Annotated in this window: 52 protein-coding genes and 2 pseudogenes (2 of these 54 cut by a window edge); 36 read left to right on the top strand and 18 right to left on the bottom strand. The window is 66.9% G+C overall.

Annotated elements, in window-relative coordinates; all coding sequences use genetic code 11:
- Positions 1-320, bottom strand: the 5' portion of a protein-coding gene (locus F7O44_RS05670) for a PEP/pyruvate-binding domain-containing protein (protein WP_162449117.1). The gene continues 847 nt to the left of window position 1, outside the view; only the first 320 of its 1,167 coding nucleotides appear in the window; its start codon is at positions 318-320; the stop codon falls past the left edge of the window.
- A 60-nt stretch (positions 321-380) separates the two neighbouring features.
- On the opposite strand from F7O44_RS05670, the gene F7O44_RS05665 reads away from it, so the two are divergent.
- The 4 genes from F7O44_RS05665 to F7O44_RS05650 all read left to right on the top strand — a co-directional run bounded on the left by F7O44_RS05665 (position 381) and on the right by F7O44_RS05650 (position 3,108).
- Complete coding sequence (locus F7O44_RS05665) at positions 381-776, top strand: SANT/Myb-like DNA-binding domain-containing protein (RefSeq protein ID WP_162449116.1); 396 nt, start codon at positions 381-383, stop codon at positions 774-776.
- Positions 773-1,408 carry a transcriptional regulator gene (locus F7O44_RS05660; RefSeq protein WP_162449115.1) on the top strand — a complete coding sequence of 212 codons (636 nt, stop codon included), beginning with the start codon at positions 773-775 and terminating at the stop codon, positions 1,406-1,408. The genes F7O44_RS05665 and F7O44_RS05660 overlap by 4 nt, the downstream gene beginning before the upstream one ends.
- Before the next feature lie 216 nt (positions 1,409-1,624).
- Positions 1,625-2,461, top strand: a complete 837-nt coding sequence (locus tag F7O44_RS31635; RefSeq protein WP_222851095.1) for a helix-turn-helix domain-containing protein — start codon at positions 1,625-1,627, stop codon at positions 2,459-2,461.
- A 65-nt stretch (positions 2,462-2,526) separates the two neighbouring features.
- Complete coding sequence (locus F7O44_RS05650) at positions 2,527-3,108, top strand: dihydrofolate reductase family protein (protein WP_162449114.1); 582 nt, start codon at positions 2,527-2,529, stop codon at positions 3,106-3,108.
- Between the two features lie 163 nt (positions 3,109-3,271).
- Here F7O44_RS05650 and F7O44_RS05645 read toward each other — a convergent pair whose 3' ends face one another.
- A complete protein-coding gene (locus tag F7O44_RS05645; protein ID WP_162449113.1) occupies positions 3,272-5,263 on the bottom strand; it encodes a GTP-binding protein in 1,992 nt (663 codons plus the stop codon).
- A 250-nt stretch (positions 5,264-5,513) separates the two neighbouring features.
- On the opposite strand from F7O44_RS05645, the gene F7O44_RS05640 reads away from it, so the two are divergent.
- On the top strand, positions 5,514-6,854 hold the full coding sequence (locus F7O44_RS05640) for a hypothetical protein (RefSeq protein WP_162449112.1): 1,341 nt from the start codon (positions 5,514-5,516) through the stop codon (positions 6,852-6,854).
- A 325-nt stretch (positions 6,855-7,179) separates the two neighbouring features.
- Here F7O44_RS05640 and F7O44_RS05635 read toward each other — a convergent pair whose 3' ends face one another.
- Positions 7,180-7,482: a putative quinol monooxygenase gene (locus F7O44_RS05635; RefSeq protein WP_162449111.1), complete on the bottom strand. Its 303-nt coding sequence runs from the start codon at positions 7,480-7,482 to the stop codon at positions 7,180-7,182.
- Between the two features lie 279 nt (positions 7,483-7,761).
- Positions 7,762-8,631 (bottom strand): alpha/beta fold hydrolase, encoded by an 870-nt coding sequence (locus F7O44_RS05630; protein ID WP_162449110.1) that lies wholly within the window; start codon positions 8,629-8,631, stop codon positions 7,762-7,764.
- Positions 8,632-8,733: 102 nt separating this feature from the next.
- Here F7O44_RS05630 and F7O44_RS05625 point away from each other — a divergent pair, with 102 nt between their 5' ends.
- The 4 genes from F7O44_RS05625 to F7O44_RS05610 all read left to right on the top strand — a co-directional run bounded on the left by F7O44_RS05625 (position 8,734) and on the right by F7O44_RS05610 (position 11,482).
- Positions 8,734-9,243 (top strand): CGNR zinc finger domain-containing protein, encoded by a 510-nt coding sequence (locus F7O44_RS05625; protein ID WP_343073837.1) that lies wholly within the window; start codon positions 8,734-8,736, stop codon positions 9,241-9,243.
- A 95-nt stretch (positions 9,244-9,338) separates the two neighbouring features.
- Positions 9,339-9,785 (top strand): protein-tyrosine phosphatase family protein, encoded by a 447-nt coding sequence (locus F7O44_RS05620; protein ID WP_343073810.1) that lies wholly within the window; start codon positions 9,339-9,341, stop codon positions 9,783-9,785.
- A 180-nt stretch (positions 9,786-9,965) separates the two neighbouring features.
- Positions 9,966-10,811 carry an alpha/beta fold hydrolase gene (locus F7O44_RS05615; protein ID WP_162449109.1) on the top strand — a complete coding sequence of 282 codons (846 nt, stop codon included), beginning with the start codon at positions 9,966-9,968 and terminating at the stop codon, positions 10,809-10,811.
- On the top strand, positions 10,808-11,482 hold the full coding sequence (locus tag F7O44_RS05610) for a TetR family transcriptional regulator (protein ID WP_162449108.1): 675 nt from the start codon (positions 10,808-10,810) through the stop codon (positions 11,480-11,482). The genes F7O44_RS05615 and F7O44_RS05610 overlap by 4 nt, the downstream gene beginning before the upstream one ends.
- Before the next feature lie 304 nt (positions 11,483-11,786).
- On the opposite strand, the pseudogene F7O44_RS05605 reads toward F7O44_RS05610, so the two are convergent.
- From F7O44_RS05605 to bla, 3 genes and pseudogenes are all read right to left on the bottom strand, one after another.
- A pseudogene (locus tag F7O44_RS05605) lies at positions 11,787-12,086 on the bottom strand (short-chain dehydrogenase); the annotation flags it as partial.
- 273 nt (positions 12,087-12,359) lie between these two features.
- Positions 12,360-12,917 carry a hemerythrin domain-containing protein gene (locus F7O44_RS05600; protein WP_187361021.1) on the bottom strand — a complete coding sequence of 186 codons (558 nt, stop codon included), beginning with the start codon at positions 12,915-12,917 and terminating at the stop codon, positions 12,360-12,362.
- A gap of 1,263 nt (positions 12,918-14,180) precedes the next feature.
- Complete coding sequence (gene bla, locus F7O44_RS05595; RefSeq protein ID WP_162449107.1) at positions 14,181-15,158, bottom strand: class A beta-lactamase; 978 nt, start codon at positions 15,156-15,158, stop codon at positions 14,181-14,183.
- Positions 15,159-15,240: 82 nt separating this feature from the next.
- Here bla and F7O44_RS05590 point away from each other — a divergent pair, with 82 nt between their 5' ends.
- Positions 15,241-16,131, top strand: a complete 891-nt coding sequence (locus tag F7O44_RS05590) for a LysR family transcriptional regulator (RefSeq protein ID WP_162449106.1) — start codon at positions 15,241-15,243, stop codon at positions 16,129-16,131.
- Entirely contained in the window at positions 16,128-17,030 is a 903-nt protein-coding gene (locus F7O44_RS05585) for a serine hydrolase (protein WP_162449105.1), read from the top strand. The genes F7O44_RS05590 and F7O44_RS05585 overlap by 4 nt, the downstream gene beginning before the upstream one ends.
- 64 nt (positions 17,031-17,094) lie before the next feature.
- On the opposite strand, the gene F7O44_RS05580 is transcribed toward F7O44_RS05585, so the two are convergent.
- Positions 17,095-17,733 carry a hypothetical protein gene (locus tag F7O44_RS05580; protein WP_162449104.1) on the bottom strand — a complete coding sequence of 213 codons (639 nt, stop codon included), beginning with the start codon at positions 17,731-17,733 and terminating at the stop codon, positions 17,095-17,097.
- A 147-nt stretch (positions 17,734-17,880) separates the two neighbouring features.
- On the opposite strand from F7O44_RS05580, the gene F7O44_RS05575 reads away from it, so the two are divergent.
- Positions 17,881-18,474 carry a hypothetical protein gene (locus tag F7O44_RS05575; protein WP_162449103.1) on the top strand — a complete coding sequence of 198 codons (594 nt, stop codon included), beginning with the start codon at positions 17,881-17,883 and terminating at the stop codon, positions 18,472-18,474.
- 396 nt (positions 18,475-18,870) lie between these two features.
- Positions 18,871-19,620 carry a methyltransferase domain-containing protein gene (locus F7O44_RS05570; RefSeq protein WP_162449102.1) on the top strand — a complete coding sequence of 250 codons (750 nt, stop codon included), beginning with the start codon at positions 18,871-18,873 and terminating at the stop codon, positions 19,618-19,620.
- Positions 19,621-19,645: 25 nt separating this feature from the next.
- Here the strand turns inward: F7O44_RS05570 and F7O44_RS05565 are convergent, their stop codons facing one another.
- Positions 19,646-20,509 (bottom strand): LysR family transcriptional regulator, encoded by an 864-nt coding sequence (locus F7O44_RS05565; RefSeq protein WP_162449101.1) that lies wholly within the window; start codon positions 20,507-20,509, stop codon positions 19,646-19,648.
- 79 nt (positions 20,510-20,588) lie between these two features.
- Between F7O44_RS05565 and F7O44_RS05560 the strand changes: the two genes are divergently transcribed.
- The gene (locus F7O44_RS05560) at positions 20,589-21,527 is read left to right on the top strand and encodes an EamA family transporter (protein ID WP_162449100.1); all 939 of its coding nucleotides are present in this window, start codon (positions 20,589-20,591) and stop codon (positions 21,525-21,527) included.
- Entirely contained in the window at positions 21,524-22,165 is a 642-nt protein-coding gene (locus F7O44_RS05555) for an NAD(P)-dependent oxidoreductase (protein ID WP_162449099.1), read from the top strand. Before F7O44_RS05560 ends, F7O44_RS05555 begins: the two co-directional genes overlap by 4 nt.
- Positions 22,166-22,321: 156 nt before the next feature.
- On the opposite strand, the gene F7O44_RS05550 is transcribed toward F7O44_RS05555, so the two are convergent.
- Both F7O44_RS05550 and F7O44_RS05545 read right to left on the bottom strand, forming a co-directional pair.
- The gene (locus F7O44_RS05550; RefSeq protein WP_174255880.1) at positions 22,322-23,125 is read right to left on the bottom strand and encodes an IclR family transcriptional regulator domain-containing protein; all 804 of its coding nucleotides are present in this window, start codon (positions 23,123-23,125) and stop codon (positions 22,322-22,324) included.
- Entirely contained in the window at positions 23,122-23,931 is an 810-nt protein-coding gene (locus F7O44_RS05545) for an NAD-dependent epimerase/dehydratase family protein (RefSeq protein WP_162449098.1), read from the bottom strand. The genes F7O44_RS05550 and F7O44_RS05545 overlap by 4 nt, the downstream gene beginning before the upstream one ends.
- A 119-nt stretch (positions 23,932-24,050) precedes the next feature.
- Here F7O44_RS05545 and F7O44_RS05540 point away from each other — a divergent pair, with 119 nt between their 5' ends.
- Genes F7O44_RS05540 through F7O44_RS05520 form a run of 5 tightly spaced genes read left to right on the top strand, consistent with a single transcriptional unit; the run spans position 24,051 to position 29,484 of the window.
- The gene (locus tag F7O44_RS05540) at positions 24,051-25,388 is read left to right on the top strand and encodes an ABC transporter substrate-binding protein (RefSeq protein ID WP_162449097.1); all 1,338 of its coding nucleotides are present in this window, start codon (positions 24,051-24,053) and stop codon (positions 25,386-25,388) included.
- Positions 25,385-26,350 (top strand): carbohydrate ABC transporter permease, encoded by a 966-nt coding sequence (locus F7O44_RS05535; protein WP_222851092.1) that lies wholly within the window; start codon positions 25,385-25,387, stop codon positions 26,348-26,350. Before F7O44_RS05540 ends, F7O44_RS05535 begins: the two co-directional genes overlap by 4 nt.
- Entirely contained in the window at positions 26,347-27,249 is a 903-nt protein-coding gene (locus F7O44_RS05530; protein ID WP_162449096.1) for a carbohydrate ABC transporter permease, read from the top strand. The genes F7O44_RS05535 and F7O44_RS05530 overlap by 4 nt, the downstream gene beginning before the upstream one ends.
- Before the next feature lie 2 nt (positions 27,250-27,251).
- Complete coding sequence (locus F7O44_RS05525; protein ID WP_162449095.1) at positions 27,252-28,502, top strand: enolase C-terminal domain-like protein; 1,251 nt, start codon at positions 27,252-27,254, stop codon at positions 28,500-28,502.
- A gap of 1 nt (position 28,503) precedes the next feature.
- Positions 28,504-29,484, top strand: a complete 981-nt coding sequence (locus F7O44_RS05520; protein ID WP_162449094.1) for a 5-dehydro-4-deoxyglucarate dehydratase — start codon at positions 28,504-28,506, stop codon at positions 29,482-29,484.
- Positions 29,485-29,631: 147 nt separating this feature from the next.
- Here the strand turns inward: F7O44_RS05520 and F7O44_RS05515 are convergent.
- Together F7O44_RS05515 and F7O44_RS05510 are read right to left on the bottom strand one after the other, a co-directional pair.
- Positions 29,632-29,898, bottom strand: a pseudogene (locus tag F7O44_RS05515) (ATP-binding domain-containing protein); the annotation flags it as partial.
- An 85-nt stretch (positions 29,899-29,983) separates the two neighbouring features.
- On the bottom strand, positions 29,984-30,370 hold the full coding sequence (locus F7O44_RS05510) for a VOC family protein (protein ID WP_162449093.1): 387 nt from the start codon (positions 30,368-30,370) through the stop codon (positions 29,984-29,986).
- A gap of 196 nt (positions 30,371-30,566) precedes the next feature.
- On the opposite strand from F7O44_RS05510, the gene F7O44_RS05505 reads away from it, so the two are divergent.
- Positions 30,567-32,309: an ABC transporter ATP-binding protein gene (locus F7O44_RS05505; RefSeq protein WP_162449092.1), complete on the top strand. Its 1,743-nt coding sequence runs from the start codon at positions 30,567-30,569 to the stop codon at positions 32,307-32,309.
- Positions 32,306-34,078 (top strand): ABC transporter transmembrane domain-containing protein, encoded by a 1,773-nt coding sequence (locus tag F7O44_RS05500; RefSeq protein ID WP_162449091.1) that lies wholly within the window; start codon positions 32,306-32,308, stop codon positions 34,076-34,078. The genes F7O44_RS05505 and F7O44_RS05500 overlap by 4 nt, the downstream gene beginning before the upstream one ends.
- Positions 34,079-34,102: 24 nt before the next feature.
- On the opposite strand, the gene F7O44_RS05495 is transcribed toward F7O44_RS05500, so the two are convergent.
- Positions 34,103-34,819, bottom strand: a complete 717-nt coding sequence (locus tag F7O44_RS05495; RefSeq protein WP_162449090.1) for a TetR/AcrR family transcriptional regulator — start codon at positions 34,817-34,819, stop codon at positions 34,103-34,105.
- A gap of 88 nt (positions 34,820-34,907) precedes the next feature.
- Between F7O44_RS05495 and F7O44_RS05490 the strand changes: the two genes are divergently transcribed.
- The 5 genes from F7O44_RS05490 to F7O44_RS05470 all read left to right on the top strand — a co-directional run bounded on the left by F7O44_RS05490 (position 34,908) and on the right by F7O44_RS05470 (position 39,811).
- On the top strand, positions 34,908-35,885 hold the full coding sequence (locus F7O44_RS05490; RefSeq protein ID WP_162449375.1) for an ATP-binding cassette domain-containing protein: 978 nt from the start codon (positions 34,908-34,910) through the stop codon (positions 35,883-35,885).
- Positions 35,878-36,675 (top strand): ABC transporter permease, encoded by a 798-nt coding sequence (locus F7O44_RS05485; protein ID WP_162449089.1) that lies wholly within the window; start codon positions 35,878-35,880, stop codon positions 36,673-36,675. The genes F7O44_RS05490 and F7O44_RS05485 overlap by 8 nt, the downstream gene beginning before the upstream one ends.
- 63 nt (positions 36,676-36,738) lie before the next feature.
- Positions 36,739-38,013 (top strand): hypothetical protein, encoded by a 1,275-nt coding sequence (locus F7O44_RS05480; RefSeq protein ID WP_162449088.1) that lies wholly within the window; start codon positions 36,739-36,741, stop codon positions 38,011-38,013.
- Positions 38,010-38,666 carry a hypothetical protein gene (locus F7O44_RS05475; protein WP_162449087.1) on the top strand — a complete coding sequence of 219 codons (657 nt, stop codon included), beginning with the start codon at positions 38,010-38,012 and terminating at the stop codon, positions 38,664-38,666. The genes F7O44_RS05480 and F7O44_RS05475 overlap by 4 nt, the downstream gene beginning before the upstream one ends.
- On the top strand, positions 38,663-39,811 hold the full coding sequence (locus F7O44_RS05470) for a hypothetical protein (protein ID WP_162449086.1): 1,149 nt from the start codon (positions 38,663-38,665) through the stop codon (positions 39,809-39,811). Before F7O44_RS05475 ends, F7O44_RS05470 begins: the two co-directional genes overlap by 4 nt.
- Before the next feature lie 81 nt (positions 39,812-39,892).
- On the opposite strand, the gene recD is transcribed toward F7O44_RS05470, so the two are convergent.
- The 4 genes from recD to trxB form a co-directional block, all read right to left on the bottom strand.
- Positions 39,893-41,686 (bottom strand): exodeoxyribonuclease V subunit alpha, encoded by a 1,794-nt coding sequence (gene recD / locus F7O44_RS05465; protein WP_162449085.1) that lies wholly within the window; start codon positions 41,684-41,686, stop codon positions 39,893-39,895.
- On the bottom strand, positions 41,683-44,973 hold the full coding sequence (locus F7O44_RS05460; RefSeq protein WP_162449084.1) for a UvrD-helicase domain-containing protein: 3,291 nt from the start codon (positions 44,971-44,973) through the stop codon (positions 41,683-41,685). The genes recD and F7O44_RS05460 overlap by 4 nt, the downstream gene beginning before the upstream one ends.
- A complete protein-coding gene (gene recC / locus F7O44_RS05455) occupies positions 44,973-48,287 on the bottom strand; it encodes an exodeoxyribonuclease V subunit gamma (RefSeq protein ID WP_162449083.1) in 3,315 nt (1,104 codons plus the stop codon). Before recC ends, F7O44_RS05460 begins: the two co-directional genes overlap by 1 nt.
- 221 nt (positions 48,288-48,508) lie before the next feature.
- Positions 48,509-49,474 carry a thioredoxin-disulfide reductase gene (gene trxB / locus F7O44_RS05450; protein WP_162449374.1) on the bottom strand — a complete coding sequence of 322 codons (966 nt, stop codon included), beginning with the start codon at positions 49,472-49,474 and terminating at the stop codon, positions 48,509-48,511.
- Between the two features lie 320 nt (positions 49,475-49,794).
- Between trxB and F7O44_RS05445 the strand changes: the two genes are divergently transcribed.
- The 9 genes from F7O44_RS05445 to F7O44_RS05405 all read left to right on the top strand — a co-directional run.
- Positions 49,795-50,052, top strand: a complete 258-nt coding sequence (locus F7O44_RS05445) for a hypothetical protein (protein WP_162449082.1) — start codon at positions 49,795-49,797, stop codon at positions 50,050-50,052.
- A 147-nt stretch (positions 50,053-50,199) separates the two neighbouring features.
- On the top strand, positions 50,200-50,772 hold the full coding sequence (locus F7O44_RS05440) for a UGSC family (seleno)protein (RefSeq protein ID WP_162449081.1): 573 nt from the start codon (positions 50,200-50,202) through the stop codon (positions 50,770-50,772).
- 261 nt (positions 50,773-51,033) lie between these two features.
- Positions 51,034-52,014, top strand: coding sequence for an ABC transporter permease (locus F7O44_RS05435; protein WP_162449080.1), 981 nt, complete (start codon positions 51,034-51,036; stop codon positions 52,012-52,014).
- Positions 52,011-52,955, top strand: coding sequence for an ABC transporter permease subunit (locus F7O44_RS05430; RefSeq protein ID WP_162449079.1), 945 nt, complete (start codon positions 52,011-52,013; stop codon positions 52,953-52,955). Before F7O44_RS05435 ends, F7O44_RS05430 begins: the two co-directional genes overlap by 4 nt.
- Positions 52,952-53,884: an ABC transporter ATP-binding protein gene (locus tag F7O44_RS05425; RefSeq protein ID WP_162449078.1), complete on the top strand. Its 933-nt coding sequence runs from the start codon at positions 52,952-52,954 to the stop codon at positions 53,882-53,884. The genes F7O44_RS05430 and F7O44_RS05425 overlap by 4 nt, the downstream gene beginning before the upstream one ends.
- Entirely contained in the window at positions 53,874-54,665 is a 792-nt protein-coding gene (locus F7O44_RS05420; RefSeq protein WP_162449373.1) for an ABC transporter ATP-binding protein, read from the top strand. The genes F7O44_RS05425 and F7O44_RS05420 overlap by 11 nt, the downstream gene beginning before the upstream one ends.
- A gap of 93 nt (positions 54,666-54,758) precedes the next feature.
- Positions 54,759-56,360 carry an ABC transporter substrate-binding protein gene (locus F7O44_RS05415; protein WP_162449077.1) on the top strand — a complete coding sequence of 534 codons (1,602 nt, stop codon included), beginning with the start codon at positions 54,759-54,761 and terminating at the stop codon, positions 56,358-56,360.
- Between the two features lie 190 nt (positions 56,361-56,550).
- Positions 56,551-57,588 (top strand): hypothetical protein, encoded by a 1,038-nt coding sequence (locus F7O44_RS05410; RefSeq protein WP_162449076.1) that lies wholly within the window; start codon positions 56,551-56,553, stop codon positions 57,586-57,588.
- Positions 57,589-57,645: 57 nt separating this feature from the next.
- Positions 57,646-57,671, top strand: partial view of an SDR family NAD(P)-dependent oxidoreductase gene (locus F7O44_RS05405; protein ID WP_162449075.1) — the 5' end (the start) only. Its footprint extends 844 nt past the window's final position; the window shows 26 of its 870 coding nt (coding positions 1-26); it begins with the start codon at positions 57,646-57,648; the stop codon falls past the right edge of the window.

The raw sequence follows: 57,671 nt of genomic DNA, 5'->3' as shown, positions 1-57,671 counted from the left end.
CAGGCGGCGATCGCTTCGCACACGTCGTCTACTCCTCGTGCGCCGACGATGCTCTCGTACTGGCCCGCCGCTGATGCGTGCGCCGTGTCCTCGTTCGCCGCTGACGAGCGCACCGCCACGACTGGATCGCCCAGCCGTTCAAGCTCATGCGCGATTGCCGTGCGAAGCGCCGGCCCAATCTTGGGATGAGTGTCCTGATCGCGGCCGACGGGCACGACGAAGCCATCGGGCACCGGCAGGCCGTAGCGCAGCAGTAGGCCCAGCGTTGCAGCCTTGCCTCCGCCATTCGAAGGCGTCGCGTCGGAGAGCGCCGTCAGCATCACACCACCACTTCAACAAAAGATTGACAACATTATGTTGATGCTAGCAGGATGGGTGGCATGGATCGCAAGCACGACTTCACGCCAGCCGACAGCGCGGACCAGGCGCAGTTTCAACGCGAGCATGACGCCCAAGACCGGCTCCTGAATCTGGGAGCTGATCAGCTCGAGCCGCGTCCGTGGCGCCCCGACCCGGCCCCGCCGACAGCGGTCGATCTGACGCAGTACGCGCTCTGGCGCTCAGCAGACCTCACTCCGGACGATCTCTTGGGCGCACTGGCGCTGCTCCCGGCGGCGCGGGCAGAGGTCGAAGGTGTGGAGATCGGGCTGCTCTTCGCCGCACGAAGTGAGGGGCTGACCTGGGCGCAAATCGCCGAAGCGATGGGTTTCCGCTCCCCGCAGGCCTGTCAGCAGTATGTGAACCGTCTCAGCGGCAGACAGGACAAGCGGACGTGACGCATCAGTCAACGCCGGAATTGCTCATCCTGCACGCGGTACGACTCCTCGGCTTCGCCGACAGCACCGCGGTCGCTGAGCGCGCCGGAACGAACCACGACGAGATCCTGCGGGTGATGCGCGACGCGGAACGGGCGGGCTGGGTGCAGCATGTCGCGTTCGCCGACCTCGACGGCTGGTCACTGACCGACGCGGGCAAGGCGGAGAACGAACGCCAACTCGCCGCCGAGCGTAAGGACGCCGACCGGCAGCACACGATCGAAACCGTCTATCAGGACTTTCTCCCGCTCAACGGCCGTCTGCTGCGCGCCGTCACAGACTGGCAGATCAAGCCAACCATGGCAGACAAGTTCGCGCCGAACGATCACACCGACAACGCATGGGATCAGCACGTCCTCGACGAGCTCGCGGCACTCGGCACGGAACTCACACCCCTGTCCGAGCGCCTTTCAAATGTTCTGGCGAGATTCAACGGATACGCGACCCGCTACGACTCCGCGTTGCAGAAGGCCAGCAGCGGGCAGCACGACTGGATCGACAAGACCGATCTGGACTCATGCCATCGGGTCTGGTTCCAGCTCCACGAAGACCTGATCGCCACACTCGGCATCGATCGACGACATGAGGGGTGACGACGCTCTTGCCGCAAAGGAAGAACGCTGGCAGGACGGTAGTTGCTACTCGAGCCGGTATTGGCTCACAGTCTGACCGCAGTGCGCAACCGGCGGGCGACGTCGTCGTTCCGACTTGCGGGCTGAACGACTGCGTATCCCCGGTTCCCGCGGTCGATATCGGCGCGTAAGCGGCATGTGTTTACACGCCGGCGGGACGTCGGCGATGCTGAGGGCGTGGAGTATGTGTCCAGAGTGCCGCGACCGCCGCTGGACGGGCTGATCGACGACCTTTACTACCTGGAGGGTGCGCCGCCGTACGCCCGGCTGACCCTGCCGCCGCCGGCGGCGTTGCTCATCGTCAACCTCGGGGCGCCGTTTCGCATCCGCGCCGGCACCGACATCGAGCCGGGCGGGTACGCCGACGGCTGCGTGGTCACCATGCCCACCCGCGCGTGGGAGTTCGGCTACCCACTGCGGACCCGGTCCGTCGGCGTGCACTTCAAGCCGTGGGGGCTGGCGCCGTTCCTGCCGATGCCCGCGGTCGAGCTGTGTGACCGGCCGGTGACGGTAGAGCAGGTTTGGGGCCGGCCCGCCATTGCTGAGCTGCGAGACCGGCTGGACACGGCGGACGGACCGCACGAGATGCTGACGCTGCTCGAGGAGGAGCTGATGCGGCGGCTTCGCGAGACCGCCGGCCTGGGGCTGGTCCGCCATACGAGCAGCGTCATCGCGGCGACCGGCGGGGCGGTGGCGATCGGCGACCTGAGGGTGGCAGCCGGTGTCAGTAGCACTCATCTGGCACAGCGATTCAAGGAGCTCATCGGCGTCACGCCGAAGCGGCTGGCCCGCACCTACCGCTTCGCCGCCACCGTGTTCGCGATCAACCCGGCCGAACCGATCGACTGGGGCGACCTCGCCGGTCGCGCAGGCTACTTCGACCAGGCCCACTTCGGCCACGAGTTCCGGGCGTTCACCGGGCTCACGCCGACCCGGTACGTCGAAGTCCGGCGGCGGTTCCTGCGTGAGCATCCCGGCCACGTGCTGGACAGCTGGCCGCTGCCGGCCGATTGATTTCTTACAAGAACCACAGCTCACGACACGCTAATTTGGGGGCACCCAAAGCAGAGGAGATCCCCGTGGGCAAGGTGGTCATGTACGCCTCGGTGTCGGTGGACGGCTTCGTCGCCGACGAGAACGATCAGCCCGGACCGCTGTTCGATTGGCTGTCCAGCGGTGACGTGCCGTTGGACGAGAGCGGAGCGCTAAAGGTGTCGCAGACGTCCTACGACTACACCCGGGCGTACTGGGACCAGATCGGGGCGACCGTCGTCGGCCGCCACGTCTTCGACATGACGGACGGCTGGGACGGCAAGCCCCCGAGCGGGATCGATCACGTGGTGGTCGTGACGCACCGGCCGATGCCCGAGGGCTGGGACCCCGAGGCGCCGTTTCACTTCGTCGACGGTGTCGAGGCAGCCGTGGCCAAGGCGCAAGAGCTTGCGGGGGAGCGCATCGTCGAGGTCGCCGCTGGCGACGTCGGTGGCCAGGCGCTTGCCGCAGGCCTGGTCGACGAGGTGCGCATGGACGTCGTACCCGTCGTATTCGGGTCCGGCAAGCGCTACTTCGGGTCGGTCCACGCGCAGCACCTGTTGGAGGATCCCGACGTCGTGATTCAGGGCAACCGGGTGCTTCACCTGCGCTATCGGGTGCGCCGTTGACCGCTCTCTGGCCGAACCGTCATCCCTGACGAGCGCACACCTGGCACTCATTTGCCATCACCGCCCTGGCCGATGGAGTTGCACCCCGGGCAAGGTGCGCCCCGGGAACGCTTCAGTGCCCAACTCGGCGAGGAAGAGCCGACTGGTGTCCGCGGCGGGCTGTTCAGCGCCGGTAGAGAACGCGCGTGAGGTACACCTTGCGGTCGAGCGGATTGTTGTCCGTGCGGGGCCGCGTTGGGACCTTGCCTCGGATTGGCTGGTACCGGTCGAAGCGGGATTCCACGACACCTTCGCCTCGGGTGAGCCCAGCGAGTTGCTGCCGCAGCCCGTGCAAGGCCGCAGCTGGGATATCGCCTTTCAACACGCACGACGGACCTCGCATTTCTGGTGTCTCTGGGACGGCGCGGAGCCGGGCCACGGCCGGTAACACAGCCCCGAGGGTGTCTGGCGGCGTCTCCAGGCGGAAGTGGTGGATCGGCTCACACACGTGGGTGCGAGCCCGGGCCAGGGCGCTCATCAGGACCAGCGGGGTGAGCTTGCGGAAGTCCGCGGCCGTGCTGTCCGGTCCTCGCACGGACGGTGGGCCGTCCGCGACGCTGTAGCCGCATCTGATCATCGTGACCACGCAGTCCGTCACCTGCCAGCCAAAGAGTCCTTCACGCAGGCTCTGGCGGACGTACTGCTCCATCATCTCGGTGAAGCCACCGACATTCTTGTAGATGTGGGCTGGCACCGTACGTGGGTCGACGCTCAGCCGGAACTCGATTCCGGAACCGTGCGGCGCCGGCTCTACCCGCAGGCCGATGGTGGCGCGGAACGGATTCGAGTCCTCCTGAAGCAGCTCGGCTGCCTCACCGGTGCCGATCGGTCGCTCGATACAGAGCGTCGTCGACTCACGGAAATCGACGCCGATGCCATAGTCGTCGGCGAGTGTCGCCTCGATGACCTCCTTCTGCACCTCGCCATACAGGGAGACATAGAGCTCCTGGCGGTTGTCGTCCTGCCGCAGGCTGATGAGCGGATCTTGCTCGGCGAGCTGGGTGAGCGCCACGTAGAGTGCCGTCTTATCGGTGCGATGTCGGGGGACGACGGCCGTCTCCAGCGTTGGCGGCGCGAAGTGGTGGTCGCCGAGCGTTCCGCGGGCAACGCCGACCTGGTCGCCTACCTGGATATCGGCCAGTCCCCAGAGTTTGCCGATTTGCCCTGCGGCGACGGCCGGAGCCGAAACCGCCTGACCGTGTTCGAAAACGCTGACCGCGGTGACCTTCTCTTCGCCGCTTCGCCCGAACCGCAGCGAGTCGCGGACCCGCACCAATCCGGAGAACATCCGCACGTAGGCGACCTTCTCGCCAGCCGGGCTACGCTCCACCTTGAACACGGTGCCGGACACCGGGCCGTTCACGTCGATCGGCGCGTTCGGCAGCAGTTCCCGGACCCCTGCGATGAGCGCCTCCGTGCCGGCGCCGTTGATGGCCGAGCCGAAGAACACCGGGTGCACCAACGCACGCCCGGTCTGCGCTGCCAGCGCTTTCCGGAGCCGGCGGTGCGAGACCCGTTCCTCGACGTACGCCGCGAGCAGCGCGTCGTCGTGATCCGTGAGCAGCTCGGCCAGGTGGGCGCTGAACCCAGCATTGTCGGCGGCGTGTGGCACGAAGGTGGCATGACGGGTGCCAAGCCCGCGAGCGGTTCCCATCGGGATGGCCGCTGGGGTGAGTTTCTCGGCGATCTCAGCGACTAGGCCGTCGTACCGCGCGCCACGCCGGTCGATCTTGTTGACGAACAAGACGGTGGGGATGCGCAGCCGCTGCAGCGTTCGCATAAGAACACGCGTCTGCGCCTGCACGCCCTCCACCGCCGAGATGACCAGGATGGTGGCGTCCAGCACGCTCAGTACCCGCTCGACCTCGGCGATGAAATCCGGATGACCAGGCGTGTCGATCAGGTTGACCGTGAGGTCATCGATAGCGAAGGACACGACCGCAGACTTGATGGTGATGCCGCGCAGCCGTTCCAATGCGAGAGAGTCGGTCTGGGTGCTGCCGTCATCGACGCTGCCGATCTCGTCGATGACGCCGGCGGCGTAGAGCAGCCGCTCGGTCAGAGTTGTTTTACCGGCGTCTACATGCGCCAGGATTCCCAAGTTCAATGTGCCCACGAAGCGTCATGTCCCTTACGTCGTCAGTGGTCTGCTGAATGGACATGAACGCTGCTCGCATCATTCGTCTCCTTGCTTGGGTACCTGAGCACTTGGTGGGAGTGAAGCAAAGTCCACGGCGAACAGCAACGGAATTAGCCGCAGGTCGCGCGGGTAACAGACGCCCGACGATGTCTCGCACCGGGGAGCCGCCCGATTCGATTGGCACTGTGACACCGGGAAAGCGCGCCATCGTATAATCTCGCGAGTTGTGCGCCGATCTCGAGTGATCCTCCTGACAGTTGCCGCCGCCGTCGTTCTCAGTCTCGTCCTCGTCGTCGTGAGTCAACGGATGCTCGTCGCCGGTCGGGAGGTGGCCTGGTCGGTCGATTTGGATGACCGGCTGGAACTGGTCGACGTCGACGATGATCGGGTACTCATCCACGACCGCCTCGGCGCTGTGGTGCTAGATCGCGAGTCCGGAGAGGTGCTCCAGCGTGTCGACTACTCGGTTGGCAGGGAGCCGACGGCGTTGCTCGTCCCCGACGGCGTCGTCAGCTATGGCCGTGGTGTGCAGCGCTCGCGACCACACGCGGCAGCGTTGGCGTTCCATGCCCAGCCCGATACTCCGGTCGCGGGGAACAGCGCCGCCGAAGCCACCTGGACCGTTCCGTCCGACGATGACGTGACGACGCTCCGGATTCTTGGCCTCGATGTCGACGCAGGGGTGCTCGCGTACTACGAATCCGTGCCTGGTTACAGCCGGGTGCGTGGAATCGACCTCGGTGCGGGTTCCGAGGTCTGGGAGGAGCCCGTCGATGCGGTGCTGGTTCCTTCGCTGCCGTTGCGCGGCGGACGGGGTTCCGATCCCGTTCCCACGGCGCGCTTCGTGATGCCTGTATCTCATGACGACGGGGAATCGCCCGCGGATGAGGAGTTCTCGCTACGGAGCACGGAAAGCGGTGAGGAGCTCGGCCGATTCCCTGGTTCCACCGGGTGGGTGACGGATCGGATGATCGTGGAGGAGTTCAGGGATGGGGCGTGCGGCGTCGGAGCTTGGTTGGACGGGGTTCCGCTCGAGTTCCGAGCTGTCGATACTGAGGAATGTGTCATCCTGGCGGTCGCTGAGCCGGACACGGTGTTCATCCTTGACAAGGAGATCGGCTCGACGTCGACGCGCCTTCACCGATGGAATCTCACCGACGACTCGGTCGCCATGCTCATCGACGATGTCGACATGTCCGGACGTCATGCCCGGGACCGATGGGCCGGGAGGGTCAGCGCGGCGTTCACGCTGAACCGTCACGACGAGGCTGTTGTGGTGCTCGACAGCACCTCGGCCGAAGAACTGGTGCGCTGGCCGGTCGAGTCTCCGTGGTCTATCGAAGCAGGCCCGGACGCCGTGCTGGTCACGACCGCCTTGCCGGGTTGGCGTGCTCTGCTTGGCGGCGCGAAAGGTGCCGAGCCGCGGTATCTCCAGGTACGCGATCCCCGCACTGGCGACACCAGCGGGCGGCTGGTGCTGGACCGCGCGCCGTGGTCCGCACATGTCCTCGACGGCCGCAGTGCGATCGTCATTGCCGAGGGCACAGTGACGATGCTTCGGATCTAGCCGGAGGCTGCGGCTCTTGGACGTCAGCCGTGTAGAGACTGACAGGCGTCGTAGCCTGAACGAGCCATCTCCCACCTCTGCGGAGAATGCAGCCTGCGCTACCACAGGTCCGATGCGGATGCGCTCGGTTCTGACGAGTTCGGGTACCTGTTCTTTCTCCGGACCTATTCAGCGGCGACCTCGGCCTGTCCTTCCAAGGTTCCTACGGGCTGGCTGGCGCCATGATCGTTGGCTTTTAACCCCCGTATACGGTGGTCAAAAGCCAATGATCATGGCGAACGAGGAGGTCACGCTGCGCATCACGAACTCCGCCTTGGTGGACGGTTCAGGCCGTGCCGTCGTCGGTCAGGGGCCGTGTGCTGGCGATGTCGTATTCGGTGACCGAGGCTGACAAAATTGCGCTGCTCTGGTCTTCGCTGGGGCCACTGTTGCGGAAACTCTCGACTGCGGTCTGCGACTCCCAGCGCTCGAAGATGTTGACGCGGTCAGAGTCGAGCAGGTCGGCGGTGATGGCGAAGTCGAGACAGCCATCGGTCTGGCGGGCTTGTTCGACGATGCTCACACAGCCGGCGAGGTAGGAGTCTCGCTGCTGGGGATTGACCGTGATGTGTCCAGCGACGATGACCATAGGACGCTCCTCATTCGTGTCTTCGTGTCGGGCCAGTCTGCAGCCATTGTCAGAGATAGACACCACGAGAACTCAAAACTCATCGGCCTCGATCAGCTTGACTGATAGCGAACACCGGCCGGTCTCGGCCCCGACGGAGCCACTCAGCGAACGCGAGTAAGTCGCACATGATCAAGGTCGATTTGGGGCTTCACTTGGCGCGAGACGTCCTCGGTCTGGTTTACGGGACCGGGAACCTCGCTGGCTCCGCCGATACCGTCCCTGATGGGTCCACGGCAGTCACCGAGTGATCGCCGTCGCGAGGAAGTCGTGGATGAGTGCGGCGACCTCGTCGAGGTTGGATTCGAGGAGAAAGTGCCCGCCGGGCAGCAGTTCGATCCGAGCATCCGGCAGGTCCCGGGCGAATGCCTTGGCGCCGGCAGGCCCGAAGATCTCATCATTCTCGCCCCAGACGGCCAGCAGGGGCACCTGGGATGAACGCAAGTACTCGTGCATCCGAGGGTACAGCGGTGGGTTGGTGGCGTAGTCGCGGAAGAGCTGAAGCTGAACCAGGTCGTTGCCCGGCCGGGAGATGAGTGCGAAGTCGTGTTCCCAGGTGCCTGGATCGACGAGCGTGGGATCGAGGACGCCGTGTAGGTACTGCCACTTGATAGCTTCACGCGTCAGAGCGACACGGACAGCGGATTCGGTCTGCGCGTTCTGCTCCTTCGCATAGGCCCACACGTCGGCCCAAAAGCCTTCGACGAAGCCTTCGGGGTATGCGTTGCCGTTCTGGCTGATGATCGCGGTAATCGCTGACGGGTTGTCCAGCGCGAGCCGCCAGCCGATTGGAGCGCCGTAGTCCTGCACGTAGATCGCATACTTGGTGATATCCAGGTCCGACAGCAGGGTGGCAGTAATTTCCGTCAGCGCGTCGAAGCTGTAGTCGAATTCTTCGACACTGGGCGCGTCGGACAGCCCGAACCCCAGGTGGTCTGGCGCCACGACGTGGTATTCGTCAGCCAGCAGCGGGATGAGTGTACGGAACATATGCGAGCTGGTCGGATAGCCATGAAGTAGCACGACGGTCGGCGAGTCGCGAGGACCGGCCTCACGGTAGAAGATCCTGTGTCCGCCGACGTGAGCGAACCGGTGGTGAATGGCAACCATAGGTCTAACCCTCTCAATTGGCTTTGTTTGGTTAGATCCCTCAAGGGAAGCACGGGGATGCTAACCTGTCAAGAAGGATTAAGGAGGTTAGTCTTGGATCTGGTGGTGCGCGAGGACGAAGACCTGCTGGTGGATCTGCTCAACACGACACCCGTGGTCGACGGTCAGCGCATTGACGAGCTTGCGGACCCCGCCAAGGCGCGGAGTTGGGCGGCAGCCCACGGCGGCGCCGGCACCGCCGGCGAGACGGCGAAGCTCCGGAGCGCTCGCGATGCGATCCAGGACGTCATCAGCGGGAAATCGCCAGCACAGACGCTTGCCGCGCAGCTTGAACGGGTCACGCTGGGGCCACGGCTGCGCGACGGTGTCCTCGGTTGGGAGCTGCAGGTATCCGCCGAGGAAATGCTCGCGGCACGAGCGCTGCTTGCCTGGGCTGGGATCAAGGAACGCGCGCCCGGTCGCCTTCGGCCGTGTGCGAACCCCGAATGCTGCCGCTTCCTGCTCGACCGCAGCAACGCGAACAGGGCTCAATGGTGCTCGATGGCGTTATGCGGCAACCGGCTCAAGGCTCGCCGCCACTACCAACGCACACGAGCCACGGGCACGACGTAGGGTCCGGCGCACGTTGCCGATGGGTTGATGGCGTTGCGCTGCTCGGACCATATGACGTGGAGGCGCTGCCGGGCTGGAGTGGCTAGCCTCGAACCGTGAACACATGGGCCCACGAGCACGGTGTGGTTGAGCTGCCCGACGGTCGACGACTCCGTGGCGCGGGAACGCGCAAGCCTCGCGGTGACATGCCGGCACCGGACTTCGCGGTTTACCTGCTCGGCCGCGACCCGGAGGCGGAACCGTGGCTATATCGCTGGGTCCGGTGGCGCGACTTCCGGTTGCCCGACTCGACGGACGCCGCGGTGGCAGCGTTGCGTGAGGCATATGAGCGGGCCGCCGAGCAGCGCGTCGAAATCGCGTGTGGCGGCGGCATCGGCCGCACCGGGGCTGCTCTCGCTCTTCTGGCTACGATGAGCGGCGTCGCGCCGGAGAGAGCGGTGGGCTGGGTTCGCGCGCACTACCATCGTCGCGCCGTCGAGACCCGCAGGCAACGACGCTGGGTTGAGGCGACGGCGGCGTCGCTGCGGACCGAGAGCGGTTGAATCCGCTTGCCGTCAGCAGGCGCAGGCTGGCCAAGGTGTGCCCGTTGCTCAGTGGTGGTCTCGACGGTGCGCCCGCGGCCCAATGCGACGTCGATTTTGTGGCGGGACCTGCGGTAGGGAACCGCAAGGCCGCCAAATTGACCGATTGACCATTTCAAGTCAATTGGTCAGAATTGAAGCATGAGTGATGCAACTGAATGGCACGTGCGAGAGCTTGTAGTGAAGCGTTCGGGTTGTCCGGTCCACGCCTCGGTGCGTGGTTCGGAGTCGGCGCCGTTGGTGGTGTTGAGCCACGGGGCAGCAATGGACCACCGGATGTTCGACCCCCAACTTGCGCCGCTCCTCGACGCGGGTTACCGGGTGATGACGGTGGATTTGCGTGGACATGGGAAGTCGAAGCCTGTCGGCGAGGTCCCCTTTATGGTCACGGACCTGGCCGACGACGTGCTCGCGCTGGTTGATCAGCTCGGCGTAGACCGGTTCGTCATCATCGGCCAGTCCATGGGGGGCTACGTCGCGCAGGACCTGGTCCTCCGGTACCCGGATCGGATTGTTGCCCTCGGCATCATCGGCTCAACGTGCATAACAGCGCCTTTGACGCGATTGGAGATGTTCTCCTTGCGTACCTCTCCGTTGTGGTTTCGGTTGTGGCCCTGGGGAAACCTGCGCCGGACTGTGGCCAAGGCAACCGCGGTCACCGACGAGGCGCGTGCCTACGCCTACGATGCCGTGAGCGCGCTGAGAAAGCAGGAGTTCATTGCCGTCTGGAATGCCGTCGCCCTGGCGGTGCAGCCCCGACCCGGTTACCGAATCGAGCACCCGCTGCTGCTGACCCACGGCGACCAGGACAGGACCGGCAACATCCGTCGCTCCGCGCCTGCCTGGGCCGAACGGGATCCGCGGGCACGGTACAAGGTCATCGCGAACGCTGGGCACAACGCCAATCAGGACAACCCAGAGTTCTTCAATCGGATCTTGTTGGAGTTCCTGTCCGAGTTCGTTTCTACCGGGAGGGCGGCGCAGTGAGTGCACGGGATCCGCAGCGGCGCGACAAGCTGCTCGACGCCGCCATCGCGCTCATCCTCCGCTCCGGTGTCCGGCGTGCCTCGATCGATGAGATCGCCCGCGCCGCCGGGGTGTCGAAAGGGGCGGTCTACCTGGAGTTCTCCAGCAGGGATGCGCTTGTCGACACTGTCGTGCGGCGTGAGTACCGTCGATATCTCGCCGACGCGCTCACCCGGGTCGAAGCCGACCCGGAAGGTGGGCGTCTGTCGGGCATCTACCGCCACTCGATCGCTGCGTTGCTTGATCGGCCGTTCCTGCGCGCTATGTACGAAGACAATGGTCAAATCGTTGCCGGACTGCTTCGGGGTGCCGAGCGCTACCGTCCGCGCGTGTTGCTCGGTGCGCAGTTCCTGAGTGAACTGGCCGATGCCGGATTGCTGCGCAGTGACGTCGATCCTGCTGTCGTCAGCCACCTGCTGAGTGTGCTTGTTGTCGGCCCGCTGCTGGCCGAGCCGGTGTTGCGTGATGATGCGGCGCCGTCGTTGGAGACGACGTTCGGGCTCCTGGCTGATCTTGTGGTTTCAGGGCTGGAACCTGATGAACGCCGCGACCCGGCACCCGGTGTGAGGGCGTTCCGGGAGCTGGTCGAGGGGATTGACCAGGAACTAGCTGATGATTCTCCGCCCGGCTGAGAGTGTCTCGTCTGATGCAGCACGTGCCGTCGCCATGGACGCTGGCGGATCGAACTCGCGGCCGGCGTCGTTGCTGCTGGCAGCCAGCCGCGTCGCCGCATAGCTGACCTGATGATCGCCGCCTCGGCCATCTCCGAAGATCGCCCGCTTTACACCACCTATCCCGCCGACTTCACGGTCCCGACGATCTCGTCATTGTCGTGACTGTGACCACACCGGCAGGAACCAAGACGACATGAGCAGCCCGCGAGTACCCGCCAAGGTCCGTGGTCCGTTGGAACAGCACAACCGGCAGGGCTCGCGGCTACCCGGGCAGCAGCTCCCCGGTTTCGTCTTGGAACGTTCCGGTAGGCCCGTGCGGGCCGAGGGTCGCGAGGCGGACGACGATCGTGGCGCTCTCTTCCGGTGGCCGTCCGATTCCGAAGGCTGCGGTCATGTCTGTGGCGGTGGTGCCGGGTTCGAGGGCGTTGAACTTGATGTCCGGGTGGGCTTTGGCGTACTGGACCGTCAGCATCGTGGCTGCTGACTTCGACGCGGAATACAGCGCAGGCGGCAGGTGGAATTCGGGTCGGTCGGCGTTGTTGACCGCCCAGAAGCTGTCAACCCTGAATGACCAGGTGGGCTGATCAGGGTTGAACGCGCAGCCGCATCACCCAGCGCCACTTGGCCATCTTCCGGTCTCGCTCGGAGCCGAACCTCTTCGAAAAGGCTGGTTGGTTCGGCATGGAGATAGGGTATGCCTCGACTAGTCCGCCACCGGCTTCTTTTCATTGATCCGGCCACCAAAGGGCATGAGCGCTGCGAATAGCCATGAAGCCCGCCAGGTGCGAGGTGCCAACCAAGATCGAGGACCGCCGAATTTTGGAGAAGCGGTGGGTTACTCGGCCAGCGGGCCGAAGTATTGCCGTTTTGTCTTCTCGAGCTCGGCTTCGTTCAGCAGGTCGACGAGCTTCTTCTCCTCGTAGCGGAAATGAGTCTCCATGACGGCTTCGATACCGTCGAGATGCTGCAGTTGCTCTTCGGTGCCGACTCCGCTCTCAACGGCGGCCGCTAGGCCACCCAAGAGATGTTCGATCATGTTGTGATCGCTAGTGAGCTGTGCGACCACCGGTACGAGATCCGGCCGCATCGCCAGCAACTCGGGAAACAATACGGCGTCTTCCCCGCGGTGGTGCCCGGACAGTGCTGCGCAGAAGCCTCGGCAATACAGCAGGAGGTTGCGGGCGGCGTGATCACTCAGTTCCTCGGCTTCGCCAGCGTCCTCGACGGCGGCACGGGCAACGTCCAGCGCATTGCGGAGTTGAGTGTGGATCCGGGTGAGCTCATCGCCCCAAGCGACGAGACGGTCATGATCGGAGATACTGGCGTGGCCGGATGTGTTGTGCGCGGAGATGATGGGTGTCCTTGTGGTCCGACGCCTCCATGCCTGACGCAACCCGCCACCGGCACGCGACGCTATCCGGGAGTATAACGAGGGCTCGACCGTCGACGCAGGGGTCTAACCCCGTGACGAGCCCGTCCAGATCGGGCAGCTGATCCTCGACCGGGAACGGCTGAGGATCGGCGGGACCGACGGCTTGATGCTCCTCGTGTACCTCCCGGAGCCCGGATCCAGCGACGCGGAGAAGCTCGCTCTGCTGGCTTACGCGGACCTGGCTGCCTCCGGCACGAAACAACAACTGCCGCAGCCCAGCGGATAAGACGAATGCCCGGTCAGCTGCGATCCGGATGCGGTGCTCGGGCGGCGGCACGGATCGGTGGGACGATTCCCAGGTGTCCGGCCCGCCCGCTCCCGAGACCCGGGAAGATCTCGCCTGGACGCGGCCACGTGCGCTGCGTCCGACACTGCCAACCCCCACCTCCCCGTTGATCATGGGCACGTGCCGCCTATCCGGCGTCGAGAAGGCGGCAGCTGCCCGTGATCGACGGGGGCAGGGAAGTCAGAGTAGTGGTGGCACCAGAACCTCGAGAGACAGAGCATCAGACGGGAACTGAAAGTGTGGGCGTTCTGGTATTTGCTCTTCATCGAAGATCGTTCGGTGGGGGATCTGTGTTTCGTCACGCGGGGTGATCGCGTGGGCACCCCTCGATGATCAACTGGCAGTTGTCCACGACACCGGACACGCTGACTTCACGTCCCAAGAATCGGGTGAGGTCGGCGGTGGGCCCTGCCGGTAGCAGGCCGACACTCATCGATGCGGAAACGATGGTGCCCCTCGATGCAAATGCTGGCACCGTTGGTGATCGCATAGAAGACCCCGTCGATTTGGCTGATCAAGCTATCAACCTGTCCTGATTGTCCGTCATCGACGACAAGGGACGACCAGCACGGTCGGCCAGGCTCCCGCCCGCTGCTCTGTGTCACCAGCTACATAGTAGGGACACGGCCGTGTGGAGTGATTCGTGCAGCGGACCAGTGGACGCGGGTTTCGGTCAGCGTGCTCTGGTGGATTCGTGGATGAGTTTCATCGCGCTCTCCGTCAACCGCCCCCTCCTGTTGATCATGGGCATGTGACACCAATTCGGCGTCGAGCAGGTGGCATCTGCCCATGATCAACGGGGGCAGGGTGGCTTGCAAGCGGCGGCCTCGCCGGGGCAGGGAGCCGGCGGCGCGGCCTCGGCGCCCAGCGGCTGTGACCTCGGTATGCAGGACATTGCCGGGCGCCCGGCCTGGGCTGACGGGGCCATCCCGGCGCGGTTACGTCAGGGCATCAACGATCGCTTCGGTCGCCTCGACGATCAGCTCGTCCTGGCGTTCGGCGTCCTCGGTGTCCCGACTGGTGAGAAGCGCGATCAGGATGGGATCGCGATCAGGCGGCCAGACGATCGCGATGCAGTTGCGGGTGCCGTAATGGGCGGCTCCGGTCCTGTCACCGACGGTCCAGTCGTCGGGTATGCCGGCCCGGATGAGGTCTTCTCCCGTGAGGTTCCCGACCATCCATTCAGTGAGGAGTTCGCGCTTGTCCTCGGGGAGGGCATCTTCCAGCGCGAACAGGCGAAGAGTGGTGGCGAGCGCACGCGGCGTGCTCGTGTCTCGTGTGTCTCCCGGAGTGGCCTCGCTCAACTCGGGCGCGTACCGGTCGACGCTGATGACGTCGTCGCCGGCGGCTTTCAGAGCCTCGCCCAGACCGCTTGGGCCCCCGAGGACGTCGAGGAGGAGATTCACCGCGGTGTTGTCGCCGTATCGGGTCGCGGCGTCACACAGCTCCCGGATCGTCATCCCGGTCTCGACGCGTTCGCTGGTGATCGGCGAATGTGCCTGCAAGTCGTCCGCGGAGAAGGTGATCAGCTCCTCTAGATCGTCGAAGGAGTGCTGATCGAGCACCACGGCGCAGAGCAGGATCTTGAAGGTCGAGGCGTACGCGAACCGCTCGTCGGCACGGTAGGTGATGTCCTGTCCGCTGCCGGTGTCCAGGACATACACGCCGAGTCGTGCGTCGTATGCGCTCTCCAGGTCCTCGAACCGCTCATCCAATCGCACATCGGCGGGCTCGTCGGTCGGCTCGATGGTTGGCAGTGCCGTGGACTCTGCGGCGGGGGTTGTGGCGGCCGGTGGTGTGGGGATTTCAGTGGCCGACGTGTCCTCGGTGGTGGAGCAGGCGGCGAGCGGAAGAAGGGTCGCTGCGGCCAGGACGGCGACGGCCGCAGGGCGGCGCAGGGCGGTGATGACGTTCATGGCTGCAGTGTTTCCGACACCTACCCATGCTGTCGAAGTCACTTTTGAAGAGATTGATGCAGAAAATGCATAAGCTGTGATCGTGGATGTTCTAGGCGCGTGCCAGGCGTTCGTCTACGTGAGCGAACGCGGCAGCTTCACTACAGGTGCCGCGGCGGCGCGGATGTCGCAACCGGTGGTCAGCCGCCGCATCGCCGCCCTTGAGCGGCACTTTGGCGGGACGCTGTTCGACCGGTCGTCGCGGCGGGCCACGCTGACGCCTTTCGGCCGGGCGATGCTGCCTTCGGCGAAGCGGCTGGTGCGGCTGGCGGAGGCGATGAACGACGCGGCGGTCCGGGCGAAGCTCAGCCCGCTCCGGCTGGCCGTGCCGGACACGTGCCCTCCACGCGATTTGGCTCAGCTGGCCGCCGAAGCCCGTACCCTGGAGATCTACCTCGACTTCCAAGCCGCCCCGCCCCAGGAGCGCCGGGACCTCGTGCGGTCTCTCGATGTGCGAGCCGCGCTGGTGGCGCTGCCCGCGGGAGACGGCCAGTGGACTGTTCCACTCGGTCTGGCCAGTGCGGTTGAACCGCAGGAACGGGCCGTCTATGTCGAAACCTTGCGGCCTGGCCGTGGAGACAGCGGATCGCCGCGAAGGATCTGGATCCAGCCGGAGGACGACGTTCCGCACATCCGGGACCGGATCATCCGGTTGCGCGATGCCGTGGGGCTGTGGCCTGTTCAGGTTGCCGTGGCCGGAGCGCCGACGACGGCGGTCGCGGAGGTACTCGCGTCCACGGACGTACTGCTCTGCTCGGCGAAGGAAGCCCGGGAGCTTGGGCTGCACTGGCGGCCGATGGGTGAGGTCGAGCCGATGCGGGGGTACGACGTTCTGGCCGAGCATCGCGACGACGCGCTGCGTCTCGGTTCGCACCTGGGAACCAGCATCGGACGCTGCCTAGGAGCGCCAGACAGCGAGGCGAGCACCAGATGAGCGTCGAACGTGTCGTCCGGCGTTTGCGTGACGACCTGGATGATGCCGGGCTGCGCGGGTCCTTCCTGGTGCGAGACGTGCACAACGGCGACGAGATCGGCATTGAGCCCGACATCGAGTATCCGATCGCCTCACTGGTCAAGCTCCCGCTGGCGCTCGCCACGCTGGATCGGATTCGTGCCGGTGAACTCGATGGCGGCGAGCCGGTACGGGTCGATCCTGGTGACATGATCGTGGCTGGCCCCACGGGCCTGAGCAGATTCCGGCACCCGGCCTACGTCGCGATTGACGATCTGCTGTACCTGAGCATGAGCATCAGCGACAACACCGCGACCGACATCCTGTTCGGCCTGACACCACCCGACGACGTCGCTGCGTCCATGCGCGCGTCCGGTTTCCACGGCATCAGCGTGCGCCATCCCATCCGCGACATCAGCGAGACCGTGGCGGCACAGCTTCAGCCTGCCGACGCCCATCTCGCCTACTCACTGGCAGCCGAAGCCGGAACCTCCGGGCGCGGGCATCGGATACCGCAACTCGACGTCACGGTGGCCAACTCCGGTACGGCGCGCGCGTTCGTCGACCTGCTCCAGGCGTTGTGGAAGCCGTCCGGCCTGGACCCTTGGACCGCCGAGCGAGTTCGTGCGCTGATGGCCGGCAATGTGTTCAGGCAACGGCTAGCCCCGGATTTCAGCTCTGACGCCACGAAGTGGTCATCGAGAACCGGGTCCCTGCTCAACCTGCGGCACGAGGTAGGGGTAGTGGAGCACGCCGACGGGCAGGTGTTCGCGGTGGCTGCCCTGACCGAATCCAGGGTGCCCGCGTTCATCCAACCGGCCGCGGAAGCCGTCATGGGCCGGGTTGCCCGGACACTACGTGACCAGGTGCGGGTGATGTAGATGACGACACGACCCGTGGCCGGCCCGGGCGAAAGGTTCGGTACTTCGGCGTGTGCCGTGGCAGTCACTCACCCGCTCGGGCGAGTGAGAGCACCTCATCCAGTGATTCGATGTCTGCCCAGCCGGCGGTGGTTCCGCGCAGGCCGATCGGTTCGGCGCCATCGCACGCGGTCATCAGACCTTCAAGCGCGGCGACAAACCCGCGATCATCGTCGGTGGCGTTGGCAAAGACCACCACCGGGATGCCGGCGACAGCGACCTCCCGGAATTCGGCAGCGCTGATGTCGGTGGGGTTGTAGTCGACAGCAACGGACACACGATCGTCCACGGCGATCGTGTCGGCGCCGACGGCAACGTCGGCGACCTCGATCTCGAACGAGACGTAGCCAACGCCGTCCTCGTCGTCCGGTTCAGTGGACCCATCGGCGGTTTCGCCGGTCAACAGCCCTGCGAAGACGACGTCGTTCTCGCTGGCAAGGTCACGTGGGGAGCCGGACGGTTGATAGTCGTACATGATCCCGACGTCGGTGATCCGATCCGCGAACGCGGTGATCTCGGCACAGGACAGTGCCGTGGTGGTCGCGGTCACGTCGGCCTCCGGTGAACTGTTGGCCCCCGGGGAACCGTCGGCCTCCGCTGAACCGCAGGACGCCGCTAGCAAACCGATGAAAGAGACGATCAGAGCCGCCCGGGTAGTCGTCATGTATGGACTCCGTTCGAGGAAGCCAGGCCGATACCCGGCACTGATCGGACGCCGGCCGGTAGCGTCTGGTTCCGGATGTAGCCCGTTCGGGGTTTCTGGACCAGCCGGCTCCAGATAAGATCATTTGGCCGAATGTGGGTGATCAGCATGCCGGGTGCCGTCGTTCGTTGGCTTGGACGCCAGGCTCTGCCGAGCGATGCCGCGGTAGGCCAGCGCCGTTCGCATATGGCGGCGACCGTGCTCGGTGGATTGCTTCGACTGGCCGGAAAAGAGCCCGGTGCGCACCTCATCCAAACCGTCACCCTGGTCATGTGTGCTGCGCGCGACCCTCGAGTCTGCGCCACCACACGGCAGGCGCTGGAGCGGAAGTGTGCCGACCAGCGGGTCTTCCGGACGATGCTGGGTGCGTTCACGAAGGCAGGCAACATCGGTCTGCGTGGTGGCCGGTGCGCTCCGTTCTCGGTGGCGGCCCCGGACTTTCTGTTCGCGCCGGTGGCCGAGAGCACATACGTGCCGCGGGTTCGCCTGGTCAGCCATCTCGCGACGGAACCACGGTGGCCGGCGCCACCGTCGACCGCACACCAGGACGTCGCCGGGTGCCAGATCGTGCTCAAGGCCGGCTATCTGCCGTCCGAAGACACAGTCGCCTTCCTCTATCTCACGGGCCAGTGGGACCGTTACGACGAAGCTGACCCCCGACGGATCACAGATGCGCGCATGGTGCGCCGAACATGCGCGTGATTACGGATACACCTTCCGGCCACGGGTGGAGCTCATCGCTCGGCGTCACCGTCGTCCCAACCCGTGTCCGCCGCTGCCGGATGTTGCGGTATCCGCTACTGGCAGGCGCTCCCGCGTGGACGGCGGCGGAAGCGCCTCGACGTCGGATTTCGACGACGGAAGCCCGGATTCCGCTCAGGGCGGCGCGAGCTCGGGGCCGACGTTCGATGGCGGTGGCTGGGGATAGTGCGTCGTATCGATGGCTGGCGGGCCGGTGCGTCGCTGGAGCCCCTCTCGCGACAGAAAGCCTTGACGCCGTCGATGTCGACGTGGCGGTGCGTGACGACGCCATCCGGAAGCAGCGGGCGGGCAGGGAATTGTGTGGACGCGAGCGGTTGAGAGGTGCACGATGTCGCGGTGAGCTCTGACACGAGGCGGAACCGGGTTGCTTGGGAACTTGCGTCACGGAAGTACGTCGACGAACACCAGAAACTCTTGGACGAAGCCAGAACCGGGACCTCATTGCACGCCTGTGAACGGGAGCTGTTGCGTCCGCTGCTGGCATCGTCGCCCACCGTCGTACACCTACAGAGTGGACACGGCTTGGACGACATCGCCCTCGTCGCCGAAGGAGCGCGGTCGGTGGTCGGTGTCGACTTCAGCGAGGTGGCAACCTCCGCCGCGCAACGCCGGGCGGATGAGTTGGCGATCCCGTGCCGCTACGTGACGGGGGAGTTGCCAGGCGCACCACTGCGGGACGAGTGTGCCGAACTCGTCTATACCGGCAAGGGGGCCTTGATCTGGCTGGCGGATCTCAGGGCTTGGGCCCGAGACGTCGCTCGCTTGCTGCGACCGTCAGGGCACTTGTTCGTGTACGAAGCCCACCCGATGGTGCCGTTATGGACCTGGGACGAGGACAAGCCGCGAATCCGCGCCGATCGCGGCTACTTCGAACGTTGCCACGTCAACGACACGTTCCCCGCTCACGGAGCAGTGGAGTGGCAGGCGACGCTCGGCGGCATCGTGAACGCCGTGGTCGCTGCCGGTCTAGAGGTGCGACACGTGGAGGAGTATGCCGAGCCGTTCTGGCGTCCCGAGGGAACCTTCGCGGCCGCCTGGAGCGGTCGGTTGCCGAACTCCTTCTCGCTCGTCGCGCGGAAGAGTTGAACATCGCGCTCGGGTGACCGGGGCGTCATTCGATGGTGTCGAGGAAGGCGCGGGCGGCTGCGCTGGGATTGAAGTCGCTCCAGGCCAGGTACTCGGCGCGGGATGGACCGTCGGTGATCGGGATGGCGACGAGTGCGGGGTCGGTGGGAGCGTACCTGGACGGCAACAGGGTGACGGCGAGGTTGTGCCGGACGAGTCCGACCATCAGGTCGGCCGCCATCGCTTCGAACGCCACGTCTCGATGGACGCCCGCTGTCGTGAAGGCGAGATCACTCTGGGCGCGTCCTGGGGTCCCGGCGGGGAAGTCGGCGAACTTCTCCTGCGCGAGATCCTGAAGTTGTAGCTGGCTGTTTTCCGCGAGGGGATGTTCTCGGCTGAGCACGGCGACGTGCCGGTCGGTGACGAGTAACCGCGACGCGACTCCGCGCGGGTGGCGATTCTCCGGCAGGCCGAGCAGGCATACGTCGATGCTCCCTTCGGCCAAGGCTGCTTCCAGCGCGTCGCTGCCGGCGACGCGTAGCGCTATCCGGACGGCGGGGTGCAGGCGCCGGAACACACCCAGGGCCGCTGGCACATCGACGGCCGTCACGGTGGGGATCACCCCGACACTCAGCTGCCCGCGTAACTGGCCGGTGGCAGCCGCGGCATCCGCTGCCGCGCGTTCCGCGGCCTCGAGGCTCGCCCGCGCCGCGGGCAGGAACGCTTCGCCGGCTGCGGTGAGCTCCACCCGGCGGCTGGTCCGGGCGAACAACGCCACGCCCAGTTCCTTCTCCAACGCTTTGATCTGGTGGCTGAGCGCCGACTGCACAACGAAGCACCGGGCCGCCGCGCGGGTGAAGTTGGCCTCCTCCGCCACGGCGACGACGTACCGCAGTTGCCGTAACTCCATACATCTATCATCTCCATAGATAGTTAGCATGACAAGTATGTGTTGGACTCATCGATGGTGGTGGCCGCACGATTGATCCATGACGATCACAGCTGCGGCGACACCTCTGGCACCTCCTCAGGCAACCTCTTCCGGCACCGCCCCCAGGCAGTCAGGGCTGACAGCACTGACCGCCATCGCTCCGGCTGTGTGGGGCACCACATACATCGTCACGACCGAGCTGCTGCCCGCCGGTCATCCGATGTTCGCCGGGTTGATGCGGGCACTTCCCGCCGGCATCCTGGCGCTGCTCATCGCGCGGGCCCTGCCGCGAGGCGAGTGGTGGTGGAAGATCGCGGTGTTGGGCACGCTGAACATCGGGCTGTTCTTCCCCCTCCTGTTCCTCGCCGCGGAGCGACTGCCCGGTGGCGCGGCCGCGACCTTGGGGGCGACCCAGCCGATCCTCGTCGCCTTTCTCGTCGTCATGGTCCTCGGTGAACGGTTCTCCAGATGGCGGGTGAGTTGGGGCGTCGTGGGTGTGATCGGTGTCGGTATGGTGGTGCTCGGCCCCGGTGCCGCGCTCGACCCGATCGGCGTACTCGCTGGGCTCGCCGGTGCCGCATCAATGGGCACCGGCGTCGTCCTCACCAAACGGTGGGGACGCCCCGAAGGTGTCAGCGCTCTTACCCTCGCCGGCTGGCAGCTCACGGCGGGAGGCTTGGTTCTGCTCATCCCCACCCTTCACTTCGAGGGAATCCCCGCCAGCATCGACGGGGCCGCCATCGGCGGTTACGTGTGGCTCGGGCTGACCGGAGGTCTCATCGCCTACACTCTCTGGTTCGCTGGCATCCGCCGCCTTCAGGTGACCGCCACCGCGCTACTTGGGTTGCTGTCCCCGCTCGTCGCTGCCACCCTCGGCGCTTTGCTCCTCGGTGAGACTCTCACCGCCATCCAGCTCGGCGGATTCGTCCTGGCTCTCGCGGCCATGCTTGCCGGGCAAATTACTCCCCGCTCCAAGAAAGGACACCGAATCCCATGAGAATCTCCGTATTCGGAGCAACCGGAATGGCTGGAAACGCGATCGTCGGGGAGGCCCTGGCCCGTGGCCACGCAGTTACCGGAATCTCCCGCAAACCCGACGAGGCAGCAGCGCATGAACGTCTCACCGTTGTCAGTCTCGACGTGACCAGCCACGACGCTCTCGATCCGGTACTCACCGATTCCGACGCGGCGGTCCTGACGATCCGCTTGCCCGCGGGACATGAACACCTCCTGGCCCCCACGACCACCAGATTCCTCGATGCCGCCGCACGAACCGGAACCCGTGTCCTGGTGATCGGGGGCGCCGGCCCGCTGCGCTCACCAAGCCGTGCCGGCCTCCTCGTCGTTGACGATCCCGCCTACGTGCCCTCCGAGTGGAAGGCTGTTGCCGGAGCAAGTCTCGCGCAGCTGCAGGCCTGCACCCAGCACCACTACCGCGACTGGGTCTACCTGAGCCCGCCCGCCGTCTTGGAGAGAGGGCCACGTTCGGGCACGTACCGGCGCGGGACCACGCAGCTACTGACTGATGCCACGGGTGACTCGCGAATCACGGCGGACGACCTGGCCATCGCGGTCACTGACGAGATCGAAGCCCCCGGAAGTGACCGGCATTTCACCGTCGCGCACGAGGGGTGATCCGAGGTGAGCGGCTGTGCCGGACTGGTTGCCCGGCGTCGGATGTTCGGAATGACGAGGTGCCATGCGCGCGGGCGCCGCTGCGCGAATATTTGTGTTGCGGCGCCGGCCTCGCCGCTTTAGCGTCTCGTCTCCTCGGGGCGACTCCCAGCTGGGTTAGCGGACCCCGGCGGCCTTGAGTGTGCGGGCGAGCCGCGCAGTCTCGTCGAGGAGCAGTTCACTGACCCGGGAGATCTCGTCCTCCCCGGCGGCATCCAGCGGCAGCGAGCAGCTGATCGCGTCGGTTGCGGGGATGCGGTAGCCGACGGTGGCGCTTACACAGGCGACGCCCGGTGTGTTCTCCTCACGTTCGAAGGCGAAGCCTCGTTCCCGGGTGCGTTCGAGGTCTTCCTCAAGGAGCCGGTGGTCCACGATCGTGTTCGGCATGAGGCTTACTAGCTCACCGTCGCCGAGGGTGGAACGTCGTTCCTCTGCGGTCAGGTCGGCAAGCAGCGCCTTGCCCAGCGCGGTGGCGTGTGCGGGAAGCCGGCGCCCGACGCGCGACGTGGCCCGGCGGGACTGGGTCGTCTCGCGAGTGGCGAGATAGAGCACGTTTGCGCCGTCCAGGCGGGCGTAGTGCGTCGTGTAGCCGCTCCTGTCGCGCACGCGTTCGAGGGCGAGGACGGCGTGGGGGAGCGCCGGGTCCCGGTCGAGGTACGAGGTCCCGACGATGAGCGCACGTGAGCCGATGCTCACCGTGCCGCTATCGGGGCTGATCTCCAGCCAGCCCATCGCCGAGATCGTGTGAAGCAACTGGTGCAGGCTCGATCGCGGGTAGCCGGTCCGGCGGTGGAGTTCAGCCACGGAGAGCGGCCCCGGCGCGGCCGAGACGATCTCGAGGACTAGCAGCGCTCGTTCCGCGGACTTGACCGTGCGGAACTGCTCGGTCCCGGCCTCGGCTTCTCGATCCGTCGTCGTCACCAGATCCCTCCCATCGGATGATCGTCGTCGGCGAACGCCCCACCGACGAGGCCGTTGTCATCCCCGGCGCCGCCGGCGAACCCGTAGGCATCGGCTTCGAAACGGTCGGCGTAGCGTTCGGCGTCGTCACGCGGCTCCCAACCGAGCACCGGATCGACGGTCACGGGCAGCCAGCGCCGGGTGTTGGCTGACATTGCCCACACCACACGGTGTCCGGGCTCCTCCAGTTGTGCCGCCGCCTCGATCAGGGAGATGAAGTCCGGGAAGGACAGCCAGCTCGCGAGCTGGCGCGGCCCGCTGGGCTCGGCCTGGACCGTGCCAATACGCGCGGAGACGACGCAGAGACCGTGCCGGTCGGCGTAGAGGGAACCGAGCGCCTCGCTAGCGATCTTGCCAACGCCGTAATAGGTGTCCGGCCGCGGCCCGGACCTTGTGCTCAGCTCCTTGATCGGCCAGAAGCCGAAGCCATGGGTGGAGCTGGCGAGGAGGACGCGTCGTACGCCCGCGCGCACGGCGGCGTCGAGTACGGCGCGGGTGCCGTCGATGTTGATGGCAAGGATGTCCGACCAGGGACGTTCCCGGCTGAAGCCGCCGAGATGGACGACGACGTCGGCACCGCGGACCGCCTCGCCGAGAACGTCTTCGTCGAGCAGGTCGGCGGTGACCACCCGCTCGGACGACGGATCGGGGTCAGGGACCGGAGCGAGATCGTGCAGCACGAGGCGATGCCCGCGCTGCCGGAGCAGCGGACGGATCCCCGTGGCCGCGCTGCCCGCGGCGCCGGTAATGAGGATCGTGTTCGTCAATCTGCCTGTTTCCTCACCACGTCGTGGACGACGAAGTTGACACTATTTGGCACAGACCTTAGCATAGCGAATCCTGTTCATAGGCGTGTACATGGTTCACATATGCGAATGGAGATTCGATGAAGAATGCGCCATGCCCAAACCGCCGCGCCGCCGTCGCCGTCCTCGCAGCGGGAGTGTTGATCGCGCTGAGCGCCTGCTCGGGCGACGACGAGTCGTCGGCGGAGGACGCCACGCTCGAGGTCTGGACCCGAAGCAACGCCGAGGCGGCCGCGTCCTACCAGCTCGTCTTCGACGCCTTCACCGAGGAGACGGGCATTGAGATCGACTACCAGCCCGTCCAGGAGTTCGACACCCAACTTCAGGCTCGAGCCGGCCAAGGGGACCTACCCGATGTCCTCATCAACGACGCCTCCTCGCTCGGCAACTACGTCGCCCAGGGCTTCGTCCTGCCGATCGACCGCGAAAGCATCGAGGGCCACGACGAGATCAGCGACGAGACGTGGGAACAGAACCTCGGCACCGACGGCGCCTACTACGGTGTCCCGTGGTCGCGGCAGGCCAACATCACGTTCATCCGCAAGGACTGGCGGGAGGAGCTCGGCTACGACGTCCCCACCACCTGGGAAGAGCTCTCCGCCCTCGCTGAGGCCTTCGCGACGGAGGACCCGAATGGCAGCGGCGAGGACGACACCTACGGCATGGTCGTCCCCGGCTCGGCGCAGGCCGGCTACATCGCCCGCTGGGGCAATTCCTACCTCTGGCAGGCCGGGGCCGAGATCCTCGAGGACAACGGCGACGGGACCTTCACCTCGGCGATCAATTCGCCTGAGGCCGCCGAGGCGATGGGCTGGATCCGGGATCAGTTCTGCACACCCGGCATCGTCGTGCCTGGATCGGTGAACCTCACGACGGCCGAGACGCCGTTCTTCGGTGAAGGCACCGCGGGCATCTATCTCACCGGGCCTTACAACATCAGCACCTTCGACCTTGCGGTCGGCCAGGAAAACGTGGAGATCATTCCGATGCCTGCCGGCCCTGCCTCCAGCACGACCTTCGCCGAGGGCGAGACCATCTACTTCGGTGCGAGTTCGGAGAAGGAGGACCTGCAGAAGCAACTCGCCGAATTCCTCATCAGCCCGGATGCGCAGGAGATCGCCATGCAGGTCGTTGAGACCGACTCCGGCATGACCACCCAGCCGGTAGTGCGCCTGCCCGTCAACCAGAACGTCGACATCGTCGAAGTCACGGGCGACGAGCGCTGGGGCATCGTGCAGGACTCGTACATCGCCGACTCGAAGCCCTTCCCCTGGTCTATCGACTTCCTGCCGTTCCGCCAGATCCTGGCCGACGGCATGAACGCGATGGCGTCCGATTGCAACAGCGACATCGAGGCGGGCCTCGCCGCGATCGACGAGCAGTTCCAGGCACAGTTGGAGAGCCAGGACCTGTCGTGACCACCCCCGCCACCGACGCGGCCGGCACCCGGCCTGTCTCGGAGCCTCTGCGCTCCGTGCCGGGCCGGCCCGGCCGAGGCCGCCGGCCCCGCTGGGGCGGGCGGCGCGCGCTCATCCCGTGGCTGTTCCTTGTGCCCGGGCTCATCCTCGCCCTCACGTTCAAGTTCATCCCGATGATCGAGGGCTTCCGGATGAGCGTCTTCGAGGTACGCCCGTTCCTCGGGGACATATTCGTCGGCTTCGACAACTACGCCGCGGTGCTCGGTGACTCCCGATTCCAGGACGCCTTCCGCCACACCATATTCCTGGCCGTCGTGCAGACCACCGGGGCGCTTGTCCTCGGAGCGCTGCTCGCGCTCCTGCTCGAGGGGCAGACCCGCCGGCTATGGCTCGTTCGCACCGGGGTGTTCCTCCCCGTTGTCACGGCGATCGCCGTCGTAGGCGAGATCTGGCGCATCCTCTACTTCCCGACCGAAGCAGGCTTCATCAACTCGGTGCTCACGACGCTCGGGTTGCCGGCCCAGCAATTCCTCAGCGATCCGAACACCGCGTTGTGGTGGGTGGCCGTCGTCGGCATCTGGACCGCCGCGCCCTATAACATGGTGATCATCCTGGCGGGACTCACCGGCGTCAACCGCGAACTCTACGAATCGGCCGCGGTGGACGGTGCGAACACCCTGCAGCGCCTGCGCTCCATCGTGCTGCCCGCGCTGCGCCCCGCGGTGTCCGTCGTGCTCACCCTCGCGGCCATCCGCAGCCTGCGGATGTTTACCGAGATCTATGTCCTCACCGGTGGCGGCCCAGCTGGCAGCACCGAGGTGTGGATGACGCGCGTGTACTCGCTCGGCTTCAACTCCAACGACCTGGGCGTGGCGTCGGCGGCATCGGTGCTGCTGCTCATCACCACCCTCGCGCTCACCATCGGGGTCCGGGTCCTCACCAGCCGGAAGGAGTCGCGATGACCGCCGACGTCGATCGCCCGCGCAGGCCCAGCGCCGCCGCGACCCAGTTCGACAGTGCCCTGGGCTGGAAACCCGGTTTCCGCGTCTCCAACGTCGTGCGCACGATCCTCGCGGTGCTCGCCCTGGCCATCTTCGCTGTACCCTTCGTCACGATCATCTCCGGCGCCTTCGACGCTCGTGTCGACTCGACCAGCCTCAGCATCTGGCCGGCCGAGCCCTCGCTCGATCCGTTCCGGGTCGCGACCGACAAGGGCATCTGGCGCTACTTCCTCAACTCTTTCGTCATCGTCGGCGTCGGTCTGATGATTCAGATCGTGGTCTCAGTGCTTGCCGCCTACGCGCTCGCGCGGCACCGATTCCGTGGCCAGAGCGTCGTCCTCATGCTCTTCCTGCTCACGATGATGCTGCCGGAGGAGGTCATCGCGATCCCGCTGTCCCAGGTGATCGGAGACCTGCCACTCATCGGCATCAGCCTGCGCGGCACGCCCTGGGGTGTCATCCTGCCGGTGGCCGTGTGGGGCTTCTCGATCCTGATCATGAGCGAATTCATGAAGGAGATTCCCCGCGAGATCGAGGAGGCGGCACGACTCGACGGCGTCGGCGAGCTGCGCATGCTCTGGGGTGTCATCCTGCCGCTGTCGCGTCCTGTGCTCGGCGTCATCACGATCTTCGGTTTCATGATGATCTGGGACCAGTACCTGCTGCCGCTCATCGCCGCGGACAGTCCCAATGACTACACACTCACGGTGGCGCTCAGTATCCTCCGCGTCGACGCGCAGGTAGGTACCGGTGTGCTCCTCGTCGGCGCGTTGCTGGCGCTGCTACCGAGCCTCCTCGTGTACTTGCTCATGCAGCGGAGTCTCATCCGCGGTATCACCTCCGGTGCGACGAAAGGCTGACCGTGATCATCCGCGACCTTGTCATCACCCCGATCGCCTTTCGCGATCCGCCGCTGCTCAATGCCGACGGGGTGCACGAGCCGCTGGCTCTGCGCACCGTTGTCCGCCTCGTCGTCGACGGCGGCCTCATCGGGCTCGGGGAGGGCAGCGGCGGCCGTCGTATGCTCGGCTTACTCGAGTCTGTGCGCACGGCCGTCATCGGCCGCAGCGTCTTCGACACCAGCGCGATCGAGCAGGCGGTCAGCGAGGCACTGGGCGGTGACGCGGGGCCGGTCTCCCGACGCGACCGGCGCACCGTGTTCTCACCGATCGAGGTCGCCTGCCTGGACGCCCAGGGGCACCTGATGGAGCGCCCCGTCGTCGAGCTGCTCGGCGGTCGGGTCCGCGACGCGGTGCCCTACAGCGCGTACCTGTTCTACAAATGGGCGGCCCATCCGGACCCAACGACCGGGAAACCCGGCGTGGCCGATGAGTGGGGCGAGGCGCTCGACCCCGACGGCATCGTGAAGCAGGCGCACCTGCTCATCGAGCGCTACGGCTTCGGCTCCATCAAGCTCAAGGCTGGCGTCTTCCCGCCCGACCAGGAGATCGCCGCCGTGCGTGCCCTCGCCGAAGCATTCCCCGAGCACCCGCTGCGCATCGATCCCAACGGAGCGTGGACGCACGAGACCGCGGTCCGAGTCGCCCGCGAGCTCGGGCCGGCACTCGAGTATTTCGAGGACCCGGTGCTCACCATCCCTGGAATGTCCGCGGTGGCCGCCGAGATCGATCTGCCGCTCGCCACCAACATGTGCGTCGTCGCCTTCGAGCACATCCCAGAGGCGGTGCGCACCGATGCCGTGCAGATCGTCCTCTCCGACCACCACTACTGGGGTGGACTACGCCGGACCCGCGAGCTCGGCGCGATCTGCGAGACCTTCGGCATCGGCGTCTCCATGCACTCCAACTCCCACTTGGGGATCTCGCTCGCCGCGATGACGCACGTCGCCGCGGCGACGCCGGCGTTGGCTTACGCGTGCGACACGCACTACCCGTGGAACCGCGGCGACGACGTCGTCCGACCCGGCGGGCTCGAGATCGTGGACGGCAGCATCACCGTCCCGCATGCTCCTGGCCTCGGCGTAGAGCTCGACGAGACGGCACTCGAGCGCCAGCACCAGGTCTTCCTCGACTCGGGCCGCGCTGAACGCGACGACACCGGATACATGCGCCGATTCCAGCCCGATTACGACCCCATACTGCCGAGGTTCTGATATGACGTCTGCCATCACCCGCCCGACCTTCGCCGCCACCGATTCCACCGCTCCCGCCTCAGCCGGGCTGCCCGAGCTCAGCGGCGTGCTGTTCTTCCCGGTCACCTGCTTCGACGACGGCGATCGCATCGACGAGGAGGCGCTCACCCGGCACATCGACGGGGGTGCGGGCGCGGGTGCCGGCGCGGTCTTTGTCGCGTGTGGGACCGGCGAGTTCCACGCCCTATCCGTCGAGGAGCACCGCCGCGTGGTGGAAATTGGCGTTGCCGTCACCGCCTCCCGGGTGCCCGTCGTCGCCGGGGTCGGGGGACCGCTCGGGCACGCCCTGCAGTGTGTGCGCCAGGCGGAGGAAGCCGGCGCCGACGCGCTGCTCGTGTTGCCGCCCTACCTTGTGCAGGGGCCGCCGTCTGGAACGGAGCGCTACATCACGGCGATCGCTGACGCCAGCTCGCTACCGGTGATCGCCTATCACCGCGGTCCGTCCCGCCTCACTCTCGACTCAGTGCGGCGTCTCATCGATATCCCGAACCTCGCGGGCATCAAGGACGGCGTCGGCGACGTCGCCGTCATGCAGCAGTTCGTGAACGAGGCCCGCTCGCGTCGTCCGGAGATGCTCTTCTTCAACGGCTTGCTCACGGCGGAGGCGAGCCAGGCGGCGTACCGCGCGATCGGCGTGCCGATGTATTCCTCCGCGGCCTTCGCGATGGCGCCTGACATCGCGACCGCGTTCTACGGTGCGTACCATCGCGGCGACGATGACGCGCAGCGGCGGCTGCTCGACGGCTTCTACACCCCGCTCGTCCAGCTTCGCGACGAGGTGCCCGGCTTCGCCGTCGCCCTCATCAAGGCCGGGGTGGTGCTCGGTGGCACCGCCGCAGGATCCGTGCGCCCGCCGTTGGTCGATCCGAGTCCGGAGCAACGCGAGCGGCTTGCCGCCCTGCTCGACGACGGCCGGCGCCTGGCCGCGGAGCTGGCCGAATGAGCATGCTCGGCATCGATGTCGAGAATTGAGCTTCGTGGCCTGGCGTAACGTTTCAAGCGCCGCCAGGGCCCCGAAACGTTACGTGAGGCCACGAAGCTGCCTGGGGAGATCAACCGAAGGAATGTCACGACTGCTGTCGAGGCGGCATCACTGGCGACTGGTGTCGGTCAGACGTTGCCGGAGGCCGGTCGCACGTACCGCTCGGCGTCCGAGCGCGGCGCGCACGGCGTCCTCGTTACCCACGACCCGGACTTGGTCCTCGGCGCGGGTGATCGCTGTGTAGAAGAGTTCGCGGGTGAGTAGCCGGGACTCTTCGCCGGGCATTAGCACGGTGACCTCGGTGGCCTGGCTGCCCTGGGCTTTGTGGATGGTCATGGCGTGCAGCGTCTGGACGTTGCCGAGCCGGGCAGGGGAGAAGTCGAGCCGGCCGCGGGAGCTGTTGATGTCGAAGCTTCAACTCGCTTGGAACATAGAGGCGGCCCGATGCACGGCCTTCCGGTCAGGGGAAGCGGCCGGCGAGGACGCAGAACTCGTTCCCCTCCGGGTCGGCCAGAACGACCCAGCTTTCGTCGCCCTGGCCGACGTCGACGCGCCGGGCACCTAGTTCGAGGAGGCGACGGACCTCGTCCTCTTGATTCCTGTCGGTGGGGTTGACGTCGAGGTGGAGCCTGTTCTTGATGGTTTTGCCCTCGGGCACGTGCGCGAATGTCAACGTCGGTGGCACCGGGCCGGGCCGGTGTTTGCCTTCAGGCGCCAAAGGCGAGCCGATAATGACAAGTCCCTCGTCTTCGTCTTGCACCTCGTAGTCAAGCACCGAGCACCAGAACCGGGCGAGGCTGTGGGGGTCGGCACAGTCGATCGCGAGCTCGGTGAACTTACTGGCCATGTGCGGACCTCCAGATCGAGTAGGGATTCGGCCGAAGACAAGCCCCGTGTCGCGGCGTGTGGTTCTAGCTTGCTGTACCCGGACCGGTCGCCAGGCAGGGGGTGCCAGGGGAGCGTGACGTCCGATTGGGCTCGGTTCGGCACTTCGAGCGCGACCGGGTGCGCTTGGGTCCGGTCCTCGACACTAGGGTGCTGTGATGGGGCTCGGTCTTGCGTCCAGGGAACCCGTGGATGAGGACTGGGTGTCTCCAGCGCGCCGCGACACCAGAAGCCCGCTGCGTTTCCTGTTCTGGCTTGCCCGATCACAGGCACGCCGCGTAGCGGCGGGTGCTGTCCTGGGCAGTTGCTGGATGGTCAGCCTGGCCGTGCCTCCGTGGGTGCTGGCGCGTGCGGTGGACGATGGTCTGGTCGCTGGAGACATGGCAGCCCTGGTCTTGTGGTCTGTCGTCCTTGTGGGCATAGGCATGATCATTGCCGTCTTGGCGATCTCGCGCCACCGCATGATGACACGAGCGCGTATGGACGCCTCGTTTCGTACCGTGCGCGCGGTGGTCCGGCACACCGCCCGGCTGGGCTCTACATTCTCCCGGCGGGTCGGCACCGGCGAAGTAGCGACGATCGGTGTCACCGACGTCCAGGTTGTGGCACAGTCGATGACCGTCACCGGACCGGGTATCGGCGCGGTCGTGGCTTACGCGCTGGTCGCCGTCGTGTTGTTCACGATCTCGCCGTCGCTGGCTGTGGTGGTGCTCGCCGGCGTGCCCTTGGTGGCGGGCGTCATCGCTCCGCTGCTGCGGCGGATCGAACGGGCCGGTGGGGATTACCGCGTACACCAAGGCCAGCTGACCACGCGCCTGGTGGACATCGTGGGCGGGCTGCGGGTGCTCAACGGTCTCGGGGGCAAGGAGTTCGTGTCCGAGCGCTTCGGGCAGCAGTCGCGGGTGCTGGTGCGGCGCGGGTACCGTGTCAGCGGCCCCACCAGCTGGGTGAGTGCGCTGGCGAGCGGCCTGCCTGCGCTGTTTGTCGCTGTGGTGTTGTGGCTGGCGGCGAGGATGGCCGCGCGAGGCGAGATCACCATCGGAGACCTGGTCGCGGTGTATGGCTATGTCGCCGTGCTGTTCGTGCCGGTGTCGGCTCTGATCGAGGGTGGTGGTGACATCGCTCGTGCCCGTGTCGCGGGCAGGCGCATCGTCGACCTCCTCAACGTGCGCCCCCACGATGACGACGGCGATGCGGTCGGCCCCTGGGCCGGTGGTGAACCGCTCGCCGATTCGACGTCGGGCGTGGTGGTCCGTCCCGGGCTGTTCACGGCTCTGGTGAGCGGGCGACCGGACGAGACAGCCGGGGTTGTGGAGCGGTTGGGCGGGTCGGCGCGCGGCGACGCGACGGCGGATGGGGTACACGGTGCCGTGGTCGCAGCCGAGCGGTCATGGAAGCGGCTGGTTGTTGCCGACAACGACGCCGAGTTGTTCGCGGGCACGGTGCGGGAGATCGTCGCGGGCCGGTATGAGCCGGACGACGACCGCATCCGCGAGGCTGTGCGGACTGCCGTCGCTGAAGATGTCGTGGAGGCGTTGCCAGAGGGGCTGGATACCACAGTCGCCTCCGGCGGCACCACCCTGTCAGGTGGTCAGCGGCAGCGGCTGCGGCTGGCTCGCGTGGTCTACGCCCAACCGGAGGTGCTGCTGGCGGTGGAACCCACCTCTGCGGTCGACGCGCATACCGAGGCCGCCGCGGTCGATCGATTGCAGACGGCCCGCAGCGGTCTGACCACGGTGGTCACAACCACCTCGCCGCTGATTCTCAGTCAGGCCGACGAGGTGATCTTCTTGGTCGACGGTCACGTGGCGGGTGCCGGTACCCACGAGGAATTGGTCCGAGAGAGCGCCGCATACCGGGACCTGGTATCGCGTGTGCAGAGCGGACAGGTGAGCTCGTGAGCGCGGCTCTTCCCGTGGCGCGGACGGCCGGAGTCCGGTCCGCGGCATGGGGTGATCTGCGCGCTGACCGCGGTGCGGTGGCCGGTCTGATCATGCTCAACAGCCTGGCCTCCGCAGCGGGACTGGTGGGGCCGTGGCTGCTCGGCCGGATCGTCGACACGGTCCGGGATGGTTCCGGCGACGTGCTCGGCACCGTGGACCGGCTGGCGCTTGGCGTCCTGGTGTTTACCATCGCTCAGACGGTGCTGACCCGGTGGGCGCTCGGCGTTGGTTACCGGTTCGGTGAGCGCACTGCGGCGCGCGTCCGTGAGCGGTTCCTGTCTCGCACATTGGCACTGCCTCCGTCGGTCGCGGAGCACGTTCCGGCGGGCGAAATGATCGCCCGCGGCAGCACTGACGTCTCGGTCGTCGCCATGACATTGCGCCTGGCGGTGCCCGAGGTCGTCGTGGCCATTGTCCAGGCCCTGTTCATCATCGTCGCGGTACTCGTATTGGATCCGCTGCTGGGGCTGTGCGGATTGGCATGCCTGCTCGGTGTGGGCGTCGCGTTGCGCTGGTATCTCCGGCGGGCCCGTCCGGCCTACCTGGCCCAGGCCGCCGCCGGTGCACAACTGGCCGACGTCGTCACCAGCACCGCGAAGGGCGCCCGCACCGTCGAGATGCTCGGGCTGGAGCGCCGGCGGGCGGAGGCCGCGGAGGCCGCCATCGCCGACGTCCGGGCTGCCCGGCTGCGGACGCTGCGGCTACGGACCGTGTTGTTCCCGTCGTTCGACATCTCGGTTGCGCTGCCCCCTGCCGGTGTGCTCCTGGTAGGTGGCGCGCTTCACGCGAACGGGCTGGTCAGCATCGGCGTGGTGGTGACCGCGACGGTGTACCTGCGGCAGCTGGCCGGCCCGTTGGACACGCTGACCTTGTGGGTCGAGCAATTGCAGGGCGCGGCGGTGTCCTACGCGCGGGTCGAAGGTCTTGCCAAGGTTCCGCGCGAAGAGTCCCGGGCCGCAGCGGTGCCTGAGGGCGACCGTATCGAGGTGCGCGGCGTCCACTACTCCTACGACGGTGAGCGGGACGTCTTGCGTGGCGTGGACCTGGTGGTACGGCCGGGGGAGCGGCTGGCCGTCATCGGAACGTCCGGGGCGGGGAAGTCCACCCTGGCGCGGCTGATGGCGGGGCTGGACCGGCCGGATTCCGGATCGGTGACAGTCGGCGGCGCTTCGGTGGCGGACCTGTCGCCGGACCTGCTCCGCGAACACGTGGTGCTCGTGACCCAGGAACATCATGTCTTCGGTGGCACGGTACGGGACAACCTGCGCTTGGTAAGACCGGAGGCGAGCGATGAGGAGCTGCGTGGTGTGCTCGCGGCTGTGGGCGCGTCCTGGATCGATGACGTGCCGCACGGTCTGGATGCCGGGGTTGGTGCTGAGATCAGCCTTGATGGCGCGCGTGCCCAGCAAGTTGCGTTGGCGCGGGTTGTGCTGGCCGGCCCGCATACGGTGATCTTGGACGAGGCGACGGCGCTGCTTGATCCGCGGACAGCGAGGGATGCCGAGCGATCTCTGGCCGCGGTACTGCGCGGCCGCACCGTCATCGCCATCGCGCATCGCCTGCAGACCGCCCACGACGCGGATCGGATCGCCGTGCTGGAGGCAGGCGAACTGGTCGAGCTGGGTACCCACGACGAACTCGTCGGGTCAGGCGGCCACTATGCCAAGCTGTGGCGCGCCTGGCACACCGGACACGACGGCTATGACCCCAGTGCATCTCGCGTCTGAGCCGCGTCGGTCGGGTAGTGAGAATCAGGAGCCGGTGTCGTGGAGGAGCCGGCGTACCTCCTGGACGTCCGGCAGGGGCCACGAGACATCTTCGGTGGCCGGCGCCGGCTCGGTGGCGGCATCGGCGGGGTCGATGAGCCGCCGCAGACCGGCGCGCATGAGTGCGCCATCGATGGAGGCCACGCCGCTGAGCGCCAGTACCGAAATCCCTTGGTCCAGTGCGGCCATCAGCTGTGCGACAGCCTCGACCGGGAGGGGGTCGCCGTCCGTGCGGCCCGATGCCGCGACACGTTCGTAGGCGTCGATCAGCACCTGGACCCGGGCGCGGAGCGAGTGGATGAGGGTTTCGTCTCGAGCGGCGGTTGCGACGAACTCCAGTGTCGCCAGCCCCAGGCCGCGCACCATCTCGGCCGCTTCTTGGTCGGGGGTGACGCCCGGTTCGGGCTTACACGTGTCCGTGGTCTCGACAACCGCGAACGGGTCCCACGCATCACCGCGCAGCACCTGAAGGTTGTCGTCCATCACCGCGAGGAACAGTTCCGCCTTGCCCTCGAAGTTCGAGTAGACCGCACCTTTGGAGAATCCGGCCTCGTTGGCGATCCCCTCGAGGTTCGCACCGTGGTAGCCGTCACGGGCAAATGCCACTCGGGCAGCCAGGATGAGCGCATCACGAGTCTCTTGCTTGCGCTCGGCTCGGCTCGGCCGCGCCCGGGGCGGAGCCGTCGAGTGGTGTCGGTCCATGACTGCATCCTAATTGACGTACCGTCGGCATCGCGATACCTTCAGTATCGAAATACCAACGGTATCTGAAATGGACGCGAGGATCGCTATGGGTGGCGCAGTGCTGGAGGTCGAAGGGGTCACGCGGCGGTTTGGTTCGGTCGTCGCGAACGACGAGGTCGGCCTACGCGTCAGGCCGGGGGAGGTGGTTGGGCTGCTGGGACACAACGGCGCTGGCAAGACCACGCTGGTCTCCCAGGTTGTGGGGCTGCTGCGGCCAAACGGCGGTTCGATCCGGGTGGCAGGTGTGGACGTGATCGCCGATCCCGCGACGGCACGCCGTTGCGTCGCACTACAACCCCAGGCACAAGCACCGCTGGACGGTCTGACGCCCAGAGCGGCGATCGAGATCGCCGGCCGGCTGCGTGGCTTGTCCAAGGGGAAAGCGCGGGCTGCCGCGCACGCCTTGGCCGACGAGCTGGACATCCGCGAGTGGTTCGACCGGCGGGCTACGCCTGATGGCGGCGGACTGTCCGGCGGCGTGCGCCGTCTGACCGCATTCGCGATGGCCGCGGTCGCGCCGGTGCCGCTCGTCATCCTCGATGAGCCGACCAACGACGTCGATGCGGCCCGGCGCCGACGGCTGTGGGAGACCGTCCGCCGGCTCGGCGACGACGGCGCGGGGGTGCTGCTTGTCACCCACAATGTCGTGGAGGCCGAGCGGGTGGTGGACGAACTCGTGGTGCTCGACCGAGGCAGGGTCGTCGTGGCCGGTTCGCCGAGCCGGCTCCGCGGCACAAGCGACGACTACCTGCGCCTCGAGCTGTCGCTGCATCCGGATGGCGACGACCCGTCCGAGTCGTCGATCGACGTGCCGATCCCGATTACTCGCCGGGTCCGGGCCGGCCGGCGGGTTCTGCTGACCCTGAGCGCGGCCGACGCCGAGGCCGCCGTCGCCTGGGCCACCACGCTTCGCACGCACGAACGCATCGAGGGCTACGCACTGGCCCCCGTCACACTCGAGGACGCCTACCTCGCCGCCACTGCCGACGCGGCCGCCATCACGGAGGAAGCTACCGATGCCTGAGCCGACCACCGTCGCACGCCGAGCACGGGTCAGCGCCGGCGTTCCCGCGCGAACCGGCATGTTGACGATCTACGGGGCGCTGTTGCGCTGGACGATGGCGCAGACCGGCGCGGTGCTGCCGCTGGTAGTCGTCGTTCAGGCGCTGCTTGCCGCCGGCATCATCGTCGGCTTCGGGTTCCTCATTCCCGGCATCGACACCCCCACCGCGCAGTTCCTGTCGACGGGGGCGCCAACCGTGCTGGTGATGATCATCGGCCTGGTCATGGTGCCTCAGGGGGTGGCACAAGCGCGTACCAGCGGCACATTCACTTATCTGCGTGCGCTGCCGGTGCCACGTCCGCTTCTGTTGCTGGCCGATCTCACGGTGTGGCTGGTGGTCGCCTTGCCGGGGGTTGTCGTCGCGGTGGTTGTGGCGCAGTTGCGGTACAACTTCAGCTATTCCTTCGACTGGCCCCTGCTGGTGGCCGCGTCCGCGCTGACCGCGGTGATGGCCACTGCTGTCGGCTACGCGATCGCGGTGCTGCTGCCCCCATTGCTGGCACAGCTCACCACCCAGGTGCTGGTCTTCTTCGTGCTGTTGTTCTCACCGATCACCTTCCCGGTGGGCCAGCTGCCCGCGTGGTTCCAGTCGCTGCACGACGTGCTTCCCTTCCGGCCCGCGGGGGATCTGCTCCGCGCCGGCCTGCTGTCGGACAGCTACAGCGCCAGCTGGCAGGATCTCGTCGTGCTGCTGGCCTGGTGCGCGATCGGGCTGGTGATCAGCGTCCGCGCGCTGGTTCGCCGGGGCTGACAACCGGTCGCGCGAGGCTGGACTCGCGATGCAGTGTTCTCGGCCAGAGCTTAGACTCCTTTGGTGCCCGGAGCCTTGACTGCAAGTGCCGCACCGTTTCGCCGCCGCCGCGTCTTACGTGCGGCGGCGCTGGCCGTCTGCGTTGCCTTCTTCGGCGCACCGGCCGCAATCGCGGCCAGTGTCGACGAAGAACCAGTGCACGCCGCCACCGTCGAGGAGATCATCGAGCATTTGCGCGACGACCCCATCCTGGTTCAGCCATCCATGGGTATGGGTGACTCCTTGCTCGCCCATGACGTGCTCAGCGAGGCGGCGGCGGGCGCCGACATCCCGGTCTACGTGGTGCTGGCGCACCTGCCCGACGAGGTGGGACCGACGGAGCAGCCTGCCGAGCAGGTGGCGATCCTCCTCCGTGAAGAGCTGGGCGACGGTATCTTCCACGTGGACTTCCTAGAGTCGCCTTCGGCATATACAGGCATCTGGGGTGCTCCGGACGACTTTGACCTGCGCAATACCTACATGGCGTTGCGAGAGGCCGAAGCCCGCGGACCGGGTGAGTATCCACGAGCATCGGCGCTCTTCGAAGCGGTCCTTGTGGTGCGAGCGGCCGCGACGGCTGGTGCGGAGCCGGCACCGTCAGTGGTTGACGAGTACGCGAGCCAGCCATGGGCGTTCATCCCGGACTTCACCAAGCCAGTCGCCGACGCCAAGGCCGACCGCTGGGTGGCCACCTTGTCCACGGCTTCGGGTGTGTTGGTTGCCGGGCTCATCGTCACGACGGGTATAGCGCGGGCCAAGCCGCTGCGAGCCAAGGCGGGAGCCCAGGCTCGCCGACCTGCCTACGAGGCAGTGCCGGAGGGCATGCCCATGCGGGCGAGGAAACGCCTCGATAAAGCGCGGCGACGTTTCGACGCGCTGTCAGGCACAGAGCTGACCTCGGAGGCGGGTGAGCTGGCGGCCACCGCGATCCAAGCTGCTGAACGTGTCCTGGACACGGGCGACGAGCTCGATTCCGTGGGTGCTTACGTGCTCGCTTTGACGGCAGAGCGTGAGGTGGACCGGGTCAGGGAACCTGAGCGCCAGGTTTTCCGGCCATGTCTCATCAATCCCCTGCATGGCGAGGCGCGCGACACCGTCCGGGTGGACGGGTCGTCGATCGACGCGCCGGTCTGCTCAGCGTGCGGCCGGCGGCAGGGGGCGTTCCTGTCGGTGCGGAAACGTGTTCGTGGGTGGGAACCCTATGTCGATACCTCTACCGTATGGGCGCGGACCGGCTACGGCGCCCTGGTGGGCGATCTCGCCGAACAGGTTCTCGCGGATCGGAGCGCGCGCCGATGAACAAGAAGATCGTCATAGGCCTGTTGCTCACCGTGGTGTGCGCAGCTGCTGGTGGCTCGGCCGCCTGGTCGATCACCTCATCGGGTGTGCCCGACGAGACATACACAACCGAGCGCGCCCGCATGGCCGCAGACGGCCTGGGCGAGTCCCACGTCTACGTCGATCCCGCTTCTGAGGAGGCTTTCACCGCCGAGGAGCTGGCCCGGATTGACGAGGCGGCGGCAGCCGCTGACCCGCAGGTGTTCGTGGTGGTCTGGCCGGAGAGCCGGCAAGCCGGTTACCGGTCCGGACGCGACGTGCTGCGGCAGATCGGTCTGCGACTCGACCGCCCCGGTGTATACCTCCAGGTCAGTCCCGAAAGTGGCGGACTGGACAGTGCGGACGTGGGCATCGACGCCGAACGCTTCTCCGTCTCCGACTCCCCGGACGAGCAATGGTCCAGCAGCCGGGAGACCAGCCGGCTGCTCGAGAAGATCGCGGAGAACGACGGACGGGACTACGAGCTGGGGGAGAGCACCCACAGCAGCGACTGGGAAGGCACCGCAGGCGTGATCGCCGCGGGCCTGCTGATCGGCGTTTTCGGCGGCGGGCTCGTCGGCGCGATGGGTCTGACCGGCTGGTTCATCGTGCGGCGACGGAGGGCGGCAGCGTGACCGAGACGGAGTCCTACCAGCCCGACCCGGAGGAGATCGCGGCCGACCTCGCCGACGACGGCGTGCACGTGGACTCTTCGCTGGCCGATGTCTTCACCGACGAGCAACTCGGCGAGATCACGGCTCTGGTGGCCGGCGCGGATCCCCGGGTCTTCGTCGTCGCGGTACCCCTGGAACATGGTGCGGATGTGTCGGCGAACCAACTCGTCACGCTGGTCAACCGCCAGCTCCAGGAGGACGGAACCTTCTTCGTCTCCCGCGGATCGCTGGATTACGGCTGGTCCGTGACCACCACGAGCTACGGCGGGCGTCCTGGCCCAGATGACTTTCTCGCCACGAGTGTGGCCCAAGACCGTTACCCCAGTGACCTCGGGCTGCAAATGCGGGAGGCGGTCGAGATCTTCACCGGCGGTGACGCCGAGACCATCTACGACGAGCACTTCCCGGAGCGGGCCGAAACGGGCAGCGTGCAGAGCACGGACGGTGAGCCCGCTCAGATCCTGGGTATGGACCCGGCCGTGGCCATCGGTGTGGCGACGGGGATCGCCGCGATGGTCGTCCTCGCCGTCCTGAGCCGCCGCCGAGCCCGTCGCAAGGGCGTCCGGCTGAAGCGGCGGGCATTGCAGCGGATCTCGTCAGCCCAGACCCAGGAGTGGCGGCGGCGGGCCGAGGCCGAGTGCACGGCGCTGGGTGAGCGCATCCGCGAGCTGGAGATCGAGGAGAGCTCCGACAACGACGCATGGGGCGCCGCGCTCAACCACTACCAGGCGGCCACAGCCGTCCTGGACCGGTCCGACGACGCCGCCGACTCGATCGGCGCCATGGTGCTTGCCCGCCGCGGCGACGAAGCCCTCGACCACGCCGTGGCCGGCAATCCATGGAAACCGACGGTGGTCTGCTTCTTCAACCCATTGCACGGCCCGGCCGACGCGCGTGCGCCCTGGACCACGACGGCCGGCACCCGCGAGGTGCCGTGTTGCCGCTCCTGCCGCCGCCACATCGGCCGGCGCCGCGAACCCGAGATCCTCGATCTGCCCACCGAGGACACAGTGGTGCACTACATGGACTCCGGCGCCGAGCCGTGGGCCTCCACCGGCTTCGGGGCGCTGACCCCGGACCTGCTGGACCAGCTCCGGCAGCACTGAAACATGGTGTACAGCCGATGAAGTCGGCCCCGGTATCCGACTGAGGGGTTCGTGGCCTCACGTAACCACCGTAAGAGGTGGTTACGTGAGGCCACGAAGCTCTGTGTCCTCACCGGTCAACCGTTGCCGGAGACCGGTGGCGCGCAGCGCCTGGCGCCCGAGTGCCACGCGCACGGCGTCTTCGCTACCGACAATCCGGACACGATCTTCGGCGCGGGTGATCGCTGTGTAGAAGAGTTCACGGGTGAGCAGCCGGGACTCTTCGCCGGGCATTAGCACGGTGACCTCGGTGGCCTGGCTGCCCTGGGCTTTGTGGATGGTCATGGCGTGCAGCGTCTGGACGTTGCCGAGCCGGGCAGGGGAGAAGTCGAGCCGGCCGCGGGAGCTGTTGATGTGGACCCGCAGTGTTCCGTCGGATCGCCGTACGGTGACGCCGACGTCGCCGTTGTAGATGCCCAGGCCGTAGTCGTTTGCGGTCACCAGCACCGGGCGGCCGACGTACCAGGTGTCCCAGAGTGGATCGTCGGTCTCCTCGGTGATCCACCGCTCCACGGTCCGGTTCCAGCGTTCGACGCCCCACGGTCCGTCGCGGTGCGCGCAGAGCAGCCGGTGGTTCTCGAGGGCCGCGAGCGCGTGGTCGGCGTCGCCGGCTTCGGCCGCTTCCCGGATCGCTAGCACACCGGGCAGCAACGCCGCCCGCAATGTCTCCCGCGGGTCGTCTTCCTCGACGAAGTGCACCCGCTCGCCGCCGTCCCGGAGGAGTGTGAGGACGTCAGCCGGCCGGTTCTCGCGCACCGCGGAGGCCAGGACGCCGATTTCGCTGCCGAACCGGTGGGAGGTGCGCAACTCGGCCGCGTTCACGTGCCCGCCGGCGACGAGCCCGTCGACGAGGTCGGCGAGTACGGCTCCGGCCTCGACGGAGGCCAGCTGGTAGGGGTCGCCGACCAGGATCAGCCGGGTTTGCGGCCGCACCGCTTCCAGCAGCCGGGCCATCATGGTCAGCGAGACCATCGAGGTTTCGTCGACGACGACGACGTCGTGCGGCAACCGGTTGTCGCGGTTGTGGCGGAACCGTGTCGACGAGTCGGGCCGGCGGCCGAGCAGCATGTGCAGCGTCCGGGCGTTGAAGCCGCCCAGTCTGCTCGTGTCCTGCGGGGAGAACCGATCGGACATCATCTCGTGCCGGACCGCTTGCTCCAGCCGGGCAGCGGCCTTTCCGGTCGGAGCGGCCAGGGCGACCCGGAGCCGCCGGTCACCGGCCTTCTCCGCCTGCTCGGCGAGCAGAGCCAGCAGCCCCGCGACGGTCGTGGTTTTGCCGGTGCCCGGCCCGCCGCTCAAGACCGTTGTCCATTGCCGCACGGCGGTGTCCGCGGCAGCCCGTTGCTCGTCGTACGACGCGTCCGGAAAGAGCCTGTGCAGAGCGGCGTGTAGGGCGGCCTCGTCGGCGATCACGGGGGGCGGCTGGCCGGCTCGGGCGCGCAGGTCTCGCTCGACCTGCTTCTCCTCTTGCCAGTACCGATCCAGATACAGCCGGGTGTCTTCGAGGCGGAGTGGATGCGGAGGCCCGAGCAGCGGGCTGGCGTTGAGCGCCGCGAGCCAGCCGTCCTGGTCAGGCCAGGGCAGGCCAGCGCCGTCGTCGCCGGCCTCGTCGCGCACCGCGGTGAGGTCGAGACAGACCGAGCCGGACCGCGCCGCCCGCACCACCAGGGCGCACGCCAGGGCCACGGACTCGTCGGTCTCGCCCAGCATGGCTGTGAGCCGAGACGCGACGTGCACATCGGCGGCGTGCAGCACTCCCGCGTCATTGAAGGCGCGCAGACTGCCGGAAGCGGCGAGCGCCAGCGAGCTGTCATACTCCTCCATCATCGTCGTCATGCGCCGCTCCCGTCGAGCAGGTGGGACAGCGCCAGGACGAGTGCCGGCGGCAGCGGCCAGCTGAAGACCCCGGCAGGGTGAGCGTCGGTGAGGGGAGTCTCCGGACCGCACATGCCCCGCAGGTACAGGTAGATCACGCCGCCGAGGTGTTGCTCCGGGTCGTAGTCCGGCAACCGCCAGCGCAGGTATCGGTGCAGCACCACCGAATACAGCATGGCCTGCAGCGGATAGTCCGAGTGCAGCATGGCCGACGCCAGCTGAGGATGGTCGTAGTTCGCGGACGTGTCGGGCTGCTCGGGGTCGCCGAGCCGGTTGGTCTTGTAGTCGACGACGACGAAACGGTCCGTGTCACCGTGCGGGACACGGAGCACCACGTCGATCGAGCCGGAGAGATACCCGCGCATCGTCTCCCGTCCCAGCAGCGGTTGCTCGAGCCGGTCGGCATAGGGGAGCAGCGGGTCGTCCGCGGCCAGATGGGCGCGCATCACCGGGGCGACATCGCCCAGGCGTAGGTCGGCCTTGATGGCGTCGTCGCCGCCGGCCAGGGGGATCTCGAAGTCGAGTTCGCAGAGCCGGTCGCGCAGCCCCACATCACCGAGGGTCAGTCCGGGCACCAGCGGCCCGAGCGGGGTGCCGTGCAGCGGAAGCAACGCCTCCGCCAGCGCGGCTGGAGCCACCTCGACCGGCCAGAACGGCAGGTGTTCACCGACCCGGTCGGCAAGCTCGGCGTGCATGTCTTCAGCGTGCGGATCGGCCACCTCCAGCACGGCATGGACCAGCGACCCGAACGTCGCACCGGCCGGCATTCCGTCCATCGGTGATGGCAACGCCTCCGCCGCGGCGGTTGCCGGTGCTGGCAGCGGATCGACGGCCTCGTCCTCCAGCGCACTCTCCTCCGGCTCGCTGGCCACCCCACCAGACTGGTGGTCGGCGGCGCGGACCAGCGCGGAGTACGACGTCCGACGCCAGGCCAGGTCGACGTCGCGGGTGAACGACGCGACCGCCAGTCCGCCGGGCAGCTCCTCGCGAGCGGGTTCGATGTGGTCTGCCACCACCGACTCCTCGACGACCGGGCCACCGGCCTGCTGCCAACGCCGCAGCCAAGCCAGCACGTCGTTGTCGCTGGGCGCTTTGTCCAGGTTGTTCGGCACCACCGGGTCGCCCTGCTTGCGGCCGCGCAGCAGGCGGGAGATCCCCCCGTTGACCTCGTCCCACGATGGTGCCCACCAGGCCACCACCTGGGACTGGGCGCGGGTCAGCGCGACATAGGTGAGCCGGATGTCGTCACCAGCAACCTCCGCTCGCCAGCGAGTCTTGTTCGCGCTGTAGCCTGCACCCTGTTTTCCGCCGATGTCGAGGCTGCGCACCCCGTTCTCGTGGAAGAGCAGTAGTTCGTCGTCGTAGATGTGCCGGTTGAAGCCGAACGGCAGATAGACCAGCGGATACTGCATACCCTTGCTCACCCACACGGTCATGATCTGCACCGCTGCCGCGTCGCTGTCGAGGCGGCGGGTCCGCTCGGCTGAGCGTCCCTGACCGGCGCACTCCTCGCGAAGCCAGGCGAGCAACGCCGGGAGGCCGAACCGCTCCCGGTGGGCGGTCTCGTGCAACAACTGGGCGAGGTGCGCCAGATCGGTCATGTCGCGCTCGCCGCCGCGCCAGGCCAGCACCCGCTGCGCCAGACCACTGAGTTGCGCGGCTTCGAACACCGCTGCCACGCCTCGGGCGCGCAAGTGATCCGCCCACGCGCGCAGGGTCTGCCCGATCCGGTCGGTCAGTTCGTCGCCGCCGGCATGGAGGCTGGCTGCGGTCTCTCCGAAGAACATCGTGGTCGCCGCGGCCCGCACCAGGCCGGAGCGATGTGGTTGGTCGAACGCTTCAAGCAGGCACAACCAGTCCTGCGCGGCCCGCGACGAGAAGATGTCGAGGTCACCGGAGTAGACGGCGGGAATCCCGGCCGCGGTCAATGCCTCCCGGCAGGCTCGTGCGTCTTTGTGTGCCTCGACGATCACCGCCACGTCACCCGCGCGGACCTGCCGCCCGCCATAGGCCGCTCCGGAGGAGAGCAGCCGGCCGACGTCGGCGGCGAGGTCGCGGGAGATGTGCTCGCGTAGCGTGTCGATGCCGATCGTCCTGCCGGCGGCCGTGCCGAGTTGGTCGCGCCGCACGACCCGGAGCCGGAACGGCGCGTCCGACGGGGCACCGGCCAGGCGGCTGCCCTGATGACGTGCGGCCACCTCGCGAACGACGATGTCCTCGTGGCCGAGCTGGGCGCCGCCCAGCACCACCTGCAGGCTGTCGACGAGCGGCTGGTCGCTTCGCCAGTTCGTGTCCAAGGTGCGCCGTTCGCCCGCGGTGACCGCCGCCGTCAGGTACGTCGCGATATCGCCGCCGCGGAACGCGTAGATGGCCTGCTTCGGATCACCGATGAGGACCAGTGTGCTGTGGCCGTTGAACGCTGCGTCGATGACCTTCCACTGCACCGGGTCGGTGTCCTGGAACTCGTCGACCATCACCACCGCCCAGCGTCGCCGCATCCGGTGCCTGGCAGGGGCGCCGGGGTCTTCGAGCGCGGCGGCGAGCCGGGTGAGTAGATCGTCGTACCCGAGAATGCCGAGCCGTCGCTTCCGGCGATCTAGTTCGTCCAGCACGGCTTTGGCGAACTCGACGCGGACACCCTCGGGCGAGCCTTCGGCGTATACCTCGGGGACCAGCCGGGTGTGCGGGTTGCCGACCACCTTCGTGGCGATCGCCAGCGCGTCGGCACGAGTGAGCTTCGGCTGCTCCGCGGAGTTGCCGAAGCGCCGAAGGTAGAGGTCGTCGACCACCTCGGTCACGAGGTCCCCGAGATCGTCGACGAGCGTGACCCCGGCGTCAGTGTCGCCGGCGACACCCAGGGAGCGGAGCACCAGCTGGCAGAACTGGTGGGTTGTCACGATGGTGGCCGCGTCGAAGTTGGCCAGCGCGTCGCGTAGCCGACCATGCCGCTCGGAGACCTCATCAGCATCACCGCGAGCAAGGTAGCTCAGCAAGTCACTGTCCTGCGGTTGGCCAGGGACAGCCAGCGCCTGCTCGGCTTCGACGAGCTGAGAGCGCACTCGATCTCGAAGCTCCTGGCTGGCCGCTCGGCCGAAGGTGATCAGCAGCATCTCGTCGAGCCGGGCCTCGCCTTCGGCGACGTAGCGGGTCACCAGCCCGGCCAGGGCGTAGGTCTTGCCAGTCCCGGCGCTGGCTTCGAGCACGGTGGTGCCGGTGGGCAGCGGCCCGAACAGGTCGAATGGCTCCATCACGGCGCCTGCCGCTCGTGGTGAAGCATCGGTCCCCAGACTCGGGCGGCGTAGGCGCCGAGCCGGGTGGTCTCGCCGGGCTGCATTTCGTCGGCACTGGCCGGTTTCAGTAGTGCGTCGAGTGAAGCGTTGGAGCCCCAGACCCGGACATGGGCGGGATCGGCGTTCTCGCCGTCGTAGTTGCGTGGCTGCCACCGGTTCATTGCGGCCCGGAGCTGGTCGGTGTTCGTCCGCCTGGCTTCGTACCACGCGAACGAGGTCTTGAGCGGCAGCGGCAACGGCTCGCGGCGGCCGGCGTCGTACACCGCCACCAGGTCGGCGAGCAGATCACGTGCATCTGGCCCTACCGGCCCGAACAGCCTGGTGGCCGGCTCGGTACCCTGCGGGCGGCGGCCGATGACCAGACCCGTCCAGTTGTGGTCGTCGTCATTGGCGCTCAACGCGAGTAGTTGCACCCAGGTGGCGAGCAGGTGCTTGGCGCCGAGACGGGAGTAGCTCACCGATATGAGCCGGCGTGCGTAGACACTCGGGACGGTTCCGGTGAGACGGCGGCCGGCGCCGAGGTCGACGTCCACATCGAAAGCCTCAGGCTGGGCCTGCCGGTGGGTCAGCGCAACGATGGCGAGCTTCTTCGCCTCGTCACGGATCTCCATGCCGGTGCGCCAGCCGAGCCGGCCGGGAGGCAGCGCGCCCCGCCGCCACTCTGCCTGCAGAGCCTGGTCAGGCGGGGTGCCGCCGAGCATGTCGAGGAGCATCCGGTCGCCCACGGACCACTTCTCGAGGTTGTCGATCTCGACCGGCATCGCGTCGGAGACACCCTCGACCTCCCACGGCAGGGTGACGTCGAGCGCCCGGAAGAATCCCTTGACCGGATCCCGGAAGAACGACAGCAACTCTGCCAAGGTGACGTCGTCGTCGCCGGAGGGCGGCAGCGGCTCCGGCAGGAACTCGGGGCGAGCCGGGCGCGTACCCGCCGCAGACCGGGCGGCGACCAGTGTGGTCGGGTCGAACGTGAAAGGTCCGGGGGTGCCGAGGCGGCCGGGCTCGAGATTCTTGCGGTCGAAAGGTTGCAACGGGTGCTTGACGAGAACAGCCTCGCGGACGTCGGCCTCGGTGGCGTGGTCGAGTGCGTCCAGCAGCTCGCCCACCGGTACAGCGGGCGGCCGCTGCTGGCCTGTGTACTCGTTGGCCCCGGTGTAGGTGATCACCAATGACTCGGTGGCGGCGAGGATGGCGTCGAGCATGAGCTGGCGGTCTTCGGCCCGCACATCCCGCTCGCCGGTGATCGGGCACCTGGCCAGGACGTCGTCGCCGTCGTCCAGGCCGAACCGGGGGAACACTCCGTCGTCGAGCCCGAGCAGGCACACCACCCGGTGCGGCACCGAACGCATCGGCACCATCGTGCAGACCGTCAATGTGCCGGTGCGGAAGTTGGCGCGGGTCGGCCGGCCGGCGAGGCGAGTAGAAAGCAGTGCCCGGACATCTGGCAACCGCAGCGGGGTGGCGGCCAGCGTGCCGGCGGCGGCGCCGACACCGGTGAACTCACGACGGACCTCGCCGGTCTGCCATGCCTCGTCCCTACCGACCCGGGTCAGCCGCTCGATCCCGTCGCGAAGCGCATCGAGCCACTCGGAGAGCGGGCGCGTGCCGTCGAGACTCTCGGCCACAGCCCGAAGTCGGTCGAGGTACTCCGCGAACCGGCCGGCCAGCTCGATGCGGGCGCTACCAACATCGTCAAGTGGCAGAGCGGTGCCGATCCACGCCCGGGCGTCGGCGGACATCGCCACCCCCGTGAGTACCCGGTCGAGGCCGAAGCGCCACGTGTTCTGCAGGTAGTCGGTGAGGCCGAACGTGTCCCGGTGGTCCTGATCGAATGCCCACCGGGCGCCCGAATCGCGAACCCAGGCAGTGATGGTTGTGAGGTCGTCGTCGGTGAAGGCGAACCGGCGCCGGACCGGCTTGGCCTGGGCGAGATCAAGCACCTGACTCGCCGTGGCCCGGCCACCGGCCAGGTCGAGCAATTGCGCCGCGACGCCGAGCAACGGGTTGGTCTGGGTGAGCGCCCGGTCGGCCAGCCGCACGCGGAGCCGGTGGGCGGGGTGGCCGTCCTCGCCGAGGTCGGCCAGACCGAAACCGGCGGTGATCAACGGCGCATAGGTCTCGATGTCGGGACACATCACGATGATGTCGCGTGGCTCCAGCGTCGGGTCGGCCGCGAGCATCCCCAACAGGACCTCACGCAGAACGTCGACCTGCCGGGCCGGGCCGTGACAGGCGTGTACCTGCACGCTGCGGTCGCCGTTGGCGAGGCGCCGCCCACCAGGGGAAATGGTGTTGCCGCGGATGTCGTTCTGCAGCCAGCCCAGCAGTGTGCCGGGTGCTGCGGGCATTGGAATGTGCGTGTCGGAGGCCTGGACGGCGGCGAGTGTCAACTGCAGCTCGCGGCTGTCCCGGCCGAGCGTGGCCAGCAGTGGATGGCTGGCTTGTTGGTAGCTCGTATCAGCGACTCGGTCGGCCGGCGCACAGCGGGCCTCGGCCAGGCGATCCCACAGCGCGCCGCTGGGGTGCGGCAGCCACAGGTGCACGTCGCGATGCTCGGCGAGTGCGGCGAGGAGTTCGACTTCCGTGACCGGCAGCCGGGTGTGCCCGAACAACGAGAGTCGGTCCGGCAGGTCGAACGCTTCGGGCTGGTCACGCAGTTGCGTGAGAGTGGCGGCGTGGCGAACATGGGGTGGGGGTGCGCCGAGCCGCTCGACCATCCGCCGCCAGAGTTCGGGCTGCCAGGCCAGATCGTCGTCGACCGCGCCGCCGCGACCATCGGTGTCACGACCGTCGAACCAGTCGGCCAGCAGGTGCGGGCGCTGCACCGAATAGGCGGCGAAGAGCCTGGCCAGCCGCGCCGCCACGGCGTATCGGCGACCCCGCCTCAGTTCGGCCTCGACACCGGCGTCGAAATGCCCGAGGTGCCGGGCGACCGGCTCGCACCACGGCTCGTCGAGGGAGTCGTCCAACGCCGCCAGCAGCGGCCAGGTCATCGCCTCCGCGGCCCAGGGGTCGTCCTCGGTAAGGCCCAGCAGTACGGCGACCAGTGACCGCGGGGACGTGAACCGGATCCCGGCGCACACCCCGTCCCCGTGCCCCGGAGCGGCCCCCAACCGGTGCGCGAGCCGTTGAGAAAGCCAGCGTTCGACACCCTTCGCGGGCACCACCACCAGCTCGCCGGCGAACGGGTCAGCGAGGCGCGTGGCGAGTAGGTCACCCAGCCCGTCAGCCAGCACATCAGTGCGCTCGGCGCGGTGGATGTGCAAGGTCACCAGCCCAGGATGCCACGTCGGTCGGGCACATCGAGACGGCGCTTCATTGATTGGTCACTAGGGTTCGTGGCCTGGCGTAACGCTTGCTGCCGCTGTACGGTGACGCAGGCCGCCCCGGAGCCGCGCACCGACTTCAATACCGCCAGGCCGCCCAGAACGCCAGAAGATGCCGCTAAACCCACCTGGCGGTATTGAAGTCGGTGCCAGAGGTCCCGGTGGGGTCAGGCCGTCGTGGCTGCCACCTGGCCGGCGCTTGCCGTGGTTGTGGAGAAGGTGGCGAGGTAGGCCTCGGCATCCAGGGCGGCGGCGGCGCCGGAGCCGGCGGCGGTGATCGCCTGGCGGTAGTGCGGGTCGACCACGTCTCCAGCGGCGAATACGCCCTCGACCGACGTCCGTGACGAGCGACCTTGCACCGCGATGGTGCCGTCGGATGTGAGGTCGAGCTTGCCGTGGACCAGGTGGGTCCGCGGGTCGTGACCGATGGCCACGAACAGGCCGTCGAGCTTTAGGTCGCGGCGCTCGCCTGTGGCGGTGTCGCGCAGCGCCACCCCAGTGACCATGTCGTCGCCGTGAATGGCGGTGATCTCGCAGTTCCAGATGAAGGTGATCTTCGGATCGTCGAAGGCCCGCTGTTGCATGATGTGCGACGCGCGCAGGGTATCCCGGCGATGCACGACATAGACCCGATTGGCGAACCGGGTGAGGAAGGTCGCCTCCTCCATCGCCGAGTCGCCACCACCGATGACCGCGATCGTCTTGCCGCGGAAGAAGAAGCCGTCACAGGTGGCGCACCAGGACACGCCGTGCCCGGACAGGCGTTCCTCCTCGGGAAGGCCGAGCTTGCGGTAGGCCGAACCGGTCGCGACGATCACCGTCGCGCACTCGTGGACGACTCCGTTACCGAGCCGCACGCGTTTGACGCGTGACTCGAGGTCGAGTTCGACGACGTCTTCGACGTCGACCTCAGTGCCGAAGCGCTCGGCCTGTGCCTGGAACCGCATCATCAGGTCAGGCCCGAGGATGCCTTCCGGGAAGCCCGGAAAGTTCTCGACCTCGGTCGTGTTCATCAACTCGCCGCCGACCTCTACCGAGCTCGCGACGAGCAGTGGCTGAAGGCCGGCTCGGGATGCGTAGATCGCGGCGGTGAACGCGGCCGGTCCCGAACCGACGATGACCATGTTGCGCAACGGTTGCTCCTCGTTCTCGCGACGACGGCTTCGCAGCCGGATGCCGATGCTGGACATTTCCCTTGACTATCACCCGGCACTCACGCCCGGGACCTGCCTTTCCACCGGACGGGAACCTCATCCGGACGGGATCGGAGCGGGCCTGGGCAATCCGGCCTTCCGGCGGGTGAAAGTCCTCTCGGTCACGTGCAGACGACGTGTTTTGCTGCTCAGAGGACACACATAAGGACCGGTACAACGAGGAGACCGAGTGAGATGAGAGGGCGACAGACGGTTCCCGCTCCCACAGGTGCGGGCGAGCAACCGGCGGGAGGCTCGCGATGACACAGGCCAGCGGCGGCAGTGCTGCCGTGGACGAGGCACTACGGAAGTTCCGCGAGATGATGGCCAGCGACGGCTATCTGCTGACGTGGTCGAAGACCGATGGCGACGGTGTTGTCGTGCGGATCGAGGCCGGCGAGGGTGCCTGCGCCGATTGCCTCGTCCCGCAGCCGGTCATGGAAGCGATCATGTCCGAGGCGCTGGCCTCGACCCCTTACCGGCTCGATCATGTGGTGCTGCCCGCCAGCGAGAAGTGACCGGCGCGGCAAGGAGATGACCGGCCCGACAGGGCCGGCGGTAGCGCGCGGTCGTGGCGATGCGTGCTTTTCCGCGAGACGGAAGCACGCATGCGCCCGGCTCCGGGCGCGCTTCATAGTTTGTGCTCGACACATCGGAGGTTGATCATGGTAGACGGAATAATCGACCCGACCGCGCGAGCTCGCGACCGGGTCACCGCGGAACGTGGTACGCCGCCCGTCGTCTCGAGCCTGGACGGACTGCGCGTCGGACTACTGGAGAACACCAAACGCAACGCGGATCGGATTCTCGACGCGGTCGGCGCGGCGCTCGACGAAGCGCATGGGGGCGTCGAGCTGGTGCGGCGAACGAAGACGCAGTTCGCGATGCCGCTTGACGAGGAACTGCTCGCCGACTTGAAGAACGCCTGTGACGTCGTGGTCGTCGGAGTCGGAGACTGCGGCTCGTGCAGCGCGGCGGCCGTGGCGGACGGGATCGCCCTGGAGCGTGCCGGCCTGCCGGCAGCCGTCATCTGCACCGATGCCTTCGAGACGACCTCCCGGGCGATGGCTGAGTTGCAGGGTGACGCGGACTACGGATTCCTCCTGACCCAGCACCCGGTCGCCAACCTCACCAACGAGCAGATCGAGCGCCGCGCCGGTGAGCTGGCTCCTGAGGTGGCGGCGCGGCTACTCGGCCACCTCCCGTCGGGCACGCTCACGGCGACGAACGACCACTAGCGCGTCAAATTCTGACTGAGGCGCCGTTTTCCGTGACGTGGAAGGCCGCATTGAGTTCAGCCCGTGAGTGTGGCGACGATCAATTCGGCGTAACGCCATGATCCAGCGTCGACTATTCCGGTAGTTGCCGGTCAATAGGAGAGGCTCGCCTCGCGCGGACGGGATGGTGGTATTCCTGCCGTCGATGAAGATGCGGAGGAGTTGTGGAATGGTGCTATCTCGGGCTTGTGGCTCGATATCGAGCCGGGTCAGCGGGGTGCGATGAAGCCGATCTTCGTCCATTACGGGAGGCTTCTGGCTTCTTCGTTGCTGCTCTTTGTCGTGGTCATCACGGTACTGTTCTTGTTACTCGAGATCGCACCAGGTGATCCAGTCCAGAGCCTCATCGGCGACAACCCGGTCTCGGATGAGTTCCGGGCACAAGTGGTGGCCACATTCGGGCTCGACCGGCCGGTGTGGGAACGGTATTTCATCTACCTCGGCAATGTCTTCACCGGGAATCTGGGGTATTCGTTCGGTTCATCTATGACGGTGGCCGAGCTGATCATGAGCCGGATTTGGAACACCCTGGCTTTGGCCATTCCCGCATTCGTGCTCTCCACGGCCGGCGGCATCCTTCTCGGAGCGATCGCCGCGCGTACTCGGTCGCGGTGGCTGGACGGCACCATCTCAGCCGGGGCAGTGGCGTTCTTCTCCATACCGAATTTCTGGCTCGGAATGCTCCTGATCATGGTGTTCTCGATGAATCTCGGCTGGCTACCGACCCAGGGAAACAGTCCCTATGGGGAAAGCGGGATTGCCATTGAATATCTGATCCTGCCGGTTTTCACGATGGCGACGAGTGAGCTGGCCTACAAGGCGCGGATCATGCGTTCATCGATGATCGAATCGCTCGGGCAGGACTACATCGACACCGCCCGCTCGAAAGGACTGCCGGGTAACCGGGTGATGTGGCGTCATGCGCTGCCGAACGGCCTGCTGCCCATGGTCACGGTCAGTGGTTACAGCCTCGGGTTCGCCCTGGCGGGCTCCGTTGTGGTCGAGCGGGTTTTCGGCTGGCCGGGAATGGGTCTGCTGCTTCTGGATGCCATCCAGCGCAACAACAATCAGGTCGTGCTCGGAGTGGTCATCATGATCACCGTCGTGATCCTGATCGTGAACATCCTGACCGACGTGGTCTACGGCATCGTCGATCCGCGGCTTCGGACGAGGTTCGCGCAGCCAGCGAGGAGCGACTCGTGACCGTCCTGCAGGGCAAGAAGAGAAGGAAGAGAGACGCCGGTACGGGTGCGCCGCGGGGCACCCGCGTGGACCCGCCGCCAGGCATGAGCATGAGGGTGCCACCCGGGCAGCGGGAGTCGGTCTGGAAATCGTACATACGAAAGCCGGGCACAATCGTCTTCCTGACGCTGCTGGTGATCATGACCTTGATCTCGTTCGTCGGGCCGATCTTCGCCGGCAGTCCGATCTCGGTCAGCCATCCGACTCTGGCGCCGCCGAGCTCGGAATACCCGATGGGCACCGACCAGCTCGGGCGTGACTACCTCGCTTGGGTGCTGCGCGGCGGACAGGTGTCGTTGCTGGTGGGGTTCACCGTCGCGATCCTGTGTATGACGTTGGGGTTGATCGTCGGCGGGCTGGCCGGCTTCTATGGCAAGTTCGCCGACACGTTGCTGGTGAAGGTCGCGGAGTTCTTCCAGGTCCTCCCGGGCATCATTCTCGCGTTGGTCGCCGCGGCGTTGCTGGGGGCCAATGTGTGGATCATCGTGGCGATCCTGTCGCTGACCTTGTGGCCGGCGGTGGCGAGAATCGTGCGTGCCGAGACGATGCGCATCGCGCAGCTCGGCTATGTCGAGTCGGCGAGGGCGGCGGGCTTCAAGAGTCTCCGGATTCTGTGGTCCGACGTCATCCCCAACGCCATGCCTCCGGTGATCGTCGCGACGACCATGACGGTGGGCCGCGCGATCCTGGTCGAGTCGGCCCTGGCCTTCCTCGGGATCGGCGATGCGAACCGGCCGAGCTGGGGCGCGTTGCTGAATTCGGCGCAGTCGTACATGCAGTCCGGTTGGTGGCTCGCGTTGTTCCCCGGCCTGTGCATATTCACCGTCGTCCTCGCGGTGAACATGCTCGGCGACTCGTTGAACGATTCGCTCAACCCGTCGATCGGCAAGGTGAAGCGATGAGTGAGCTGCTGAGGGTCACGAATCTGGCGGTGCGCCTTCCCACCGGCGTGCGCGGCGAGATCGAAGCGGTCAAGGATGTGAGCTTGAGTGTCCGGCGGGGCGAGCGCGTCGGGATCGTGGGTGAGTCCGGATCCGGGAAGTCGGTGACGGGACGCTCGATCGCGGGTCTTCTGCCGGCCAGTCCTCGGGTCAAGGTCACCGGATCGATCGAATTCGATGGGCAGGAGCTGGTCGGTGCCGGTCCCAGAGCGTGGCAGAAGATCCGTGCCTCGAAGGTCGGAATGATCTTCCAAGATCCGTTGACCTTCTTGAACCCGGTGATGAGGATCGGGCGCCAGGTCGAGGAGTCGATTCCCGCTGGGCGCGCCCGGAGCCGGGAGGTGAACGCGGAGGTCCTGGAGTTCCTCTCGCTCGCCGGACTCGACAACGTGGCTGGTCTGGCTCAGCGTTTCCCGCACGAACTGAGCGGTGGAATGCGCCAGCGCGTCCTCATCGCGATCGCGATCGCCAAACGCCCGGAGCTGATCGTCGCCGACGAGCCCACGACGGCCCTGGACGCCACCGTCCAGCAACGGGTTCTGCGCACCCTGGACGAGACGGTCTCCGAACTCGGGACGTCGCTGATCCTGATCTCTCACGATCTGGCCGTGGTGGCCAGCATGACGGACCGGATCTATGTGATGTACGGCGGACGGGTCGTCGAGTCCGGACCGACCACGGACGTGCTGAACAGCCCTCAGCATCCCTACACCCAAGTACTGCTTCGCAGCGTGCGCAGCCTGACCGACGACGGCGTGGAGCTGTACTCCATCCCGCCCTCGTTCCGGGCTTGGCTCGAAGACCAGCCATCGGCGTCCGCGTTCGACGAGGAAGCCGCCTGGCCGGTGAACGCGACCTCGGGGAAGGGAGGAAGCCCGGATGCTGCTTGAGATGAAACACGCCTCGAAAACCTTCCGCGCATCGCGCGGCTCCGGTCCCGTCCATGCGGTCAAGGATGCGACGTTGCAGGCCCGGCCGGGGGAGTTCGTCGCGATCGTGGGCGAGAGCGGGAGTGGTAAGAGCACGCTCGCGCGGATGTTGCTCGGGCTGATCCCGGCGAGCTCCGGCGGGATAGAGCTCGACGGCGTGCTCCTCGCCGGAATGAGCCGGTCGGAGTTGAGGCATTATCGGCGAAGCGTGCAGGCGGTGTTGCAGGACCCTGCCGGATCGCTCAACCCGCGAAAGACGGTTCGCCGCGCGATCGGGGAGATCGTGCGGCTGCACCGGATCGCCAGCGGGCGCGCGGCCGTCGATGAGAAGGTCATGCAGGTGCTGCGCCTGGTCGGGTTCGACCAGGCTGAGACCGTCCTGGACCGTTACCCACACGAGGTCAGCGGAGGCCAGCGCCAGCGCGTGCTCATCGCCCGGGCCATCGTGCTCGATCCGAAGATCATCGTCGCCGACGAGGCGGTCTCAGCCCTGGACGCCTCGGTCAAAGCGGGGGTGTTGCGCTTGATGAACGACCTCAAGGAGAGGCTGGGCATCGGGTACGTCTTCATCACTCACGATCTACCGGTGGTGAAGAAGGTAGCGGACTACGTCTACGTCATGAAGTCGGGCGAGATCGTCGAAGAAGGCACCAAAGAGAAGATCTTCTCCGACCCTGATCACCCGTACACCAAGACCTTGCTGGCGGCTTCCCCGGTCTTGGAGGTGATCGACCAGCGCTGAGCCAACGGCGCCGAGCTGCTGTGTACCGAATCGGTTGTGTTCTCTGATCCCTTGGGGAGTGAAGACTCGATGTTGAGTGCTAGGAAGCGATTGATGGCGATTGCCTCGTCCGCGGCCGTCGCCCTGTGCGCGTGTGGGCAGAGCGACGACGGAAGCGGGGCCGGCGAGAACGGGGTCGGCGCAAACGGCAACGGCGGATCCGGTGCCGAGCGGGTGTACGTCGAGGCGATCGGCGATGACCCTACTTCGTTGAACCCTCAGTTCGCCGGAGGGCCGATCCCGCTACGGTTCGGGTTCACGATCCTGGGTTCTCTGCTCGAGGTCACCGACGAATACGAGATCATTCCTGGGCTGGCCCGTGAGTGGGAGTTCGCCGACGACAACTCGACGGTAACGTTCTACCTGGAACAAGGGGTTCAGTGGCACGACGGAGAGGCCTTCACCGCCGAGGATGTGGCGTTCAACTTCGAGGAGATCATGCCGCTGCAGACCTTCGGCGGTCCGCTCACGGCGACGATCGATTCGATCGAGACCCCCGATGAGCACACCGTCGTGTTGCACCTGAACACGCAGTACGGGCCGTTGCTGGAGGCCCTGTCCCAGCAGGCGCTTGTTCCCAAGCACATCTACGAGGGCACCGACTACGTCACCAATCCGGCGAACATGGCACCGATCGGGACCGGCCCGATGATGTTCGAGTCCTACAACCCGGGTGATGAGGTCGTGCTGGTGCGCAACCCGAACTGGTGGCGTGGCGAGACGCAGGTCGACCGTGCGATCTACCCGGTGATGAGTGACGTCAATACCCGGACCCTTTCGCTGCTGTCAGGTGAACTCGACGTGGCGGTGGTAGATCCCGCACAGCAGGACGAGGTAGCAGCTCATCCCGATCTGAAGCTGATGGAGCGGGGCGCGTTCCGGCAGCTGATCGGGATGACGTTCAACGGGCTCCTTCCCGAGTTGGAGGATCCGGAGGTCCGGGCGCTGGTGTTCGCCGCGATCGACAGGGAGGCGGTGACCCGCCTCGGACTCAGTGGCCTGGGGGAGCCGGCCGAGTCCTTCTACCCGGACACGCTCGCATGGGCGCAGCACCCAGGCATCAACTTCTCCGCCGACTTCCCGCGTGACATCGACGCGATCAACGCGGGTCTCGACGCGGCGGGATATCCGGTCCAGGGGAACGGTTCCCGCTTCTCGCTGGACGTGCGCTTCATCTCGGCGCATTCCGAGGCCGCGGCCGTCGCGGAGATCGTCCAGGCCTCGCTGGCCGAGGTGAACATCGACGTGAACCTCGTCGGCTCCGCGGAGCCGGTGTGGATGGAGAAGGTGTTCGAGGAGAGCGACTTCGGGATGTTCATCCTGCGAACGACGGTCGGCGCGGACCCCAGCATCGGCCTGACCCGGTGGGTGACCTGCAACCCGGACCGGGTTCCGCTGAACAACGGCTCGGGTGTGTGCGACGAGGAGCTCGACGCCGCTGCCGGCGCCGCACTGAACACGCTCGACCGCGAGGAGCGGGCGACGCATTTTCACACCGTTCAGGAGCGACTCAAGGAGCTGACCTTCTGGGCGCCGCTGGCCTGGACCAACGGGTCGAACCACACGGTGAACACAAGTCGATGGGCCAACCTCGACGACGGTTCGGGACAGACCAACAACACTCCGTGGGCGAGCCTGGAATGGGTCGGTGAGTGATCTGGGCCACCTGCGCGCGTTTCGTCCTTCCTGGTCAGAACCGTTTCCACGTCACGGAAAGGGAGCGGCGGGAGATCACCGGCGTCGCGCATAGTGTTCCGTGACGCATGGGAGGGACGGTCATGAGAAACGCAATCATCAACACTTCAGAATCCGCGCGGATCGCCGGAACAGCCATGGGTGAGGCCGCGTGAGCAATCGGACGGCAGTAGAGCTCGACCCGGTCGCGGCCCGCCACGTCACCGAGTACACCTATGAGCAGGGCTGGTCCGACGGGCTGCCGTTGGTCGCCGCTACCGAGAAGTCGGTCCAGGAGTTTCTCGCGACCACGAGCCGTGACGAGAACGAGGTCATCGCCAGGTTGCCTCAGCTCGGCCGGGAGGCGGTGATCCGCGACGTTGCCACGCACGCGGTCATGGCGGGCTGCAAACCCGAGTATTTCCCGCTGGTCCTCACGCTGTGGGATGCGCTCTCGGCTGAACGGTCGGTGCTCGGCGGCGGCTGGCAGTCGACCTCCGGCCCGGCGCCGTTCGTCATCGTCAATGGCCCGATCCGGGGTGAACTCGGCATCAATTCCACCGGTGGCGTGCTCGGCCCGGGGTTCCGGCCGAATGCCACCATCCCGCGGGCCATCGGCCTGACCGTTCGCAACAGCTTCGGCGTCGTGCCGCACGCCCTGGAGCAGGCCACCCAGGGCCTGCCCGGCAGGTGGACCATGCTGATCGGCGAGGACGAGGAGCACAGCCCTTGGGAGCCGCTGTCGGTCGAGGGCGGCCTGGCGGCCGGCGAGAACGCGCTGAGCACCATGCTGGTGCGCACCTGCGAGTTCGTCGACAACCGGCATTTCCATGATCCAGAGGAGGTGTTGCGTGACTTCGTCGACACCATCTCCCGGTCAGGATCGTGGATCTTCCGGCACGCCGCGGCCGCGATCGTGATGAATCCGGATCATGCCCGGATCTTCGCCGAGGCGGGGATGTCCAAGCAGGACGTGCGGGAATGGATTGTTGCCCGGGCTGGGAAGACGGAGGCCCAGCTCGCAGCGGTCGGCAAGAGTTTGAGCCACCTGCCCGACGGCCCGTTCGATCCCGGCCATTTTCACCCCCTGTTCGCCGACGCCAGCCCCGCCAACCTGCCGATCATCGTCGCCGGATCACCCAACGCGGCGATGTCGATGGTGGTCCGGATCTTCTCCACCTGGGCAGGGAAGTCCCTGCCCATCCGGTGACCCGCCGGGATCTCCGCACCTCGCCCAACCCAGCAACGAAGCTCATTGGAGTACCGCATGACGTCGCAGGAGACATGGCCGCT

The sequence above is a fragment of the Phytoactinopolyspora mesophila genome (genome assembly GCF_010122465.1).
GTDB lineage: Bacteria > Actinomycetota > Actinomycetes > Jiangellales > Jiangellaceae > Phytoactinopolyspora > Phytoactinopolyspora mesophila.
The sequence above is the reverse complement of the archived record's forward strand: the minus strand, read 5'-3'. Positions and strand labels throughout refer to the sequence as shown.

Coding starts and splice junctions, on each gene's coding strand:
- F7O44_RS05565 (WP_162449101.1), bottom strand. CDS start 20,509: ATGGAGTTACGGCAACTGCGGTACGTCGTCGCCGTGGCGGAGGAGGCC.
- F7O44_RS05415 (WP_162449077.1), top strand. CDS start 54,759: ATGGCGATTGCCTCGTCCGCGGCCGTCGCCCTGTGCGCGTGTGGGCAG.
- F7O44_RS05615 (WP_162449109.1), top strand. CDS start 9,966: ATGAGTGATGCAACTGAATGGCACGTGCGAGAGCTTGTAGTGAAGCGT.
- F7O44_RS05630 (WP_162449110.1), bottom strand. CDS start 8,631: ATGGTTGCCATTCACCACCGGTTCGCTCACGTCGGCGGACACAGGATC.
- F7O44_RS05520 (WP_162449094.1), top strand. CDS start 28,504: ATGACGTCTGCCATCACCCGCCCGACCTTCGCCGCCACCGATTCCACC.
- F7O44_RS05530 (WP_162449096.1), top strand. CDS start 26,347: ATGACCGCCGACGTCGATCGCCCGCGCAGGCCCAGCGCCGCCGCGACC.
- F7O44_RS05445 (WP_162449082.1), top strand. CDS start 49,795: ATGACACAGGCCAGCGGCGGCAGTGCTGCCGTGGACGAGGCACTACGG.
- F7O44_RS05505 (WP_162449092.1), top strand. CDS start 30,567: ATGGGGCTCGGTCTTGCGTCCAGGGAACCCGTGGATGAGGACTGGGTG.
- F7O44_RS05435 (WP_162449080.1), top strand. CDS start 51,034: ATGAAGCCGATCTTCGTCCATTACGGGAGGCTTCTGGCTTCTTCGTTG.
- F7O44_RS05575 (WP_162449103.1), top strand. CDS start 17,881: ATGCCGGGTGCCGTCGTTCGTTGGCTTGGACGCCAGGCTCTGCCGAGC.
- F7O44_RS05540 (WP_162449097.1), top strand. CDS start 24,051: ATGAAGAATGCGCCATGCCCAAACCGCCGCGCCGCCGTCGCCGTCCTC.
- F7O44_RS05420 (WP_162449373.1), top strand. CDS start 53,874: ATGCTGCTTGAGATGAAACACGCCTCGAAAACCTTCCGCGCATCGCGC.
- F7O44_RS05555 (WP_162449099.1), top strand. CDS start 21,524: ATGAGAATCTCCGTATTCGGAGCAACCGGAATGGCTGGAAACGCGATC.
- F7O44_RS05585 (WP_162449105.1), top strand. CDS start 16,128: ATGAGCGTCGAACGTGTCGTCCGGCGTTTGCGTGACGACCTGGATGAT.
- F7O44_RS05495 (WP_162449090.1), bottom strand. CDS start 34,819: ATGGACCGACACCACTCGACGGCTCCGCCCCGGGCGCGGCCGAGCCGA.
- F7O44_RS05510 (WP_162449093.1), bottom strand. CDS start 30,370: ATGGCCAGTAAGTTCACCGAGCTCGCGATCGACTGTGCCGACCCCCAC.
- F7O44_RS05665 (WP_162449116.1), top strand. CDS start 381: ATGGATCGCAAGCACGACTTCACGCCAGCCGACAGCGCGGACCAGGCG.
- recD (WP_162449085.1), bottom strand. CDS start 41,686: ATGACGACGATGATGGAGGAGTATGACAGCTCGCTGGCGCTCGCCGCT.
- F7O44_RS05490 (WP_162449375.1), top strand. CDS start 34,908: ATGGGTGGCGCAGTGCTGGAGGTCGAAGGGGTCACGCGGCGGTTTGGT.
- F7O44_RS05560 (WP_162449100.1), top strand. CDS start 20,589: ATGACGATCACAGCTGCGGCGACACCTCTGGCACCTCCTCAGGCAACC.
- F7O44_RS05425 (WP_162449078.1), top strand. CDS start 52,952: ATGAGTGAGCTGCTGAGGGTCACGAATCTGGCGGTGCGCCTTCCCACC.
- F7O44_RS05475 (WP_162449087.1), top strand. CDS start 38,010: ATGAACAAGAAGATCGTCATAGGCCTGTTGCTCACCGTGGTGTGCGCA.
- F7O44_RS05440 (WP_162449081.1), top strand. CDS start 50,200: ATGGTAGACGGAATAATCGACCCGACCGCGCGAGCTCGCGACCGGGTC.
- F7O44_RS05635 (WP_162449111.1), bottom strand. CDS start 7,482: ATGGTCATCGTCGCTGGACACATCACGGTCAATCCCCAGCAGCGAGAC.
- F7O44_RS05580 (WP_162449104.1), bottom strand. CDS start 17,733: ATGACGACTACCCGGGCGGCTCTGATCGTCTCTTTCATCGGTTTGCTA.
- F7O44_RS05460 (WP_162449084.1), bottom strand. CDS start 44,973: ATGGAGCCATTCGACCTGTTCGGGCCGCTGCCCACCGGCACCACCGTG.
- bla (WP_162449107.1), bottom strand. CDS start 15,158: ATGAACGTCATCACCGCCCTGCGCCGCCCTGCGGCCGTCGCCGTCCTG.
- F7O44_RS05485 (WP_162449089.1), top strand. CDS start 35,878: ATGCCTGAGCCGACCACCGTCGCACGCCGAGCACGGGTCAGCGCCGGC.